Origin of the sequence: Microbacterium sp. NPDC096154, assembly GCF_040302945.1 — a bacterium.
Classification (GTDB): Bacteria; Actinomycetota; Actinomycetes; order Actinomycetales; family Microbacteriaceae; genus Microbacterium.
Genome location: NZ_JBEOSM010000013.1, coordinates 1 through 41532 on the forward strand (window position 1 = coordinate 1; position 41532 = coordinate 41532).

A 41532-nucleotide genomic window follows, 5' to 3' on the forward strand; every position below is an offset into this window, starting at 1 on the left:
AATTAATGAAAACAGCGTTGTTTAACTTTGTAGGAATTAAGAAGGTGAAGTTTTTTGAGTTTGGTAATATGGAAAGTCCAAAAGGGAAGCAAGCTCAAAAGCTGGAAAAGGTGCAGCAGTATTTTGCGGGGGTGAAGGGATAAGAAGTAATAATACGTGTAGAAATGGATGAGAAGTAAAGTTTATAAGTCGAGGGATTTTCCACCTTATTTAGAAAAATATGTTACTATAATCTATAGTAGATTAATGATGGATATAAAAAAGATCAATAGAAAGTCTACGTTGTTCTCGTTGCTAGTCTTTTGGTATTCACTGTAATTTACTAGGCTTGGGGTGCTGATTACTTATTAAGTCATGAGTTAAACAGATAAGCTATAGATCAATTATTAAAGATCATCAGTACCCTATGTCAGATGTGTGTTTGACCAATGCTATTTTTTTTATTTCTATTCAACATGCTGAAAGTCTTTGTTATCCCTCTCCCTCGTTGGTGCTATACCATTAGGAAAAATCTGTTTATTTCGATAGGAATAAAAATAATTCACGTCAGGTTCATCTTTGTATATAACTTTAATTCGATATTGATCATATCCAAATAATTTATTTTCCCAATGAAAATTTACGCTAAGAGAATAATCATTCTGACTGTATTCACGTTCTTTTAAGTGTTTTATAATCGCCTCTTCAATTTGATCCTTTTGCATCCATGGGTTTATTACCAAGCTATATGTGGGAATAGCAATAACAATTAGTATCAGTACAACAATAGTATACTTTCTTAATCTACTCATGTAATTGCCCCCAACCATTCCTCACGCAACAACCCCATGCGAATCGAATCGTAATATACCCCTTTATAATAACGGCATTTACGCATCCGTCCTTCCATCTGCATCCCTAGCTTCTCCGCACAAGCAATCATTCTTGGATTGCCTGACCATGTGGTTAGACCAACACGAGCGATGTCTAAATGCTCAAATAAGTAGCTAATCCATAGCTTTAAGGCTTCTGTTCCATATCCCCCATTCCAATATTGAGTATCATAAATATCAATCCCCATTTCCAGCCAGCGCGTCGATTTTTCCTCCCAATAAAAAGATACCTCACCAATGAGCTTGCCATCAGCTTCAATGACTAGCACCTGCGCTACGTCCTCAACTCCCTTCCGCGGCTCGGGCGATCGCCGCCGCCGCGATCGCCGTGGTCGACCACCGCACCTTCACGTTGCCCAACCGGTACGTCGGTCCGCTCGCGGCCGCCGGCGCCGTGCAGGTCGTCGCCACGGCCCTGTTCACCACCGACGTCTGGGCCGCAGCCTGGCCAGCGATCGCGGCGGCCGTCGTGTTCATCACGTACGCAGTCATGGGCATGGCCGGCTGGTTCGGATTCGGCGACGCGAAGTTCGCCGCAGCGCTCGCCCTCATCGTCGCCCTCTATGCGGGCCCGCTGGCGATCTACCTGGTCCCGCTCGCGATCCTCACCGGCGCGGCCCGTCGTGTGATCCGTGGCGCCCGAGCACGCAAGAGCAAGCTCGCCCACGGCCCCGACATCGCTGCCGCAGCCATCGGCATCATCCTCATCACGCAGCTGCTCACCTCCTGAGCCCGGCGAAGTGTCGACTCGACCCGGTGCCGCCCACCCCTTGTAGGTAAGAGGGGATCCGCCCCTCGACGTCAGAGGAGGACGGGCATGAGCACCTTCGACACCGCCTGGGAGAAGGCACACGACTACGCCGTCACCGCGGGAGTCGACGAGCCGGACGCGTTCGCCGCGGACTACGCGCAGATGGTCGACGACCTCGCGAACGAGCCCAGGTACCCAGACCTGCCGCTCCCGGCCCCAGCCGACTTCCTCTGGCCCTAACGCAGCCGACACCGGAGCGGCCGGCGAGCTTGTCGACACCAGCCACGACCACCCACCCCTTGTAGGTAGGAGGGGATCCACCCTCCACCAACGGAGGAGACACCGTGACCACTGCAACCATCGAAGCCGAGGACTTCTTCACCGCCTGGCAGCTCGAGCTCGACGCGCACCTGCTCGTGCTCGCCCAGGCCGGACGCGGCAAAGATCACCTCATCCGACGCACCACCGACCGCATCATCGACGACCTGACAGGCTCCGTGCGCATCATCGGCACCGGCCACTACCGACTCACCACAGTCCACCCCAACGCGCTTGTCAGCACCGACCCCCACATCGCCCTGCTCGCCATCAACGCAGAGCTCGACGAGATGGCGCGACGCTACGACGCGATCACGGCCGGAGAACCCATCTCGTTCGCACGACGAAGCTCGGCGTTCTCACGCTTGAGGCGCTTGATCTCCACCGCTGCGTCGGTCGTGACGCCAGGCCGGTCGCCGGCATCGACTTGCTGGCGGCGAATCCAGGTGCGGATCGTCTCGGGCGATCCCACACCGAGCATCTGCGCCACCGCGCTCATCGCCTGATACTCGCTCGGATAGTCGGATCGCACCTCGGCGACCATACGGACAGCGCGCTCACGAAGCTCACGCGGGTACTTACTGGGACGTCCCATGAGACAGATCCTTCCAAGGAATCCTGTCTCCGGACACCCTGTGCGTCAGGATGGGGTGAGACACCAGCACTGCTGACCTTCGCACTGCACGGGGCGAGAACGGACCAATACTGAGATGACGATGACGGTTGCTGACGTCGGCACCGATGATGGGGCTATGGCTCCTCGTGCTGACCGGCCCAAGAGGCGGACGTTCACCGCCGAGTTCAAAGCGGCGATCCTGGCCGAGTACGACGCCGCGGACCGCTCTGGGCGTGGGGAGATCCTGCGCCGGGAGGGCCTGTACACCTCCCACATCATCGAGTGGCGCAAGGCCGCGGCCGCCGGCTCGCTGTCCGGGCTGGGCAGCAAGCCGCGGGACCGGCGCGAGCGGGAGCTGCAGGCGCTACGGGCCCGGGCGGAGAAGGCCGAGGCCGAGCTGGCCAAGACCAGGGCGGCGCTGGACCTGATGGGAAAAGCACACGCGCTCTTGGAGACGCTCTCCGAGAGCGCGGACAAGCCGCCGCGGTCGCCGCGGTGATCAACCCGGCCGTCGACGGGCTGGCCGAGCACGTCGGCACCGCGGCTGCGTGCGCGCTGCTGGGTCGCTCCCGCGCCAGTCACTACCGGGCCAAGAACCCGCCACCGCCACGTCCACGGACACCGCGGCCGGCACCGGCGAACAAGCTGTCCGCCGCCGAGCGGGCCCACGTGCTGGCCGTGTTGACCAGCCAGCGGTTCGCGGACAAGTCGGTCGCCCAGGTCTGGGCCACGCTGCTGGACGAGGGCACCTACCTGTGCTCGATGTCCACGATGCACCGGATCCTGCGCGAGCACGACATGGCCGGGGAACGGCGCCGGCAGGCGAGCCACCCGCCCCGGACCCGGCCCGAGCTCGTCGCGACGGCGCCGGGGCAGGTGTGGAGTTGGGACATCACAAAGCTCAAGGGGCCGGAGCGGGGCGTGTACTACGACCTGTACGTCGTGCTCGACATCTTCTCCAGGTTCGTCGTGGGCTGGACCATCGCGGCCCGCGAGGACGCCGAGATCGCCAAGAACCTGCTCGAGCACGCCATGGGCATCCATGGCGTGCCGGAGGCGATCCACGCCGACCGCGGGACCTCGATGACCTCCAAACCGGTCGCTCAGCTGCTCGTCGACCTCGGGGTGGCCAGGTCGCACTCCCGCCCGCACGTGTCGAACGACAACCCTTACAGCGAGGCGGCGTTCAAGACGCTGAAGTACGCCCCGGTCTTCCCCGAGCGCTTCGGGTCCCTGGCCGACGCCGGCGCGTTCGCCGAGCAGTTCTTCGCCTACTACAACCACGAGCACCGCCACTGCGGGATCGGGCTGCACACCCCCGCCAGCGTCCACTTCGGCACCGCCGGGCAGGTCCGCGCCCAGCGCCAGGCCACCCTGGACGCGGCCTACGCCGCCCGTCCCGAGCGCTTCGGCCACCGCCGACCCCAGGCGCCCAAGCTGCCCGAGGCCGCCTGGATCAACCAGCCCTCACAGGAGGCCCTCATACAGACCGCCTGACGGAATCTGTCTCACCCGCCTTGACACTTTCCGGAAGACCACGGCCTGCTCACTCGCACCGTCTACCCCGAGGTTCCCGCTCGCGTGGAGTACGAACTTACTGACCTCGGACACAGCGCAGCCGCCCCGTTGAAGCATCTGCGCGACTGGGTTGAACACAACGTCGGAACCGACCAGTAGCGACCCCCTCGGCGCTACATCGAGCCAGGAGTCCCGGCCTCCGCGTAATACCGCGTCAACACAGACGAGGCGTCGCGGTCGCCGTCACCGGACACGACAGAGTTCAGCAGGTACCGGTACCCGTCACCGGTCGTCATCACCCTAATTGATAACGTCACACCTAGAAGGTGCGAAGTAACCGACGCGCGAGCACAGGAGCGCTTCTGTCATTTCGAAGGCGAGACTTCGCGCGATTGGGATTCGCCGGGCCATCCTTCTTCTCTTTCGTCGAACGTCACCGCAACACCGTGTCGCTGGGGTTCGTGAAATCTTCTTCCGGAAGCGAAACCCAGGTACTGCGCCATGAGGAACTCGCCGCAGCGATGCACAGGCGTTCGACAGTTCGGTCGCACGAACCGATCGTTTGTTAACGGACGGCACTGTACGTCGATCGAAAGTCGCGCCGACACCCCCTGCGAATTCGCGTCGCGGGATAGTTTGCCAGGATCCGGCGATCAGCGTGGTGCGCATCAAGGAGGTGCGCAGCGGCCTCAGCACGAGGAGCCTGCCCGCGAGGCCGACCACCCCGCCCCTAGGAACGGTAGGAGTGCGACGTCGGGGCGAGCTGGGGGCCACCCCCCGAGACCGAAAGTAGCACCGCAGCGACGATAAGCGCCACGCCAACCAGGGTGGTCGTCAGCTCCCCGACCAACGAACCGATCCATCCGCGTTCCTGGAGGTCTCGGAACATCCTTATGCTCAGCCCGAACGTTCCGTTCGAGCTGCGAACCGATCGTCTCGATGCGTCGTGGCAGACGCCTCAGCTGTCCACCGATGACCTGGAGTTGCACGCGGCCGTCGGCGAACATCTCCCTTGAGTCCATCGCCAGACGTATGAAATGAGGAGTTCGAGCAAGGGCCCGATCGACCAAGTCGTAGTCGGCAACGAGCTGGCACAGCGTTCCCTCGAGTGACACGAAGGAAACGACTGGCGTTCTCCTCCGCTGTTGGGGACGTCGGGTCGGCTGAAATAATGGCCGGGACGATACGGTGGCGAGTCAGAGCGCCGTGATCCACCGCGCGATCTCGTCAGCGAGCTCGTCGCTATTGTCTTCGACCATCAGCATGTGGCCGTTCCCAGCGAGAAGAGGCAGTTCGGACGACCAGAAGGTGACGGCGGCGCCCTGATCGGTGAGCCAGGCCACGATGTCCTGATCCAGCTGCGAGGGGTGGTCGGTATCGGCTCCACCCGTGAAGACGAGAATCGGCTTGTTCGTGAACGCGTCGGTCGGCCCGATCCTCATTTGGCTCCCACCGATGTTCTGACGCTGATAAAGCATCCGGGCCGGGATCGGCCGAAGGGTGCGGCGGAACACCTCGATGCACTCGCGGGGGAACCGCCGGCTGGGTCCGATGGCCTTGTCGTTCACGAAGGCGCTTGTGGGTTCCCAGAAACCCATCTTCGGGATGGTCCAGTCGATGGCCGCTCCACGGATGGAGACCTCCTGGTCGGACTCCCTCACGATCTCGGGCACCGCCTGTATATTTCCAGGCGGGCCCGGAGCGACGGCTACGAGCCCGTCGATGAGATCGCCATGCGTCTCTAGGAGGCGGAAGCCAATCGGACCTGCCATCGAGTGCACGACCAGCACGACGTTCCGGCCGAGACCAGAGAGGAACACGCCCATCCCTCGGCACACGCTCTCATAGTCCAGCCGCGCAGACGCCGCACGATCATCGACGTGTTGGGCCGCCTCATAGGACAACCCCAGCCAGTCCACCACCAGCACACCGTAGCCATGCGATACCAATCGTGCCGCCCAGCCCTGTCGGCCGTCGGGCGTCTCGAGATAGCACTCCTTCGAGACACCACCCCCGTGCACGAGGACGATCCACCGAGCAGGCGCACCCGACGGCGCCAGTTCGGTGTACGAGATCGGCGCGACGTCGTCTGGGCGTGAAATCGAATCCATAGCTTCCCCAGGCCTGTTAGGCAATGACGGCGTCGAGGGCCCGTGCGAGCCTCTCCGGATGCGTGAGCATCACCAAATGGCTTCCGTCGATCTCGATCGTGCGCGGACTATCAAGCCGCCCGGCCGCGGCCTGGTAGATCTCAGCGGGAACGGCCTGGTCCTGAGCGAGGAACACATAACTTGACGGGATGCTGCTCGCCCAGAACCGGTCGAGGCGGATCGGCTCATCGGACCAGCCTGCCGGCGTTGGGACGAGCCTCGGCTCGAGCGCGGCGAGCTGCTGCTGCTCGAACGGGGACATGTCCTGCATAGTCGCGGCCCAGAGCTCAGGCGGCATGACGATGGTGTTGTCGTCGGACTGACTCGCAAGCGCCTTCATCGCTGCGACCAACGGATCGGGGAGCACGTCGTTAATGCTCTCGCCGTCGCGCAGCACCCAGGCGTCGACGAAGACGACCCGGCCGATGCGCTCGGGCATCGCCTCAGCGACGAGTTGGATGAGCGGACCTCCGCCGCTATGACCGACGAGCACGATGTCGAGCTGGGTGAGCTCTCTTACCTGATCGATCAGATCGCGCGCCATCATGCTCATCGTGACGCCGGAGCGGTCCACGTCACCGTCTTCGAGACCGCGCAGCGTCGGCGCGATCACCTCGTGCCCCATTCTGCGCAATTCGTCGGCGACGCCGTCCCACGCCCAGCCGCCTACCCATCCGCCGTGCACCAGTACGATCTGCATTGATCATCCTCTTCGCATATTTATCTGCTGAGCAGAACTTGTTGCTAACTAGCAGACACAATAGCTTGCGCGGCGCCAACAGTCCAGCATGGCTCGAGCTCTCTTCAGAACGCGCCGAACGACCCCTGCACCAGGTCGCAGGGGAAAGAGACGACGAGCCTTCAGGAGGTCAGGTCGGCCAGACGTACGGCTGCCTCATCGAGGAGTGCGACGAGGGTCTTCACCTTGCGGGGAGGCAAGCGGAACACCGGGGCAGATGCGTTGATCGCCAACCGCAGCCCGCTCGCCGAGGGAACGGCCACGGCCACCGAGGCCACGCCCTCCTCGCTCTCCTCCCGGTTCGTTGCATAGCCCTGCTTCGCGACAAGATCCAGTTGTGCGAGGAGCTCGGTCTTGGTACGGATCGACTGCGGAGTCACCTGTGAGAGTTGCTCGTCGGGGTAGAGACGGTCCAATTGTTCTCGCGGGAGCTGCGCCAGGAGAACCTTTCCCGTGGAGGTGCAATGGGCCGGCATCTCCTTGCCCAACCGTGAAGCGACTCGCACCGCCGTCGTCGGTTCCGAGACTGCGAGAAAGCGAGTGGAGTTGCCGTCGAGCGTGCCGAGGTGAACCGTCTCGCCGGCTTGGTGGCTGAGTTCCTCGAGGATCGGTTGCACGATCTGCGGGATGTCCATCTTTCTCAGCACCGAGAAGGCGATCGTGGTCAACGACGGCCCTGGCCCGTATGTCTTCGTTCGCGGGTCTTGCCGCACGAATCCTCGCCATTGAAGCATCGCGAGGATGCGATGCGCCGTTGAGGTCGCGACACCCAGGTGCTTGCTGGCGTCCGTCAGTCGAAGTTCGTTCTTCTCACCGAGCAGGAGCAGGAGTTTCAGGGCATTGTCGACCGACTCGATCGGTATTGCGGAGCCGCATCGACTCCGTCGGCTGCTCTATTTCTCTGCACAACAGAAACTGTATCGTTCCTGCCGGCCCTCAGGGCCGCCATCAAGGGCAAGGCGATCCCGTCCAGGTCTATCCGGACGCCGATTCGAGCAGCCGGCCCAGTCGTACACGAACGTCGGAAAGCGACGATCCCGCTGCGATGGACCGGCGGACTTCGACGAGAGCGCGGGGCCAATTCAGTACCACTGCCCCGTCGAATGACAGACCATTCTGAGAGTACAGAGACGCGATCCGGTCGGGTGTTCGAGGGTCCGTCACCATCTCGGGGTTGACTGCCGTCGTGCGACCGACGATGTGCAGCTTCCAGTTGAACTGGTCACTCCAGACATACTCGACAGGCAGATATGAGCGTCGGTCGTCGGGATGAGCGATGTTGTGCGCGACACAGCGCGCCTGGTCGACCGCATTCGTCCAGTGCTCAAGACGGGTGAGATCGCCGCGAACCGGATGCCGCCACCGCGCAACATCGCCGATCGCATGGATTTCCGGGGCGCCGAGTGCCGTGAGGAATTCGTCGCAGACGAGACCGTCGTCGATCTCGAGCCCTGAGTCCTCGAGCCATTCGACGTTCGGCACTGCCCCGATGCCGATGACGACGACATCACCGTGGAGCTCGGAACCGTCATCCAGGAGCACGCGGAAGTCTCCCTTCGCACCGTCGATCTGCGCGACCGTCCGTCCGAGAACCGCATGTACGCCATGCCGGGAGTGCTTCTGCGAGAAGAGGGCGCCAATCTCGTCACCGAGCCGGCGTGACATCAGGTCGCGTGTCGCCGAGACCAGGGTGACATCGACTCCGAGCCCAAGAGCGGTCGCGGCGACCTCGGCGCCGATGAAGCCCGCTCCGATGACGATGATCCTGCGATCGGGAACTAGCTCGGCGCGCAGCCGGTCTGCGTCGTCGAGTGTCCGCAGCACATGGATTCCCTCGCCTTCACCCCACGGCGACGGCCGCGCGCGGACGCCGGTCGCCACCACGAGGTCATCGAAGCCGACCCGCCGTCCATTCGCCAGCCGGAGCTCCGACAACGCACGGTCCAGACCTACCGCCGGCACACCGAGACGAAGGTCGATGTTAAGCTCGAGCGCCTCCGCCGCCGTGAGGAGCGTGACCTCGGCTGCACCTGCACCGACGAGGTATCCCTTCGACAGCGGCGGCTTGTCGTAGGGCAGCACGGGCTCGGAGCCGATGAGCACAACGTCTCCGCGATACCCCTCTGCCCGAAGCGCCTGCGCGGCCCGTACCCCCGCGATCGACGCACCGACAATCGCTGTCGTCATTCGTCTTCCACCCGGAGCGCGGAAACCGGGCAGCTGTTCGCCGCCTCGGTGACCCGTTTCCGGTCGGCCTCGTCGACCTCTGTTCTGAGCAGGATCACGACGCCGTCGTCATCGAGATCGAAATAGTCTCCCGCGGCCATGATGCAGTTGGCGTAGCCCTGACAGAGCCCGAGATCCGCTTTCACGACAGGCATGTGTCACTCCTCTCCTGCTTCTTCAGGCGTTATCTCAGGGAACATCGGTGCGAACGGTTGGGCGATCATGGCGGAGAACGTCGCCGTAGTCTGCCAGGTCAGCGCCTCGAGCTCGAGCGGATCGAGAGCGACCCACTGCCCGGATCGCGGCGACTCGATCAGGAGCCGGGAGCCGTTGCGTGTCTCCACGCGAGATACCCGGATCTCCGAGAACTCATTGGCGATCGAGATCGGAGCCCCTACCCGCTGGTCTTCGAGCCGCTGACGTTCGTCTGCTGCTGCGATGGCCGCGATGCGGTCGTCCTCTTCGCCTTCCCATTCGAGTTTCATAGGAAGATCGCCAGATTCTGTGTGCGCAAGACCGACTCGTCGACCGTGATGGTTCGGCGTGCGAGCTGCAACCCGCCGCCGACACGTCGCAGAACGTCTTCGCGGCCGGCCGAGATCACCGCGGGCTCGTGCACGTCGCCGCGACTGCGGAAAAGAAGCACCGCAGAATCGACGACGACCTCGCCCGGGACGTCGCTCTCGAAGGTGCGCACGTTCGTGACGAAGTGACGGAGCCGGGAGGGCGGATCCTCTGTCCAGGCGTGTTCCGTGAGGAAGCGGGCGACCCGCCGGCTCAGGGAGTACTTGTTCTCGTCCCAATGCGCCATGCCCGGAGACGTCGAGTACCCGGCGCCGAGCGCGGTAGTGACCTGCACGGGCATGATGTAGTGCACATCGTCGGCGATGAGGTCGAGCCAGTCCTCGTACCGCTGCTCGTCGAGGATGTATGCCTCTTCGACGAGCCACCTGTGCGTCTCCAGATGCAGGCCGTCCGAGAACGACAACGAACTCCCCACCCGCGTGGCTTTGGTCGTATGTGCTCCGAGCGGCGACTCTTTCAGTCGAACCCAGCGCGCCTCGGTCATGACAGCCCCTCCGGCATCCCCACCGACGAGATGATCAGCGCGGTCGGCTCCGTCTCGAGGTAGTCCGCCCAGCGCTCGAGCAGATGCCGCTGGTTGTACTCTCCGTAACCGACGTGGGCCACGCCCGGGCCAGAGAACGCGTCCGGTCCGAGCGGCTCCACGACGAATCTGCCGTCTTTCAGCACGCCCATCCGGCTGTTCAGCAGCAAGCGCCGCGCCATATTCCCTTTCGCGGTGTTCGTAAGGGACACCCAGTTCTCCACATCGTCCTGCTCGAACATCCCCGTGCTGCCGAAGCACATCAGGTACGCCTTGTACGACAGAGCCTTGAACTCCTCCGGTGCCGCTGCGTCGACGGCGAACCAGGAAAGCACCTCGGTCTCGTTCTCGCTGATCGGCTGCCAGGTACGGATCGAGATGAACGGGAGCACGTCGTCGCCGTCTTCCACCTTCGGCCAGTTGTGCACGAAGCTCATGTTCGGGAAGATCGAGGCCGCCGAGATCATGAAGCCGTTCTCGCCGATCACATTGAGCTGGTCCTGGGACCAGACCTCCTTCATCCGGTCGATCATCTCGTCGGGGTAGCCCACGTAGCGCAGCCGCTCCTCGAGCGTTCCCTCCGGAAGCTTGTAGGTCGTGCCTCCGCCGTTGCCCGCCCAGTACGTGTTGCCGTCTTTACGCTTCTCCGCCTTCGGTTCGCGGAAGAGGCCGATCTCGACCACCGAGGTGTGGGTCTGTGGCGTGTGGTACATGTCGCCGGCGAAGTTCTCTGCGCCGATCTTCCAGTTCGCCTTCACCCGCCAGCGCTGCGGGCCGCGGAGCTCGATGCCCGAGGAGCTCTGCTTCGTGTAGTAGTCGAGATAGAAAGCGAAATCGCCGAGGTAGTCGATCAGCGGTGGCGCATCCGGATCCATGCTGATGAAGATCAACCCGTTGTAGCTGTCGAGGCTCGGCGCCGGAAGCAGGCGGGCTCCCTTGCGATTGAAGCCAGCCTCGCCACCGTACGCCTCTTCGTGGAACGGCAGCCCCACGATTCGTCCGTCGTTGCGGTACGACCAGCCGTGATACGGGCAGCGGAAGTGCGAGGCGTTGCCCATTTCCGCCCGGCACACCTGCATTCCTCGGTGCAGGCACATGTTGAACATCGCCTTGACGGAGCCACTCTCGTCGCGCACCACGATGAACGAGTCGTCGAGCACTCGCCGCACCACGTAGTCGCCGGGCTGAGGGATCTCTGATTCGTGACCCACGAAGATCCACGCGCGACTGAACAAGCGCTCCCGCTCGAGCCCTGTGCGTCAGGATGGGGTGAGACACCAGCACTGCTGACCTTCGCACTGCACGGGGCGAGAACGGACCAATACTGAGATGACGATGACGGTTGCTGACGTCGGCACCGATGATGGGGCTATGGCTCCTCGTGCTGACCGGCCCAAGAGGCGGACGTTCACCGCCGAGTTCAAAGCGGCGATCCTGGCCGAGTACGACGCCGCGGACCGCTCTGGGCGTGGGGAGATCCTGCGCCGGGAGGGCCTGTACACCTCCCACATCATCGAGTGGCGCAAGGCCGCGGCCGCCGGCTCGCTGTCCGGGCTGGGCAGCAAGCCGCGGGACCGGCGCGAGCGGGAGCTGCAGGCGCTACGGGCCCGGGCGGAGAAGGCCGAGGCCGAGCTGGCCAAGACCAGGGCGGCGCTGGACCTGATGGGAAAAGCACACGCGCTCTTGGAGACGCTCTCCGAGAGCGCGGACAAGCCGCCGCGGTCGCCGCGGTGATCAACCCGGCCGTCGACGGGCTGGCCGAGCACGTCGGCACCGCGGCTGCGTGCGCGCTGCTGGGTCGCTCCCGCGCCAGTCACTACCGGGCCAAGAACCCGCCACCGCCACGTCCACGGACACCGCGGCCGGCACCGGCGAACAAGCTGTCCGCCGCCGAGCGGGCCCACGTGCTGGCCGTGTTGACCAGCCAGCGGTTCGCGGACAAGTCGGTCGCCCAGGTCTGGGCCACGCTGCTGGACGAGGGCACCTACCTGTGCTCGATGTCCACGATGCACCGGATCCTGCGCGAGCACGACATGGCCGGGGAACGGCGCCGGCAGGCGAGCCACCCGCCCCGGACCCGGCCCGAGCTCGTCGCGACGGCGCCGGGGCAGGTGTGGAGTTGGGACATCACAAAGCTCAAGGGGCCGGAGCGGGGCGTGTACTACGACCTGTACGTCGTGCTCGACATCTTCTCCAGGTTCGTCGTGGGCTGGACCATCGCGGCCCGCGAGGACGCCGAGATCGCCAAGAACCTGCTCGAGCACGCCATGGGCATCCATGGCGTGCCGGAGGCGATCCACGCCGACCGCGGGACCTCGATGACCTCCAAACCGGTCGCTCAGCTGCTCGTCGACCTCGGGGTGGCCAGGTCGCGCTCCCGCCCGCACGTGTCGAACGACAACCCTTACAGCGAGGCGGCGTTCAAGACGCTGAAGTACGCCCCGGTCTTCCCCGAGCGCTTCGGGTCCCTGGCCGACGCCGGCGCGTTCGCCGAGCAGTTCTTCGCCTACTACAACCACGAGCACCGCCACTGCGGGATCGGGCTGCACACCCCCGCCAGCGTCCACTTCGGCACCGCCGGGCAGGTCCGCGCCCAGCGCCAGGCCACCCTGGACGCGGCCTACGCCGCCCGTCCCGAGCGCTTCGGCCACCGCCGACCCCAGGCGCCCAAGCTGCCCGAGGCCGCCTGGATCAACCAGCCCTCACAGGAGGCCCTCATACAGACCGCCTGACGGAATCTGTCTCACCCGCCTTGACACTTTCCGCTTCGATTACAGCCCGATCACGGAGCGACCGACGATTTCGTGGCCGAATGGGGCCCGAGTGGCGTTCTATGTCGGGCTGAACATCGAGCACTATCAGATCGACAAGCCCTCCACGAGCATCTTCGGCGGTACCGCGATGCTGCAGCCGGATCCACTCAATTACGGCTGGCGCGATTACGGTCCGCGGGTAGGCCTGTGGCGGATGATCGAGAGCCTCGACCGACATGGAGTGCCCGCAAGTGTGCTTCTCAACTCCGACGTTTGTCGGCACTACCCCCAGATTCTCGAGGCAGGCCGGCAACGCGGCTGGGCGTGGCTCGCGCATGGCCGCGACAATTCCACCTTCCAAGCTGGAATGGGTGCTGACACGGAGCGCGCCTACCTTCAAGACGTGACGGATACAATCGCCTCCGCCACCGGAGTACGGCCGCGGGGCTGGCTTGGCCCGGCGCTCACAGAGACGTTCGAGACGCCGCGGATCCTTCGGGAGCTGGGGTATGACTACGTCCTGGACTGGACGAACGACGATCAGCCGTATCCGCTGAACGTCGACGGGATGTTCAGCGTTCCCTACACGATAGAACTCAACGATGTGACGATGTTCGTGAGTAAGAGCTATACCGGCCCGCAGTTCCTGGAAGCGGTGATCGACCAGTTCGATCAGCTCTATTCAGACTCCGAGCACTCGGGTCGCGTCATGTCGCTGCCGTTGCACCCGTTCATCGTCGGCCAGCCGTTCCGCCACCGCTACCTTGATCGGGCCCTCGAGCACATCACGTCTCACGATGGTGTCTGGGTGACGACGAGCGATGCCATCGCGGCGCACTATCAGTCGACGGGGAACAGGAGAGCCGATTCGTGACGAATACGGAGCTGATCGATGAGTACGCACGGCTGCGCGACGAGTTCAAGGCCAAGGGATTGGGCGGCCGGATCGGCTACGGCGAGAAGCCGGCGCTGCTGATCGTCGACTTGATCACCGGATTCACGGACAGCCGTTCGCCCCTGTCAGGCGAACTGGAGTCACAGCTGGCCGCCACCAATGCCTTACTCGTCCCCGCCCGTGAACTCGAGATCCCCATCTTCTTCTCGACGGTCGCGTACGACACCGAATTGCAGGAGGCGGGGCTCTGGATCAAGAAGATCCCGTCCAACCACCTGTTGGTGGAGGGCAGCGAATGGGTGGAGGTCGACAGCAGGCTGGGCCAGCTGCCCCACGAGATGACCCTGGTGAAGAAGTACGCATCCTGCTTCTTCGGAACTGATCTCGCCGCACGCTTGATCTCACGGGGTGTCGACACCATCATCATCGTCGGCTGCACCACCAGTGGGTGCGTGCGCGCCTCGGCGGTTGACGCCTGCTCCTACGGCTTCCACACCATCGTCGTCGAAGAGGCAGTCGGCGACCGGGCAGCCCTTCCGCACCTGGCCAGCCTCTTTGACATCGACGCGAAGTACGGCGATGTCGTCAGCCTCGACGACGCACGTGCTTACCTGCGGGGGCTTGCGCAACAGAACGATTGACTGCAGTAACGCCGTGGGGCCAACTTCCTCTGTGCGGAATATTGAACCGGCGTGCAGGCCGAGATCCCGCAGATGCTGGCGCAGGGCGGCGGATCCATCATCAACACCGCCTCGTCCCTCGGGCAGGTCGCCATCGCCCACCAGTCCGCCTACGTCACGTCGAAGCACGGCGTCATCGGCCTCACCCGAGCCGCCGCGGTGGAGTACTCCGACAAAGGCATCCGCGTGAACGCAGTGCTGCCCGGGGTGATCCAGACGCCAATGATAGACGCGCTGGAGGAGACCTACCCCGGCTTCAAGGACGCGCTGCTGACGAAGCACCCGATCGGCCGACTCGGCACGCCGCACGACATCGCCGAGATGGTCGCGTGGCTCGGTTCCGACGCGGCCGCCTTCGCGACCGGCGCGCAGTTCGCCGTCGACGGCGGGTACCTCGCGATTTAGACGAGGTGGCCACGACGGACGGGAGGCACGGTGTCAGCTGACACCGTGCCTCACGTCCGTCACCGGTCGCGCCGCGACCCGCGTGTCAGCCGTTCTTCGCGGCCAGTCGGTCCGTCTCGCTGTCGTTCCGCCACCCGGCGGTCGCGCCGCCGTCGACGCTGTAGTTCTGTCCGGTCACCCAAGAGGACTCGTCGGAGGCCAGGTAGAGCGGCATGTACGCGATGTCCTCGCCCGTGCCGGGGCGTTGAATGAGCGCGTTGCCGACCTGCCAGGCCTTGCCCTCCGCATCCACCGCCTTGTCCGTCGCCGGGGTGCTGACGAAGCCAGGCGAGATCGAGTTCGCGCGGACGCCGTAGCGGGCGCCCTCCGCAGCGAGCGACTTCGTCATCGCGATGACGCCGCCCTTCGCGGTGGTGTGCGCGACCTGGCGAGCGGCTCGATCCCGCGACCTTCGCGATCGACGGAAAGCAACTCGAGATCGATCTCGAGTTCGAGGCCTGGGCCAAGAGCGCGCGCCGCATCGGCGCAGCCACCCGGCGTCCGGCGAGGACGTCGCGGGGCGGACGGGCCGATCTCAACACGGTGCGTGAATGGGCCAGTCAGAACGGACACCAGGTCAGCGATCGCGGCAGGGTTCCCGCGTCCATCCTCGAGGCGTACGACGCGGCGCACTGACGCGGTCACTCCTGGGCTGAGCCGCGCGCTGCGCGCCAGTGCTCCGTGACGGGATAACCGGAGCGCACGTGCGCGCGCACGTGGACCTCCCCCGAAGGGGATCCGCTGCCGCCCGGCTCCGGCGGCGGAGGGTTCTGTGTCCAGCCTGAGCCAGGGACCCAGACCGTCCCCGGTTGCACGGGCGCGTCGGCGAGCGCGGGATCGATCAGCTGACGCGCGAGAGCCACGGCCTCACCCAGATCGGTGATCCCGCCGGCTGAGGGCGTGCCGGCCGCGAGCACCCGGTAGGGACCGTCCCAACCGTCCGGGACCGTGAACGTAGTGAACGAGTCGAGCTTTGACAGTGCACGCTTCGCGTCGATGGCCATCTGCAGCTCGCGCAGGTCGACGCGCTGCGTGCGTGCAATGGTGACGATGTCCACCAGGTCTTTCGCGCGGCTGCTGGGGCGGCCGTTGTAGGTGCTCATCGTCGCAGTGACCTTCTCCGCGACCTGATCGGAGATCGGGAACAGCCGGTAGGGGTGCGACGGGACCGGCCGCCCCAGCTGCAGCCGCGTCGACGGCTCGATCGTCTCGACGCGGCCGACCGGGGGAGGGCCGACGACCACGTCGATGGGGATGTCGGAGATCCTCCGGCCGGTGTTCGCGTCCAGACATGTGAACACCAGGCGCCGGGTCGCGACACCCGGCTGGTTCTCTCCTCGCCCGGTCGCACGGGCACGGGTGAGCTGGAACCGCACATGGTCGCCGAGATCACGCGCGGCTGCCTGCTCGAGCGCCTGCTGCGCGGCATCCAGATCGGCGGCGCCGGTCGAGGCCAGATCCAGGTCTTTCGTCGACCGTGACTTCGGCACCCGGGCGAGCATCGCCGTGCCGCCCTTGAGCAGCCACTCGGACTCTTCCCCCTCCGCAAAGACCCGGCTGAGGAAACGATCGTGCTGTGCCTGCACGATCTGCGCATTCACATCCAGCGCGCTCGCGCCGTCACCGGCTGCCTTCGTCGCGGCCGCCTTGATCGCCTGCGCAAGCCCCGTCCAGTCTTTGTAGCCGTCGGGCTCAGGCATCGGCCGGCACCACCGCGTCGACGCCCGCAAGAGCGAGCAGATCAGCCGCGAGCGCGGCACCCGAGGGGTACTTGTTGGGCTTGGCCAGCGGCTCCAGATACTCGGTCAGGCGGGCGGGGGAGAGCAGCTTTCCCGCGTCCGCGGCGTCGGCGAGCGCATCGGCGACGAGGGAGCGGTCGACCCACTGCTCGATCAGGTCGGCGATCGTGCGCTCGACGCTCATGGTCGGCATCCCGTCGACGGAGACCACCTCGGTGGGCGCGAGCTCGCGGGTGCGGAGCCGCACCCCGTCCAGGCGGGTACCGCGGCGGGTGGGAACGACGAACTCGAGTGGCCCGGGGAACCAGTCGCCGATGCCATGCAGCTGCGCGGCCGTCTGGCCTGCGGCGACGACGGGCGGGACGCCGGTGTCTGTGCGGGGACGGTCGGCGCCGCCGAGGGCGAGCCAGGTCGCGAGGATCGCCTCCTGCTCGTGCTCTGGCGCGCCGGCGAGGCGGTAGACGCCGCGCGCGACGCGGATGAGCGCGCCGCTGTTGGCGAGGCGCGTCAGGGTCGGGCGCGCCACGCCAGCCTCGAGCGCCTGGGCGGTGGTCACCAGGCCCCAACGCTGTGACGCGAGCTCGCCCAGACGAGCGAAAGTTGATCCTGCCATGCGCACAGTGTAGCGAGAAACCGCAACAAACGTTGTAGCTCGTTCAGATTGTCGACTTCGAGCCTCTGGGGCCACCCCTTAGCAGTGAGGGGGTTCCAAACCCTCGGGAACGGGTTATATTCGGGAATATAACCATCTGTGAGGAGGAGAAGATGCGGACCCACACCTGCCCGCCGGACCACAAGCACGGGCTGACCTCCACCTGCTACGTCGTCCACCTCTGCGGGTGCCGCGCCTGCATGGACGGCAACGCGCGCCGCCGCCGCGACCGCTACCGTCTCCTGGCCTACGGGCGATACCAGGACGCGCACCAACCCATCGAGCCGATCCGGCAGCACCTGCAGGCACTGGTCGACACCGGGATGATCCCCGAACGGATCGCCATCAGCGCCGGCGTCGGCGGCGCCACGGTCCGTCGCCTGCTCAACAGCGAGACGGCACGGTTCGTCACCGGCGCCACCGCCCGCAAACTCCTCGCAGTCACCCCCGACAGCAGCACTCTCGCCGCGCAGGGCCGAGTCAACGGCCGCGGCACCCGCCGGCGCCTCCAGGCTCTGGCCGCGATCGGATGGAACCACCACGAGATCGCACGCCGACTCGGCTACCCGCGCTGGAAGGTCAACAAGGCACTCGAAGGCGCCTACGTGGACATCCGTGTCCACGACGACATCGCCGCGCTCTACGACGAGCTCTGGGACCAGCAGCCCCCCACCCACACCCGAGCGCAGCGGGTCGGCCGCTCCTACGCACTCACGGTCGCACGCCGGCACGGCTGGCTGCCGCCGCTGGCCTGGGACGACATCGACACCGACCCGGCACCGCCCACAGCCGGGCAGGAACCCCTGCTCGACGAGATCGCGATCGAGCTCGCTCTCGCCGGCCAGAACGTCCGCCTCACCCGAGACGAGCGCCTCGAAGCCACCCGACGCGGGACCGAACGCGGACTCAGCCTCACCCAGCTCAGCGACCTGCTCGGCGTCGACGTCCGCACCATCGACCGCGACCGTGACGACCTCGGACTCCGGCAGGCCGCCTGATGAGCAAGACGCTCGACATCCTCGAAGCCGCCCTGCACGGCACCACCGCCGGCTACCTGGCCGGATGCCGCAGCAAGGGAGGATGCCCGAACCACGGCAACCGCCAGCTGCTCACCTGCACCGAAGCGGCCCGCGCCCGCCGCCACTACTTCTCGCTCGCCTCGCTCGAGGAGACCGAGCCGATCACCCGGCAGATGCTCCGCGACGCCAAGAACAGCCCCTTCGCACCGAAAGAAGCCGCAGATGTCTGACCAGCCGAACACCTTCACCATCGACTCCACCAAAGAGGGAGAGTGGCTGCGGGTCGTCCGCGCGCTCGGCGGCCATCGCTGGGCCCTGTCGCTGCGCTTCAACCCCCTCCCGCTGACTCAGCGAGGCGCCCGGCACACCCGGCCAACGCGGCAGCCCACACCCCACGCGGCAGCAGGCCACGGGCCGAACGCGAGACTGCACCTGCCCAGCTGCGCGATCTCCCCCCAGCTCGGCAACGGCCGCGGCGCCCACCTCAAGCAGATCCCCCACCTGGGCCGAACCGAGGAGCACTGATGACCGACATCGCCGTGCGCCTCCAGGAAGCCATGACCATCCAGACCGGCACACCCGTCACCGTCCGATGGAGCTTCCGCGAGTTCGCGCTCAACTGCACCCGCCGCGACGGCCGCCCCCTCACCCAACGGATGCACAGGCTCTTCCAGACGCTGCTCAACCGTGAAGCGCTCCGCGAGCTCACTCCAGGAGAAGACCCAACGATGGGATCCCGCGCAACCCTCATCGAGATCATCGACGACCTCGCCGTCAGCGCCGACCACCAAGGCGCCCGCGCGGCCGCGCTCGCCGAGGTCCTCCTCAGTGCCGGCATGTTCCACCTCGGCGACCAGCTCCGCCGCCAGAGCCACGCACTCTCAGAGCTCGACGCCGACGACGAAACCCTCGAGGTCATCGACGAGGCACGCACCCAGATCGCCCGAACCATACTGCTGCTCGACCAAGCCGACACCGCACAGGCAAAGGAGCGCAGATGAACCGACGCACCCGCCGCGCCAGCACAGCCCTCGCCGCGGTCGCAGCTCTCGCGCTCGGCTTCGGCGCCCACCAGCTGGGCATCACCTCCTGGATCGACACATGGACGCGCCCGCAGGCACCCGCCCCGGACCCGACCTACGACTACACCGCGCTCGCCGCAGTCGCGCAGGAGCTGCCGCTGATCGATCCCACCGAGGAGATTCCCGAGTATCGCCGCGCCACGTTCGGCGAGCGCTGGATCGACATCGAGGGAAACGGCTGCGATCAGCGAGACGATCTCCTCGCCGTCCAGCTGCAGGACGTCGTCCGTGACGGTTGCACGGTGCTCTCCGGCGTGCTCGACCCCGATCCGTACACGGGCACACGCATTGAGTTCGAGCACGACCGGATCGCCGCCCCTGGAGCCCCGGGAAGCTCCGGCGTCCAGATCGACCACATCGTCAGCCTTTCGGCGGCGCACGCCGGGGGCGCGTGGGCGTGGACCGAGCAGCAGCGCATTCAGTTCGCCAACTCGTTCGACAACATCGTCGCCGTCGATGGCAACACGAATGCGGCCAAGAACGACCACGGGCCAGCCCTGTGGCTGCCATCGAACGCCGACTACGTGTGCACCTACGTCGCCCGCTACACGGAGATCGTCGACACCTGGCACCTCGCGGTCGACGAAGCCGACCGCGGTGCGCTCGTGGACACGCTCTCAACCTGCGCTGCCCAGCAAGCCAGCGACGAGAGCGGGAGCATGTCGTGAAGCCGCTACGAACCCGCGTGGGATCTCGCCGCGCGCGCCTGACGCTTGGCCGCGCGAGCGCGGTCTACGACCTCGTTCGCATCCGTCGTGTCGACACCGAGGGTGCGCCTGATCACCTCGAGCTCGGCGTCGGTCCAGCGGGTGCGCCCTCGCATCCGCTCACCGAACGTGACGACGTTCAAGCCGAGCAGGTCGATCAGAGCCGCCTGCGTGGGAACCTCGGGCGCCCCCGCCCCGTCCGCGATCGCCGCCCGCAACCGCTCCGCGAAAGCCGCATCGCGCGCCAGTCCCGGCATCAGTCGCGGCCGGCGGCCGCGCTGCGAGGGCGCCCTGCGCGCGCGCTCCTGCGCGAATGCGTCGATCGCGGCCTCGTCGTAGAGCGGGGAGTTGCCTTCTATGGCAACCGGCTCGGGGAGCAGAGGACCCTCCTGGCCGGCTCTGCGCAGCTTGTTGCTGATGGAGCGCATCTTGTAGACCGCGACGACGGACACGCCGAGCTTCTCGGCGACGTCCGCCGTGGTGAGGTGCCGTCCGGTCATCAGCGCTCCTCTCAGCTGGATGAATATAACCACTTTCGCGGTTACGGCGCGCCGCGGCAACCAGACCCAACTTGGTTGGGGATGCTGGGGCGCATGGCTAACAAGGACGCGGACGCCATCCGTGAGGAGCTCCGTCGCATCGGCCAGCAGCTCGCGCAAGCGGACGAGCTGCGCGAACGCCGCGGCAAAGTCGTCGACGAGGCGCGCGCGGCCGAGCTGACCCAGCGAGAGATCGCCCTCCTGCTGGGGATGACCGAGGAAGGGCTGCGGAAGGCGCAGAAGTCCTACCACGGACGCGGGCGCTCTTACGGCGGCCGCCTCGCGTCCTAGCGACCCCGCCAGACCTTCATGGAGCGCCCGTCGACTGCGAAATCTGATTGCAATTTTCAAGCACTCTTGACTAATATAACCTGACGAATGAGGGGGTGAGATGGACGAGCTGAACTACCGACCCAAGCCGTGGACGCCGAAGGACGTGCCCACGATCTGGGTCGACCAGACCACCGGGCAAGGCGTCACCGACGCCGGCACGCCCGTTCGCCCCGTCATCGGCGAGCGCCGCAAGAACCCCAACCTGACGGACCTGCTCGACACGGCTGCCTCGTACGGCGCTAACCGCATCATGCTGACCGGGAAGCGCCCCGAGCCTGCGCCTGGCGTGCGGCACTGGCTGTACGTCCAGACCCCGAACTGGAAGCCCGGAGCCCACTGGGTCAACAACGGCCCGCCCACCGGTCGGTTCGAGCACGCGGTCACCGGCTTCAAGATCGAAGTCCGCACCGCGGAGGAGTGGTTCGGCGACGGGCCGCTGACCCCTGCCCAGGCTCGTCTGGCCTGGAACGTCACCGCGTCGATCATTCGCCACGCCGACGAGAACGCGCGCCTGTTCAACAGCCCTGCCGCCACCGGAACGAACCTGTGGGCGCTGTCGCTGCCGAAGAACATCAACCCCGTGCCGGTCGAAGACGACATCGCCCAGGAGATCCACTTCACCTCGGGCCTGCACCACTACGACCACCTGGTCGCGGGGGAGTCGTTCGCCAAGCACGAGGACTGCGTCCCGCTGATCGACCCGGCCAAGACGAAGAAGATCAGCGAGTTCGCCTACGTCGACGGCCGGTTCATGTTCGCCGGCGTCGGGCGCGAGCTCGGTATCGGCCCCGCGATCCGGCTGAACCAGGCCGCCGCGTACGAGCTGCTCGAGCAAGACCCCTACGCGCGCGCCCGCTTCCACGTGCGGTTCCGCGTCCCTCAGGGCTGGAACCACGTTGGCCTGCTCGGTGTGAAGCACCTGGACGTTCGCGAAGGCTGGTTCTATCCGAACCGGCCCGGAGCGGTGCACGACACCTGGGCCGACGGCAGCGAGATCCACGTCGCCCTCAAGCACGGGTGGGAGATCCGCCCTCACGAGGCCGTGGTGTTCCGCAAGGCCAAGCCTCTAGACACCTTCACCGAGCGCATGACGCGCGCCCGCGAGCGAGTCCAGCTGCAGGACGAGATGCACCCGGACCTGCGCCGCGCTGTGCTCGCCGCGCTGCGGAACATCATGCTGCACTCGATCGGTGCATTCGCCGCCGCGGGCCGCGACGAGACCCGCGTCGCCGCGTCGCCCGATGACGTCCCGCCCGAGTACAGGGCCAAGATGCTGCGACAGGGCAACCTCTGGATCTATCGCATCCCGTCGCGCCCGAACGACCGCACCCGAAGCTTCTACCACCCGGAGCTCGCCGCCCAGGTCTGGGGTCGCGCACGCGCTCGCGTCCTCCACGGCCCCAGCTCCCTCGGCGGCTACACCTCCGGTGCTCTCACGGTCGACCCCTCGACGCTCATCGGCATCCAGGGTGATGCGATCTACACGACCAAGCTGCCGGCGTGGTCCCTGCCGGACCGGTTCATCGGCGGCGGCGACGACGGCAAGACCGGGCGCCTGCGCCTGCAGGGCTACCTCAACGGATCCTTCATCACGCCGGAGACGCTGCGGCAGCGTGACGCGCTGAAAGCACGTGCCGAGCGGGCCGGCATCGCCAAGGCGCTCGAGCAGGCAGAGGAGAAGGGCTGATGGCTGACCAGCAGCGCACCGCCCAAGACCTCATCCGCGATCTGCGGCGCAAGGGCATCAGCACGGCCGAGATCGCCGAGGAGCTGCACCGCTCGCCTCGAATGGTCCGCAAGATCCTCAACGGCGAAACCAGCGGCGCCCTCTACCGCCAGGCGCTCCAGGAGCTCGCTGACACCGGACGCCTCACCCACGTCCCGCCGCGGCGCCGGCGCAAGGACGGCTCGATCGCCCCCGTGCGAGGCAAGGCCGGCGCCAAGCCCGTCATCCCCGAAGACCTCAGCGGCACCTACGTTGAGGGTCGCCAGGGTGGTCGGCTGCGCGTCGACGTGGCATACGCCACCGGGGGCGACCGGTACATCGAGATGCGCATCCCCAAGGGCCGCACCGCGAAGGGCCGCGAGCAGGCGAACGCCGAACTGATCAAGCAGGTCCGCAACGCCGCCAAGGGCCAGTCCCACGACAAGCAGAAGCAGATCACCGCCCACCTGACCTTCTCCAACGGCCGCGTGATGGAGGTCAACTCGTACAACGCCTCGACGATGCTCAAGCGCATCCACGAGAACGGCGGCGACGCCCTCGGCTGGTTCCGCGAAGAGTCGAAGAACCGATACGTGAACCTCGACACCAGCCGCGACACCATCACCGGCGTCACCCTCAACGTCGTCAGCACGGCCAAGACGACCGAGTACCAGAGGCAGGCCGAGCGCGGCCGCACTCGCCGCCCCCGCTCGCTGTCGCCGGCGGAGCTCATCAGCATGGAAGAGAAGCGGCGCATCGAGGAGCGCCGCGCTCGCCGCCGTGGAAACCGAGGAGGTGGTCAGTGACCATGGCCGCCCCGAAGAAGCCCACAGCTGCAGCGAAGCCCCGCGCACGCAAGGCCGCGCCCCCCGCTGAGGAAGTCACCAGCGACGTCGACCAGGCAGCGACGTCCGAAGCACCCGCACGCGCACCTCGCGCAAGCCAGAAGCCGGCAGCGGCGAGCGCGACGCCTCCTGAGTCGGCCGAGGCGGAGACGCCACCGCCGGCGAAGAAGAAGCGGGGGCCCTACAACGTCGTCTACGTCCAGAAGAAGCCCGTCTCGATCCGTCTCCCCGACGACGCGCTTGAACTGATGGACTGGGCCAAGCAGGATGCAGCCAGCCGCGGCGACCGCCTCACCAAGGACGAGATCGTCACCGTTGCGCTTCGCGCCTACTGGGGCCGCAAACGGCGCCGCGGGTAATGACCGTCTCCTGAGCTGCTGGCAGGGAAGTCGAGATGAGTGAAACTAACGGGCCGGCCGAGTTGCCGGTCTACTCGATCGCCGAGGCATTCGTGAAGCGATCCGGAATGTATATCGGGCAGCCCGTCACGTTCGAGCGAGTGCACACGTTCCTGCTCGGTTTCGAAACGGCGATGTTGTACGTTCGCGACGAGCTCGCGCGCGATCGCAATGCGTTTCAGCCCGTGGGCGTGCTCGGTCAGTTCCGGGAGCAGCTGCGATCCGAGGGGCGGCTCAGGTGGGACTCCTGGTCCCTGACGATCGTGGCGGAAGCGATCGGCTGGACTGGCGACGAGCCTCCGGCGATCGACGATCTGACCGAAGAGCAGCACCTCGAGGCAGTCCGGGACCTTCTCCCGTTGCTCGAGAAGGTCTTTGCCCTCCCCGCGGAGCTTGTCACCTCGCTCCGTGACTCCGCCTGAGAAGGGTAGGCACCCCACCGCTGTCGGTGTGTCGTCCCGCCCATCGAGTTCGAGAACGCGTTCTATGCTGTGCGGCGATGATCAACCTGACCGCCACCGTCCCGCTTGGACCGCTGACAGAACTTGTCGGACGATCCCTCTCGGCGACTGGGAGATGGGTCAACTCATCCGGTAGCGCCTACCTGTCATATCCATCACTCAGAGGATCCTGACCCGGACGAACGATCGCAGTCGCTCGAGGGCAAAGGACCCGTGCGGATGTCGCGCGTCACACCTCGACCTCGAACGGCAACTTTCGCAGTGTCGTCGCGGAAATCCCGGTGCTCTTGTACATCCGGGCGTGGGCGTACTGGATCTCCGGCAGCAGATCGATGCGGCCGATCGCCTCCAGCATGATCTCGTCGGCCTGACCGGTGAGATGACGCAGTTCGGGGATCGCGTACCCGCCCACGTACTTCCCGGAGTTGAGATCCCAGGAGCGCACGGCCGGCAGCGCCTCCTCGATCCTCTCGCCGAGCTCCACCAGAGCATCGAACGTGTCCTGCCCGTAAGCGTGCGGGGAGAATGGGATCTGCGACATCGTGCCCTTGGTGACGTTGAAGCAGTCGCCCGTGAACGTCCACCACAGGAACGCCAGCCGCGACGCCGCGATCGCGCTGGCCGCGAGCTGGTCCTTCCGGTTCTGAACGAACAGCTTCCCCTCGTTGAGGGGCACCGTGGCGTGCGTGGTCTTGTCGTAGGTGACCGGCGGCACCGTGTACGTGCTCAGGAAGTACGTGGCGGTCTTCTTGAAACCGACGGAGTAGTCGCTCACACGGACAAGCGGCGTCGAGGAGATCGTGCCCTTCGCAAGCAGCGTGTCGATCAGCTCGAACATCGCGTCGCTGCTGGCGCGCATCCAGTTCGGGGTCCGCGAGCCGGCGGGCCGAAGCGAATACCGCAGTGTCGCCATCAGATGCGGACGGAACGCCTCGATCCAGCTGTGGGTGAGCGTCGTGTGCAGCTCGGAGACGCTGCCATACCCGGCGGCGGTGATGATCGTGCTGCGCACCTTCACCTGGAACAGGGCAGCCGGGCGTTCCTGGAAGGTGCTCACCCAGATCGCATCGAACCGCCGCTCGTAGAACTTCCGCAGTGACTCGTCGCGATCGGCGAACTGGCTGCGGATGGGAACGATCAGGCTGAGCCGGCCATCCGGGCGCGTGATCTGCGCCGAGCGCTCGCAGCAGGAGGCGTAGATGTCGTCGACGTTGTCTGTCTCGAAGCCGGTGATGCGGTAGCTGAGCTCGCGCCGGTTGACGTAGGGTGGGTTGCCGATGACGACGTCGAAGCCGCCCTGATTGGGGTGTGACACGTCGCCCCGCACCGGCAAGAAGCGCGGCCCGTACAATGTCCAGCGCATCGAAAAACACCCCGCGACCTTCCGACTACCTCCGGACGTCTTCGAGTACATCAACCAGGCACGCGACGAAGCCGCGGCCCGTGGTGATCGCCTCACCAAAGACGAAGCGATCACCATGGCAGTCCGCGCGTTCTGGGGCGGCAAGCGCCAGCGCCGCCGCTGATCACCACACCGACATAACCGACGAAAAGAACTCTGGAGGCATCTGATGAGCCGTCGATCTATGCTCGAGCAGGAAACCGATCCGCTACACCCCGCGCGGATGCTACCGCGCACCTGAGACGAACGCGCGGTCCTTCACCGAGGATGGCTACATCTCGACATGATCAACCGAGGCAGCGAGAAGATTTCGTGCGAAGAGGTGGAGGACCTCGTCTACCGCTATGACAGCTTCGATCTAGCGGCCGCCGTCGCGATGCTCGACCCCGTGTTCAGCGAGCGGGTATGCGTCTACGTGAGTCTCAAGGAGGGCGGCCCGCTCGGGCTCGAACGGATCCGCGCCGCCATGGAGTCCGCCGGGGTGGCTAAGCATAAGCACCCCGAGCGGCTGATCGCCGTCGACGACATGCCCCTCACCAAGGTAGGCAAGATTGACAAGAGGGAGCGGAGAGGGCTTTGCCCGCCGCGACAGCGCCTAATGGGGCAGACGCTCAGCGCCCGCGCCGCCACGCGAGCCAGTGGCGGATGCTCTCCTCGAGCGCGTGCAATAGAGGCAACATCACCCAGATGACGCACGCGACGGTCAGTGGCGTCGTACATAGGATCTGGAGGTACGGCGGCAGGCCGGTCAGGAGCGGAGCGATGAAGTAGGCGTTGAACATGGCAGGCGGTACCAGCGCGATCCACACTAAAATCGCCGTCCACCACCGCGGGCGCGCGGGACCGGCCGTCGGGATTGCACCGGTGAGGGCGTCCGGAGTCAGTGGACGGGCCTGCCCGATCGTGAGCGGCACGGCCTGTTGCAGGTGCGCCTGCCGCTCCTTACTGTCCTCCCACCGGATGAGGTCATGGGGGGAAGCGAACGTGATCTCGACGACAACCTGGCGCCGGTGCCGTTCCGAGACTCGGACCTTCGACTCCCGGTAGCCGGGGAACGACTGGGCCCGGCCGGTGAAACCATGCGCCCACTCGGTGAGATCGTCCAGCCGCCCGGGGACGGCTGTGCGCGCCACCCGAGCCGTGACCGTGAGGTTATCTGGTTGCATGGTGTCCTCCCGGGGCAGAGGAAGCCCCGTCTCCCAGCGTATTGCGCCGATGACGCGGCACTGAACAGCTTCCGACCATCGGGGTCCGGATCAATAGCGCGAAATAGTGCTCTTCCGAGCAGTGGAGTGTCACCGCCACTGCCGCCTCACGCAGGATGGAAAGTTGAAAGACCTGGATCGACGGGGAGGTCATTTGCACGAGGCGTTTCGCTTGCTGCGGGAAGAAAGGCTCAAACGAGGCCGATACCATCGCCGAGCGACGGTGTATCACCCGGACGTAGAAGAGGTCGACCAGCTCTACGGTGTCCGGCTTCAGCTGGAGTCCTTAGGCGCGCGCCGGACGGTGGACGGATGCTGCGCTCCGAGATCGGCGCTTCGCGCGAGTACGGGACGCTAATGGATGCGGCGCTGGCAGTCGGTGACATGGACGCCTGGCTGGTGGCGCACCACGCGTTCCTCCGCTGCTGCGTCGCGCGTGCAGACATCCCGTTGGGGCGGGTAGTGGACTCCTACCCGGAACGCTGCTTACACATCTATCAGGGTCAAGCCCCAGGATGTGGTGTAGCTCGGGTTCCTTCGAACTGTTGATGGGTTAGGCGCTGAGCTCGAGGACGATGTCGGTGTCCACCTCGCCTCCGGTGTCGGCGACGAGGGTGAGGCGGGATTTGGCGAGGATGTCGAGGCCGAGGTAGCGGCGTCCTTCGGCCCATTCGTCGGTCTGCTCGGCGAGCACCGCGCCGACGAGGCGGATGATCGCGTCCCGGTTCGGGAAGATGCCTACCGAGTCGGTGCGGCGGCGGATCTCACGGTTGAGCCGCTCGTTCGGATTATTGGACCAGATCTGCTGCCAGAGGCCCTCGGGGAACCCGGTGAAGGCGAGGATGTCGGCCCGGGCGGTGTCGAGGTGCTCGAACGCGTCGGGCAGCTTCTGGTCGACGTAGTCCAGCAGCCGATCGAACTGCGCGTGCACGGCATCCGCGTCGGGCTGGTCGTAGACGGAGTGCAGCATCGCCTTCACCGCCGGCCACATGGTCTTCGGCGTCACGGACATCAGGTTCGCGGCGTAATGGGTTCTGCACCTTTGCCAGACAGCTCCAGGCAGGTTCGCCGCGATCGCCTCGACAAGCCCCTGGTGCGCGTCGGAGGTGACGAGGCGGACGCCACCGAGTCCGCGGGCGACGAGGTCGGCGAAGAACGAGTTCCACGCCGCGCCGGTCTCGCTGGTCGCGACCCGCAGGCCGAGGACTTCACGGCGGCCGTCGGCGTTCACACCGGTCGCGATCAGCACGACGGCGTTGATGACGCGGCCGCCCTCGCGGACCTTCATGGTGAGCGCGTCGGCGGCGACGAACGTGAACGGGCCGGCGTCGCCGAGCGGGCGGTGGCGGAACTGGTCGACGTGCTCGTCGAGCTCCGCCGCCATCCGTGAGACCTGCGACTTCGACAGCGAGTGGATCCCGAGGGTCTTCACCAGCTTGTCCATCCGACGAGTCGAGACCCCGGCCAGGTAGCAATCCGCGACGACGGTGATCAGCGCGGTCTCCGCACGTTTGCGGCGCTCCAGCAGCCACTCCGGGAAGTACGTGCCCTGACGCAGCTTCGGGATCGCGACGTCGATGGTGCCGACCCGGGTGTCCAGGTTCCGGTGTCGGTAGCCGTTGCGCTGCGTCGTGCGGTCGTCGCTGCGTTGGCCCCATTCCGCGCCGACCACGGCGTCCGCGTCGGCCGAGAGGAGTGCGTTGATCATGGTCTGCAACAGCGAACGCATGAGATCCGGCGACGCGTCGGTCAGGGCTTCGCTGAGCAGGCCGGCAGGGTCGACAATATGAGGTGCGGTCATCGTGAAGATGCCTTTCGAGTGGGTTGTAGGAGATTCCTCGAAGGGACTACACGGTGACCGCGCCCACGTCTACGACGAGACCGGCCACCGCGAACTACACCACGTTAAGGGGCACTACTTCTATCAGTTGTGGCACCCGCAGTCGTTCGCCATCGCTCATCGCGAGTACGAGGCCGTCCTCGAGTCGATCGTCAGGCGTCCGACGCCCAGGGGATCGATCTGTCGCCGCTGGCGACCCACGAGTTCGCCTTCGACGATGCCGCCGCCGCCTTCGAGCAGTCCCGCGACGCGTCCAGCAGCCTGAAGGTCCTGCTCCGACCGTAGAGCGCCTGGGCCGTCGGGGCCGTCACAGGGAGCCACGCGGGCGGCGTGGGGTGGCACGGGCTGCAGTGGCACCGCGGAGACGATCCTCCCGCCTGTCGGGTCGGCATCGGAGCGCGCGGTGCAGGAGGAGCGCGCCCACGTTGCAAGTAAGCTTTCTGCCGTGCAGAATCGACAGCTCGGGTCGCCGGGCGATCCACCCCAGTATCCGATCGAGTCGGTCGACAACGCGCTGAAGCTGATCCTGCTGCTGGGTGAGGAGCACGAGCTGCGGCTCACGGACGCCGGTGCCCTCCTCGGGGTGGCGACCTCGACCGCGCACCGACTTCTCGCGATGCTGGCATGGCGCGGCTTCGTGCGGCAGAACCCGGTGACCAAGGCTTACGGCCCTGGCCCGGCGCTGACGACGGTGGCCTTCTCGGTGCTGCGCAGGATGGATGTCCCGAGACTGGCGCAGCCGATCCTCGAGGACCTCAGCGCCGCCCTCGGTGAGACCTGCCACCTGGGCACGCTCGAGGGCAACCATGTCCGATTCCTCGCCGTTGCCGAGCCCGATGTGGCCGTGCGCGTGGTTTCGAGACTGGGCAAGACCCTGCCGGCGCATTGCACCTCGACCGGCAAGGCGCTGCTTGCCGAGCTGAGCGACGAGCAGCTCTTCCGGCTGTACCCGGACGAGCAGCTCGAGATCGTCACACCGAACTCCATACGTTCCCGAGACGAACTCGTCGCCGAACTGGTTCGGACACGACTGGACGGTTATGCCGTGAATCGGCAGGAAAGCGAGGACGGCGTGGCGAGCGTCGCGGTCCCGGTCCACGTCTCGTCGGGACTGCGACTGGCGATCAACGCCTCCGCGCCCGTGCAGCGGTTACCGCCGGGCAAGGTCAAGTCCCTAGCGCGGTCACTGCAGGACGCCGCGATCCGCCTCGCCGAACTGTTGGGGTGAACCGGCCCGGGTCGTCGTAGCGCCCATGGATGCGCTGCGCACGCGAACACGCCGCTGATGAGCGTGGCTGCGGGAGCGACCGACCCGCCGCCGTGGGCCTCAGTGCCCGTTGGCCGGATCGTCCGGGTCGCGGGCGGCTTCTTCGCCTTGATCCAGCCCACTCAGCGTCGCCATATCCTCCGAGCTGAGCGTGAAATCGAAGACGTCGATGTTCTGCGCGAGATGCTTCTCATCGCCGGCGCGCGGGACGGGAACGATCCCTTCCTCGATGTGCCAGCGCAGTAGGACCTGTGCGGGCGACTTGTCATACTTCGACGCGATCGCGGTCACCGCGGGATCGGACAGCAGGGCTCCTCCGCGTCCGAGCGGGCTCCACGCCTCGGTCAGGATGCCGTGAGCGCGCTGGAAGCTGCGCTGTTCGACACGGGCGATGTCGACGCTGAGCTGGATCTGATCGACGTCGGGGACGACACCGGTCGCGTCGACGACGCGCTGAAGGTGGTGAGACTTGAAGTTGGAGACGCCGATCGCCTTCACTCGTCCCTCTTCGAGCAGTCTCACCAGACCCTTCCACGCTTCGACGTATCGGTCGAGGGCCGGAACCGGCCAATGGATCAGGAACAGATCGAGGTAGTCGACGCGAAGGGTCTTCAGCGATCGGTCGTACGCGCGCTGCACTCCCTCGACGCTGTGGTCCTCCTTGTTGAACTTGCTCGTGATGAAGACCTCGTCACGAGGGATGCCCGATGCACGCAGACCGGCACCGACGGCCTCCTCATTCGCGTACTTGTACGCCGTATCGAACAGGCGGTAACCGTAGCCGACCGCCTTCTCGACCATCGTTGCGCACTCGTCTCCCGTGAGTGGCCACGTGCCCACCCCGATTCGCGGGATGCGGTGACCGTGCAGGAGGGGGAGGGTGGTGTCGTCAGCTCTCATCGGGCGGCCGCCTTCGCCGGAGCCGTGCTCGAGGGCTCGAGGAGGGCGCGCAGCCGATGTATCAGCTCGTCCGCCTTCGCTCGCGAGGCGACCGAGCGGCGGGCGTCGACGAGGGCACGCGGCCAGTTCACGATGACGGCACCTTCGGCCTGCCCTTGGCTCTCGCCGTACACGACGGCGAAGCGGTCCTGCGCAGGGTCGCCCACCATCGTCCAGTGATCAGATCCGGTATGCCCGACGATCTGGATCTTCCAGTCGTACTGGTCGCTCCACACATACTCCGTCGGGTCGTAGCTGCGCAGGTCATCCGGGTGAGCGATGTTATGCGCGACAATCAGCGCCTGATCCGTCGCGCTCGTCCAGTGCTCCAACCGGATCGGGTCGGGATGCCGTCGGTTCATGAATCGTGCCACGTCGCCGATCGCATACACGTGGGAGACGCCGACGGCGGCAAGCGTGCCTTCGCAGACGACACCGTTATCCAGCGCGAGGCCCGACGACTCGAGCCACTCCGTGTTGACGACCGCTCCGATACCGAGCAGGACAGCGTCGACATCCAGCGTCGCGCCATCGGTGAGCGTGACCTGGACGCGGTCACCCGTGCGCTCGACGTTCTCGACGGAGACGCCGAAGCGTAGCTCAGCACCCTCCCTGCGGTACTTCTCCGCGAAGATACCGCCCACTTCCATATTCATCGCCCGGCCCATCGGAGCACCGATCGGTTCGATGATGGTGACCTTGACACCGGCCGCAAGCGCTGTGGCGGCCGCCTCGGCGCCGATGAATCCGGCGCCGACCACCGCGAGGTGGCGGCCCGGAACGAGCTCCTTGCGCAGCTCGTCGGCATCGGCGCGGGTACGCAGCACGTGGACGCCGGGAGTGGAAGCCCACGGGGTTCGGCGAGCTCGGGCACCCGTCGCGATGACGAGGATGTCGTAGGTCAGCTCGCTGCCGTCGGCGAGCGTCAGCGTCTTGCCGGCAGGATCCAGCTCGGTCGCGGCGACGCCGAAACGGGTCTCGACCCGCAGGCCTTCGAGCGCTTCCGCCGTCGTCAGCGCGATCTCCGGGTCGGATGCGGCGCCGCTGAGGTACTTCTTCGACAGCGGGGGACGGTCGTAGAGGGGATGGCTCTCCTGGTCCACCAGCGTGATCGCGCCGGTGAACCCCTCCGAACGAAGATTCTGTACGAGCTTGACTCCGGCGACGGAAGCACCGACGACGACGACGTGAGACATGCGAATCGGCTCAACCCTCGACAGACAGCGCCGAGACCGGGCAGCTTCGGGCGGCTTCCTCGACGCGAGTGCGCTCCGCGTCCGGCACCTCGAGCTGCAAGAGCACGACCTTGCCGTCGTCGTCGATGTCGAAGTAGTCCGAGGCGCCGACCACGCAGTTCGCGTAGCCCTGGCAGGCGCCGAGGTCGGCCTTCACAATGGCGGTCATCTCATTACCTCTTACTCCGCCGGCGACTGTGCCGGCTCCGGGAACATGGGCGCGTACGGCGACGCGATCATCGCCGAGAAGGTCTGCGTCGTCTGCCACGTGAGCGCTTCGAGCTCGAGCGGGTCGAGTGCGATCCACTGGCCCGACTTCGGCGACTCGATCAGCAGGCGCGCACCGTTTCGGGTCTCCACGTGCGATACACGGATCTCGCTGAATTCGTTTGCGATCGTCAGCGGCACGCCGATCGTGCGCTCGACGAGCCGCTGATGCGCCTCGTACGCGCGGTGCGCGGCGGCGCGATCGATGTCCTCGCCTTCCCATTCGAGAGTCATAGGAAGATCGCCAGGTTCTGGGTGCGCAGCACCGACTCGTCGATCATGATCACACGTCGCGCCAGCACGTAGCCGTCCTCCGTGCACCGCAGGACGTCCTCGCGCTGCGCGGACAGGATCGACGCGGGATTCGTGTCGCTGCGGCTGCGGAACAGCAGCACGGCGGAGTCGACGATGAGCTCGCCCTCCACGTCGGTCTCGAACGTGCGCACGTTGGTGACGTAGTGCCGCAGGCGGGACGGGGGATCCTCGGTCCACGCGTGCTCGGTGAGAAACCGCGCTACGCGGCGACTCAGGGAGTACTTGTTCTCGTCCCAGTGCGCCATGCCCGGAGAGGTCGTGTAGCCCGCGCCGAGGGCGGTCGTGACCCGCACGGGCATGAGGTAGTGCACATCGTCCGCGATGGTGGCGAGCCAGTCCTCGTACCGCTGGTCGTCGAGCATGTACGCCTCCTCGACCAGCCAGCGCGACAGCTCGAGGTGCCGCGCGTCCCCGAAGGACAGCGACGGTCCGACCTTGCGGGCCTGCGTCGCGCCCCGATTCAGCACGGACTCCGCGGACAGCTCCGCTCCGACGAACGTCATGCCGTCACTCCTTCCGTGTCCACCGCGCCGTCGCCGGCCGCGGTGCCCGCGTCGCAGGAATCACCGGTCGCGCAGTCGCCCGCCGCGGCGGCGGCCGCCGCCGAGGGCGTCAGTCGCACCCCGCCCAGTCCGATCGGCCGCTGCGGCTCCGGCGCATCCGCCTCCACGTAGTCGGCCCAGCGCTCGAGCAGGTGGCGCTGGTTGTACTCGCCGTATCCGACGTGCGCGACGCCGGGCCCCGCCCACTCGTCGTCGCCGAGCGGCTCCACGACGGGGCTGCCGTCCTTCAGCATGCCCATGCGGCTGTTCAGCAGCAGGCGCCTCGCCATCGCGCCCTTGGCGGTGTTCGTCAGCGACACCCAGTTCTCGACGTCGTCCTGCTCGAACATGCCGGTCGAGCCGAAGCACATGAGGTACGCCTTGTAGCTGAGCTCCTTGAACTCCTCGGGCGCATCGGCCGCGACCGCGAACCACGAGTAGACCTCGGTCTCGCACTCGCTGATCGGCACCCAGGTGCGCAGCGAGATGAAGGGGAGCACATCGTCGCCGTCCTCCACCTTGGGCCAGTTGTGCACCAGGCTCATGTTCGGGAAGACGGATGCCGCCGAGATCATGAATCCGTTCTCGCCGATCACATCGAGCTGCTCCTGCGACCAGGTCTGCTTCATCCGCTCGATCATGTCGTCGGGATATCCGACGTAGCGCAGCCGCTCCTCGAGCGTCCCCGGCGGCAGTTTGTAGGTGGTGCCGCCTCCGTTGCCGGCCCAGTACGTGTTGCCGTCCTTGCGCTTCTCGGCCTTCGGCTCGCGGAACAGGCCGATCTCCACGACGGACGTGTGCGTCTGGGGCGTGTGGTACATGTCGCCCGCGAAGTTCTCGGCGCCGATCTTCCAATTGGCGTTCACGCGCCAGCGTTGCGGGCCCCGCAGCTCGATGCCCGCGGCGGACTGCTTCGTGTAGTAGTCGAGGAAGAACGTGAAGTCACCCAGGTATTCCTTCAACGGCGGGGCATCGGGATCCATGCTGATGAAGATCAACCCGTTGTACGTGTCGAGGTTGGGCGCCGGAAGGAGGCGGGCCCCCTTGCGGCTGAAGCCCTCTTCGCCGCCGTACGCCTCCTGATGGAACGGCAGTCCCACGATCCGGCCGTCGTTGCGGTAGGACCAGCCGTGATAAGGGCAGCGGAAGTGCGAGGCGTTGCCCATCTCCGCACGGCACACCTGCATGCCGCGGTGCAGACACATGTTGAAGTGGGCGCGGATCTCGCCCTTCTCGTCTCGCACCACGATGAACGAGTCGTCCAGCACCTTGCGGACGACGTAATCGCCCGGCTGGGGAATCTCCGACACGTGGCCGACGAACAGCCACGCGCGGCTGAAGAGGTTCCTGCGTTCGCGTTCGAAGATCTCGGCATCGTTGTAGATGTGCGCGGGCAGCATGCCGTTGCGCACCTCGTCGTAGATGGTGGGGCTTGTCGTCATCGCCAATCCTTCACGGTCATCCGCAGAAACGCAATCTGCTGTGCAGAAACTATATCGCGAGATCCGGAGAGATACCAGCCCGCGACTTGACTCGCGTAAAAGGTCCGGGAGCGGCAGCGTGTGCCTCACGTAAGAAGGTCCGCGTAGCGATTCGTGTTCCCTGGCGATGTGAGCAGGGAGTTGTCGATGGCTTCGCGCCGTGAGATTACGAAGAGGTTCGCCCGCGAGTATGCGAAGGCCGGGCGGGCGGAGAAGGGTCGGTTGCTGGACGCGCTGGTGGAGACCACGGGCTGGCATCGCGACTACGCCCGTCGCGCGATCCGCAACGCGCTCGCACGCAAGGGCGCGGCCCGTGACCAGCAGCGCAAGCCGCGACCGAGGAAGTACTCGTACGACGCGCTGGTGGTGTTGCAGGAGGTGTGGGCGCTGTCGGGGCAGCCGTCGGGGAAGTACCTGGCCGCGGTCATGGATGACACTCTGGAACGGCTGGTGCGGTTCAACGAGCTCGTCCGAGTCGCCGCCCGCGTGACCGAGGGGGTGCTGGATGAGCTGCGGTCGATGAGCGCGGCGACGATCGACCGGTATCTGAAGCCGCACCGGGATGCCCGTTACCCGGGAGCCCTGTCGACGACGCGCCCGTCGCATATCCTGCGCTCGTCGATCCCGGTGCGCACCGCGATGGACGGGCTGCCGCCGGGGCTGGGGTTCTACGAGCTGGACACCGTCGCGCACTGCGGGCACACCACCAAGGGCGAGTACCTGCGCACGCTCACCGCGACGGACCCGGTGATCGGATGGACGCTGCTCCGCGCGATCCGCAACAACGCGCACGTCAACATCAGAGCCGGGATGGACTGGCTGCGGCGGGCCTCCCCGGTGCCGATCGCGGGGATGGACTTCGACAACGGGTCCGAGTTCCTGAACTGGTCGGTGATCGCCTGGTGCGACGAGCGGGAGATCCCCGTCACGAGGGGCCGCCCCTACCAGCACAACGACAACGCCCACGTCGAGCAGCGCAACGGCGACTGGGTGAGACGGCACGCGTTTCGCTACCGATACGAGACCGAACACGAGCTGCGCCTGCTCAACGAGCTGCACTCCCTGGTGATGAAGCGGAAGAACCACCTGCTGCCCTGCGTGAAGGCCACCGGCTGGACCCACACCACCTCGGGGCGTAAGAAGCGCGTCTACGACACGCCCAGAACCCCGTATCAGCGGCTCCTCGACGCCGGCGTGCTCGACCAGCGCACCGCCGAGCGACTGGCCGAGGAGCACGCGAAGCTGAACCCGGCAGCGATCACCCGTCGCATCACCCGCATCCAGCAGCAACTCATCGACCTCGCCGCCGCCCGCACCCAAGGCACCCGCCCCGCCGCCTGAGCTACGCGGACCTCTTGCGTGAGGCAAGCGTCAACCGCTCCCGGACCTATTGACATGAGGCAAGACGGCCCGGGCATGCGAAAGGGCCCGTGGCATCAGGCGGATTCGAGGGGTCGTCGCAACACCGACTGAATTAGACAAGTTGTAGCAGACGCTCGGCTGGGGTATCCCAGCCGAGCGTCTTGCGTGGGCGGCCGTTGAGTTTCTGGGCGACGTGTTCGAGGTCCTCGGGGCCATAGACGGACAGGTCGGAGTGGTCCGTGGGGCCGAGAGTGACGCGGATGCACTCGTCGTGGTCGTCGTCGGTGAGGGTGACGGCGACTGCGGCGAGCGCGATGCGGTCTGCGGCGGGGTCTGTCGTCCGGCCGGGGGTGACGGAGACGTGGCCGTAGGGCCAGTTGATCGGCTCGTCCGGTTCGTGGGTCTCTCGGGTCATGCTGGGGTCTCCGTCCGGGTGGGCGCGCTCGCCGCGGGGGACTCAGCGTAGCGACGAGGGCGGGGACGCCACGAGTTCGGCACGATGTGCCCGGGCGCGACGAGACCCCGGCACCGTGGGGGTGTCCGGGGTCTCGGTGGAGCGGATCAGGCGATGTCGTAGACGACGACGGAGACGGCTCGGTCCTGCTGCAGGGCGGCGGTGACTTTCTCGGCGTCGCGCTCGCCGCGGATGCTGTCGGCGGGGTCGAGCGTGTGGTCGATCTGGCCGGTGAGGATCGGGCGGCCGTCGGTGAGGTGTCCCCAGGTGGTGCGGTTGCGGGTGACGGTGGGGATGACGGATCGGGAGTAGCTGGCGCGGGGGTCGTGGGCGACGTAGACGCGGATGCTGTCGGCGGTGCGCACGGCCGTGATGACGCGGGTCGGGATGGTGCGGGGCATTTGGTGGCTCCTTCGGGGTGGCTGCGGGGACCGGGGGTGCCGGGGAGGGCGTGTGCCCTCCCCGGCGTTGTGTCAGGCGCGGTGAGTGGAGTAGACGTCGGTCTCCCACTGCTCGTACCCGTTGTCCCGGGCGGCGTCGATGACGCGCTCGAGGTCCACCTCCTCCGCGGCAATCTCCGCGGCGTCGTCCTCGTCGGTGGCCGAGACGGTGACGAGGACGCGGACGGTGACGGTCACGTCCACCTCGACATCCCAGTCGCGGGTCCGGCGCGGGCCGCCCATCTGCTCGGCGAGGCGGTCGTACTCGTCGCAGAAGTTCTCCTCGTCGGCGACCTCCCCGGCCCTCTCCCAGAAGGTCGCCAGGCGCGGGTCGGTGCCGTCGGTGATCTGCTCGTAGCGGAGCGCGTGGATCGTCTGCTCGTGGCGGGCGATCTGCTCGCGAGCCGCTGCCAGCTCGGCGCGCACCCGGTCCATCTCGCCCGCGTAGGCGGCGCGGCGCTCGGAGACCGGGGCGGCCGGGAGGATCATCTCCTGCTCGGTGGTGGTGTCGTTCATGGTGCTTCCTTTCACTGATGGTTGTCGTGAATCTGACAGTTATGAGAATAGAAGGGGCCACCGACATTCAGTCGGGGAGGGTACGCGGCGACCTACCGGCGCGCACCCTCCCGGCCTCCGTCAGAGGGTGCCGTGGAACCAGACCGTCACGCCCGGGCCGAGCAGGTCGGCCAGCGCGCGCGCCGCGGCGAGGTCGCCGGGATAGATCTGGCACTCATCGCAACGCTGGATCCCGAAGATCGTGTCCATCGGCGCGAGCACGCCCGGGAGGATGCCCCACCGGCAGGTGTCGCAGCCATCGGGGTTAGTGGCGGGGACGGCCGAGAGGTCGATGTCGCGCCCGAACTCGTCGCGCAGCCACGGGTTCGTCTCGCTCTCGATCACCGCGCCGGGTGCCCCGTCCCAGCGGTGGATGCCGTACTCCGCTTCCATGTCGGCCAGCGCGCGCGGCGCGAACCGGAACCGCTCGTCGCCCTCGTTGTGCACCAGGTCGTCTCGGCGGTGCTCGTACTCGGCAATGCTCAGCCGCGACCCGTGGCCATTGGCCCACGGCAGCGGATCGATGAGCTTCCACCCGGCGACGCTCGAGGTAGCGCGGTCCTCGAGCAGGGCAAGCGACGCTTGCGCCTCGGCCAGGGTCGTGCCCGCACGCTCGGCGATCACATCCACCGGCTGCGGCGTCGCCGACAGTGCCTCAAGAACCCGGATCACCGGGTCGGTGGCGTTCGTGTTCATTGGTGGTCCTTCCATCATTCGACAGTGTGAATCTGACAGTGATAAGAGTAGCCGCGGCCTCCGACATTGCCGGAGGCCGCGGGCAAGCGCTACGACAGGCTCCGAGCGCGGCACTCGTGGTTGAACAGGGTCTCGTTGTGGACGACCACCGGGTTCGCGGGCTCCCATAGATCGTCCGCATACGCCGCAGCGCCCAGCTCGATCCTCACCGCGCCGGTGTCGGCCGACTGCTGCACGAACAGAGAACCTGCCCAGTGCGCCTCGCCGCGCGAGTCGATCACGTCAAGCCACAGGTTCTCCTCCGGGACCTCGAACTCGGCCACCTGGCCTGCGCCGTTGCTCACTCGGATCTTCATGGTGGACTCCTTCGCTCATTGTGAATCTGACAGTCATGCGGGGGTTGCCCGCGGCCCCCGACGTCGCCGGAGGCCGCGGGGGAGAGGTCAGCTACCGACGACGCGGGTGGCCCACTGCCACGCGGCCAGCATCAGCGGCTCCAGGTCGTCGGCCTCGGTCTGGCCGTTGCCCACCTCGACCCACAGCCCCTCAGCGCCGCGCTGCTGCTCCGACCAGGCCCAGCCGACAATCTCGCGCGACTCATCGTCGGCGGGCTTGTCCGTGCGCTCGGTGATCGCGAATCGGTCGTCGTCACCGGCGCGCAGCACCAGGTGCCCCGCGCCGAACGTCTCCGGGTCCTCCTCCGCCAGCTCCAGCGCGGGGTGATAGCCGATCAGCTCCGCCAGCTCGTAGCCGATCGCCGTCTCCGGAGTCCGGATGTGCCGGTCGTCGGGGTCGTCGTCGCCGTAGCTGTGGTGGTTGATCCACTCGGCCGCGGCACCGTCGCGCCCGTAGAAGCGCAGCAGGTCGGCCAGCGCATCGACCTCAGAGCAGTTGAGCCGGGTGGCGAGATCCCCGGCGAGATCGCCGCTCCAGACCTCGAGGAACCACAGCAGCTCCTTCGGCAGCTCGGTGGTGTTCATGGTGTTCTCCTTGGGTGGTGGGTGGTTGTGAATCTGACAGTTGGGAGTGTAGATGGGGGGTCGGACATTGGTGTGGGGGACGTGGCGGGGTGGATTGTGCTTGAAATTTGCATGCAGGTTTGGGGGTGAATTGTGCGTGAAAATTGCATGCAGGTTTCGGGGTGTGGGCGGGGTGTGTGGTGCGTGTCCCGGGGGGAGTCTGGAAGTTCCGGAGTTACAGAGTTGGGCGGGTGCGGCCGGGTGGCTCGGTGGCGTGGCGGTCGTGGTCGGCGGCCGGGGTGGGTGTGGGGTGAGCTACAGCGTTTCGGTGCGGTTTGGGGAATGTTCGTTGCGGGCTGCTGTGGGGCCGGCGGATGGCCGGTGGGGTGGTGGTGCTGACGGCCCGGCCCAGCCCCCGCACGTGCCTCGTGCGGGTCTGCCTGGCTTCAATAAAAAGTCCTCTGTTCCACACGCCATATAGATGTGAGGGAATACTGCGTTATCCTTTTTCAGATTAAGAATTAAAGCCTCAGGGTCTCTATCGCTCCCAAGTAGCTCATTTAAATCTCCAAACACTCTTCTATAATAGTTATAGTCCGCAATAGGGTCTTTAAAATCCTCAGGAATACCTGCTATATTTCGTGTGATCAAGGCGGAGGATAAGGCAATAATTTTACTGAAGTGCTGGGAATACTTTAAGCCATTACGTAATGCCCCAAAGCCCCCCATAGATAATCCACCGATAAATGTGTCCTCTCTGCTTGAGGAAATAGGAAACGTCTTTCTAGTAAATTCTACTAGCTCGTTGCCAATGAATTCAGCGTGGAGTTCCCCTTTATCCGTATCATCTAAATAAAAGTTATTTTCCCCACTTGGCATAAATACAGCAATATTATGAAGGAGCGATAATTCTTGAATTTTAGCACCTAAACCCCAATCCATATGATTGCCTGCATAGCCGTGTAGTAGATACAACGATTTTATAGGTCCCCGTTCTACTGGCTCTTGACCTGGGATTTCGAACGTATCTACTGGAACAAAGGCAGTAAACGGAACCTGTCTTTTTAACGCTTTAGAAAAAAAGTTCACTTGAAAAAATGCCATCAAAATCTACTCCTTTTCCTACTATTTATTATCAAATGCCTTTTTTAAGGCATTCATACATTCACTTCTAGCTTGCTTACTAATCTCTACCTCGTTAAAAATCGCATCAAAGCCATGAAAACATCCAGGATATAAGTGAAACTCAACCGGTACTCCAGCCTGTGCAAGTCTAGCAACATAATCTATTGTTTCGTCCCTAAAAGGATCAAGCTGACCAATAAACGTATAGGCGGGTGGAAGGTTGCTCAAATCCGTAGCCCTGCTTGGCGCCGCATAAGATGAAGTTTCTTCTGTTCTAGCTGTAGCATTAGAACTATCTGCGCCATAAGTACCCAGATACATATTCCATGCGATAATATTACTTTCACGATTCCACGCTAACGGCATATTGTCTTCGTTGATCTCATAACTCGAAGGTGTTTCATTGCGATCATCCAACATCGGGTACAAAGGTATTTGAAATGTGATCTTAGGTCCACCTCGATCACGAGCCATTAACGCCAATGCCGCCGTCAAACCTCCGCCAGCGCTAGCACCAGCGATCGCAAGCCTTGTGAGGTCAATTTGTAAGTCGTTAGCATGCTCTGCTGTCCAGTTCAGCCCAGCATAACAATCCTCAATCGCTGCGGGATAAGGATGCTCTGGTGCAAGACGGTAATCAATCGATACAACAACACAATGAACCTCTTTCACCATATATTCACAAAATCCATCATCTCCATGGGGACTACCTAACACATAACCACCCCCATGAATCCAGTAAACGGCTGGTAGAATTGAAGTGGTTCTGTTCTTTGGCTCATAAATTTTCACCATCAGCTTTGATTCTAAACCTTGAAAATGGCGGATGGTGATATTTACCTCAGGTGATCCCTCCAGCTTGGGCGGCTCAAAGCTTCTCATTTTATCCAGCTCGGTG

The 41532-nt window shown here is 65.2% G+C and carries 53 protein-coding genes and 2 pseudogenes; 23 read left to right on the forward strand and 32 right to left on the reverse strand.

Annotated features, from left to right (window positions below; genetic code table 11):
- Positions 1-787 precede the first annotated feature (787 nt).
- Positions 788-1141, reverse strand: coding sequence for a GNAT family N-acetyltransferase (locus ABTW64_RS14290; protein ID WP_350623513.1), 354 nt, complete (start codon positions 1139-1141; stop codon positions 788-790).
- A gap of 38 nt (positions 1142-1179) precedes the next feature.
- Here ABTW64_RS14290 and ABTW64_RS14295 point away from each other — a divergent pair, with 38 nt between their 5' ends.
- On the forward strand, positions 1180-1602 hold the full coding sequence (locus tag ABTW64_RS14295) for a prepilin peptidase (RefSeq protein WP_350623554.1): 423 nt from the start codon (positions 1180-1182) through the stop codon (positions 1600-1602).
- Positions 1603-1689: 87 nt separating this feature from the next.
- A complete protein-coding gene (locus tag ABTW64_RS14300; RefSeq protein ID WP_162303981.1) occupies positions 1690-1863 on the forward strand; it encodes a hypothetical protein in 174 nt (57 codons plus the stop codon).
- Positions 1864-2251: 388 nt separating this feature from the next.
- Here the strand turns inward: ABTW64_RS14300 and ABTW64_RS14305 are convergent.
- Positions 2252-2536 (reverse strand): annotated as a pseudogene (locus ABTW64_RS14305) (transposase); the annotation flags it as partial.
- Positions 2537-2657: 121 nt separating this feature from the next.
- On the opposite strand from ABTW64_RS14305, the gene ABTW64_RS14310 reads away from it, so the two are divergent.
- Positions 2658-4054 (forward strand): IS3 family transposase gene (locus ABTW64_RS14310; protein ID WP_370428832.1). Its coding sequence is split into 2 segments (ribosomal slippage): positions 2658-2994 and positions 2994-4054, totalling 1398 coding nucleotides; the frame shifts between segments, so codons are not numbered across the junction.
- Positions 4055-4138: 84 nt separating this feature from the next.
- Positions 4139-4234, forward strand: coding sequence for a hypothetical protein (locus tag ABTW64_RS14315; RefSeq protein ID WP_370651862.1), 96 nt, complete (start codon positions 4139-4141; stop codon positions 4232-4234).
- Between the two features lie 1037 nt (positions 4235-5271).
- Here the strand turns inward: ABTW64_RS14315 and ABTW64_RS14320 are convergent.
- From ABTW64_RS14320 to ABTW64_RS14360, 9 genes and pseudogenes are all read right to left on the reverse strand, one after another.
- Positions 5272-6186 carry an alpha/beta fold hydrolase gene (locus ABTW64_RS14320; protein WP_350623515.1) on the reverse strand — a complete coding sequence of 305 codons (915 nt, stop codon included), beginning with the start codon at positions 6184-6186 and terminating at the stop codon, positions 5272-5274.
- Between the two features lie 16 nt (positions 6187-6202).
- Positions 6203-6925, reverse strand: coding sequence for an alpha/beta fold hydrolase (locus ABTW64_RS14325; RefSeq protein WP_350623517.1), 723 nt, complete (start codon positions 6923-6925; stop codon positions 6203-6205).
- Between the two features lie 161 nt (positions 6926-7086).
- Complete coding sequence (locus ABTW64_RS14330; protein WP_223159176.1) at positions 7087-7632, reverse strand: IclR family transcriptional regulator; 546 nt, start codon at positions 7630-7632, stop codon at positions 7087-7089.
- 42 nt (positions 7633-7674) lie between these two features.
- Positions 7675-7827: pseudogene (locus ABTW64_RS14335) on the reverse strand (helix-turn-helix domain-containing protein); the annotation flags it as partial.
- A 112-nt stretch (positions 7828-7939) separates the two neighbouring features.
- Entirely contained in the window at positions 7940-9151 is a 1212-nt protein-coding gene (locus ABTW64_RS14340; protein ID WP_005054949.1) for an NAD(P)/FAD-dependent oxidoreductase, read from the reverse strand.
- The gene (locus ABTW64_RS14345) at positions 9148-9345 is read right to left on the reverse strand and encodes a ferredoxin (RefSeq protein WP_005054951.1); all 198 of its coding nucleotides are present in this window, start codon (positions 9343-9345) and stop codon (positions 9148-9150) included. Before ABTW64_RS14345 ends, ABTW64_RS14340 begins: the two co-directional genes overlap by 4 nt.
- 3 nt (positions 9346-9348) lie before the next feature.
- On the reverse strand, positions 9349-9675 hold the full coding sequence (locus tag ABTW64_RS14350) for a hypothetical protein (RefSeq protein WP_005054953.1): 327 nt from the start codon (positions 9673-9675) through the stop codon (positions 9349-9351).
- Positions 9672-10259: a 3-phenylpropionate/cinnamic acid dioxygenase subunit beta gene (locus tag ABTW64_RS14355; RefSeq protein WP_005054954.1), complete on the reverse strand. Its 588-nt coding sequence runs from the start codon at positions 10257-10259 to the stop codon at positions 9672-9674. The genes ABTW64_RS14350 and ABTW64_RS14355 overlap by 4 nt, the downstream gene beginning before the upstream one ends.
- Positions 10256-11509 carry an aromatic ring-hydroxylating dioxygenase subunit alpha gene (locus ABTW64_RS14360; protein WP_005054956.1) on the reverse strand — a complete coding sequence of 418 codons (1254 nt, stop codon included), beginning with the start codon at positions 11507-11509 and terminating at the stop codon, positions 10256-10258. Before ABTW64_RS14360 ends, ABTW64_RS14355 begins: the two co-directional genes overlap by 4 nt.
- A gap of 124 nt (positions 11510-11633) precedes the next feature.
- Between ABTW64_RS14360 and ABTW64_RS14365 the strand changes: the two genes are divergently transcribed.
- The 4 genes from ABTW64_RS14365 to ABTW64_RS14380 all read left to right on the forward strand — a co-directional run bounded on the left by ABTW64_RS14365 (position 11634) and on the right by ABTW64_RS14380 (position 15031).
- Positions 11634-13030 (forward strand): IS3 family transposase gene (locus tag ABTW64_RS14365; protein ID WP_502892342.1). Its coding sequence is split into 2 segments (ribosomal slippage): positions 11634-11970 and positions 11970-13030, totalling 1398 coding nucleotides; the frame shifts between segments, so codons are not numbered across the junction.
- Between the two features lie 91 nt (positions 13031-13121).
- The gene (locus ABTW64_RS14370; protein ID WP_203225534.1) at positions 13122-13925 is read left to right on the forward strand and encodes a polysaccharide deacetylase family protein; all 804 of its coding nucleotides are present in this window, start codon (positions 13122-13124) and stop codon (positions 13923-13925) included.
- Positions 13922-14587: an N-carbamoylsarcosine amidohydrolase gene (locus ABTW64_RS14375; RefSeq protein ID WP_005050795.1), complete on the forward strand. Its 666-nt coding sequence runs from the start codon at positions 13922-13924 to the stop codon at positions 14585-14587. The genes ABTW64_RS14370 and ABTW64_RS14375 overlap by 4 nt, the downstream gene beginning before the upstream one ends.
- A 51-nt stretch (positions 14588-14638) precedes the next feature.
- On the forward strand, positions 14639-15031 hold the full coding sequence (locus tag ABTW64_RS14380) for an SDR family oxidoreductase (RefSeq protein ID WP_005050794.1): 393 nt from the start codon (positions 14639-14641) through the stop codon (positions 15029-15031).
- Positions 15032-15116: 85 nt separating this feature from the next.
- Here the strand turns inward: ABTW64_RS14380 and ABTW64_RS14385 are convergent, their stop codons facing one another.
- Complete coding sequence (locus tag ABTW64_RS14385; protein WP_082157159.1) at positions 15117-15560, reverse strand: SDR family NAD(P)-dependent oxidoreductase; 444 nt, start codon at positions 15558-15560, stop codon at positions 15117-15119.
- Between ABTW64_RS14385 and ABTW64_RS14390 the strand changes: the two genes are divergently transcribed.
- Positions 15551-15706, forward strand: a complete 156-nt coding sequence (locus ABTW64_RS14390) for an Lsr2 family DNA-binding protein (protein ID WP_425488716.1) — start codon at positions 15551-15553, stop codon at positions 15704-15706. The two genes, ABTW64_RS14385 and ABTW64_RS14390, sit on opposite strands and share 10 nt — an antisense overlap.
- Positions 15707-15711: 5 nt before the next feature.
- On the opposite strand, the gene ABTW64_RS14395 is transcribed toward ABTW64_RS14390, so the two are convergent.
- Positions 15712-16770: a nucleotidyl transferase AbiEii/AbiGii toxin family protein gene (locus tag ABTW64_RS14395; protein WP_005050776.1), complete on the reverse strand. Its 1059-nt coding sequence runs from the start codon at positions 16768-16770 to the stop codon at positions 15712-15714.
- Positions 16763-17422, reverse strand: coding sequence for a type IV toxin-antitoxin system AbiEi family antitoxin domain-containing protein (locus tag ABTW64_RS14400; protein WP_005050774.1), 660 nt, complete (start codon positions 17420-17422; stop codon positions 16763-16765). The genes ABTW64_RS14395 and ABTW64_RS14400 overlap by 8 nt, the downstream gene beginning before the upstream one ends.
- A 152-nt stretch (positions 17423-17574) precedes the next feature.
- Here ABTW64_RS14400 and ABTW64_RS14405 point away from each other — a divergent pair, with 152 nt between their 5' ends.
- From ABTW64_RS14405 to ABTW64_RS14425, 5 genes are read left to right on the forward strand one after another with little or no spacing between them, the layout of a single operon-like run.
- On the forward strand, positions 17575-18459 hold the full coding sequence (locus tag ABTW64_RS14405; protein ID WP_005050771.1) for a hypothetical protein: 885 nt from the start codon (positions 17575-17577) through the stop codon (positions 18457-18459).
- Positions 18459-18710, forward strand: a complete 252-nt coding sequence (locus ABTW64_RS14410) for a hypothetical protein (RefSeq protein WP_005050769.1) — start codon at positions 18459-18461, stop codon at positions 18708-18710. Before ABTW64_RS14405 ends, ABTW64_RS14410 begins: the two co-directional genes overlap by 1 nt.
- A complete protein-coding gene (locus ABTW64_RS14415) occupies positions 18703-19005 on the forward strand; it encodes a hypothetical protein (protein WP_005050767.1) in 303 nt (100 codons plus the stop codon). The genes ABTW64_RS14410 and ABTW64_RS14415 overlap by 8 nt, the downstream gene beginning before the upstream one ends.
- Positions 19005-19481, forward strand: coding sequence for a hypothetical protein (locus tag ABTW64_RS14420; RefSeq protein ID WP_005050765.1), 477 nt, complete (start codon positions 19005-19007; stop codon positions 19479-19481). The genes ABTW64_RS14415 and ABTW64_RS14420 overlap by 1 nt, the downstream gene beginning before the upstream one ends.
- Positions 19478-20230, forward strand: coding sequence for an HNH endonuclease family protein (locus ABTW64_RS14425; protein ID WP_005050763.1), 753 nt, complete (start codon positions 19478-19480; stop codon positions 20228-20230). Before ABTW64_RS14420 ends, ABTW64_RS14425 begins: the two co-directional genes overlap by 4 nt.
- Before the next feature lie 5 nt (positions 20231-20235).
- On the opposite strand, the gene ABTW64_RS14430 is transcribed toward ABTW64_RS14425, so the two are convergent.
- Positions 20236-20769: a helix-turn-helix transcriptional regulator gene (locus ABTW64_RS14430; RefSeq protein WP_005050761.1), complete on the reverse strand. Its 534-nt coding sequence runs from the start codon at positions 20767-20769 to the stop codon at positions 20236-20238.
- A 93-nt stretch (positions 20770-20862) separates the two neighbouring features.
- Between ABTW64_RS14430 and ABTW64_RS14435 the strand changes: the two genes are divergently transcribed.
- The 5 genes from ABTW64_RS14435 to ABTW64_RS14455 all read left to right on the forward strand — a co-directional run bounded on the left by ABTW64_RS14435 (position 20863) and on the right by ABTW64_RS14455 (position 24511).
- Positions 20863-21099 carry a hypothetical protein gene (locus ABTW64_RS14435; RefSeq protein WP_043340519.1) on the forward strand — a complete coding sequence of 79 codons (237 nt, stop codon included), beginning with the start codon at positions 20863-20865 and terminating at the stop codon, positions 21097-21099.
- Between the two features lie 100 nt (positions 21100-21199).
- Positions 21200-22828 (forward strand): hypothetical protein, encoded by a 1629-nt coding sequence (locus tag ABTW64_RS14440; protein ID WP_005050756.1) that lies wholly within the window; start codon positions 21200-21202, stop codon positions 22826-22828.
- Entirely contained in the window at positions 22828-23652 is an 825-nt protein-coding gene (locus ABTW64_RS14445) for a hypothetical protein (RefSeq protein WP_047801722.1), read from the forward strand. Before ABTW64_RS14440 ends, ABTW64_RS14445 begins: the two co-directional genes overlap by 1 nt.
- Entirely contained in the window at positions 23649-24050 is a 402-nt protein-coding gene (locus tag ABTW64_RS14450; RefSeq protein WP_005050751.1) for a hypothetical protein, read from the forward strand. The genes ABTW64_RS14445 and ABTW64_RS14450 overlap by 4 nt, the downstream gene beginning before the upstream one ends.
- A 35-nt stretch (positions 24051-24085) precedes the next feature.
- A complete protein-coding gene (locus ABTW64_RS14455) occupies positions 24086-24511 on the forward strand; it encodes a hypothetical protein (RefSeq protein ID WP_005050749.1) in 426 nt (141 codons plus the stop codon).
- Between the two features lie 268 nt (positions 24512-24779).
- On the opposite strand, the gene ABTW64_RS14460 is transcribed toward ABTW64_RS14455, so the two are convergent.
- Positions 24780-25865 (reverse strand): SAM-dependent methyltransferase, encoded by a 1086-nt coding sequence (locus tag ABTW64_RS14460; protein WP_039712022.1) that lies wholly within the window; start codon positions 25863-25865, stop codon positions 24780-24782.
- On the opposite strand from ABTW64_RS14460, the gene ABTW64_RS14465 reads away from it, so the two are divergent.
- Together ABTW64_RS14465 and ABTW64_RS14470 are read left to right on the forward strand one after the other, a co-directional pair.
- On the forward strand, positions 25852-26076 hold the full coding sequence (locus ABTW64_RS14465) for a hypothetical protein (protein WP_039712023.1): 225 nt from the start codon (positions 25852-25854) through the stop codon (positions 26074-26076). The genes ABTW64_RS14460 and ABTW64_RS14465 overlap by 14 nt on opposite strands.
- Before the next feature lie 159 nt (positions 26077-26235).
- Positions 26236-26643: an AMP-binding enzyme gene (locus tag ABTW64_RS14470; protein ID WP_005050745.1), complete on the forward strand. Its 408-nt coding sequence runs from the start codon at positions 26236-26238 to the stop codon at positions 26641-26643.
- On the opposite strand, the gene ABTW64_RS14475 is transcribed toward ABTW64_RS14470, so the two are convergent.
- A complete protein-coding gene (locus tag ABTW64_RS14475) occupies positions 26564-27085 on the reverse strand; it encodes a putative antibiotic biosynthesis monooxygenase (protein WP_162303983.1) in 522 nt (173 codons plus the stop codon). The two genes, ABTW64_RS14470 and ABTW64_RS14475, sit on opposite strands and share 80 nt — an antisense overlap.
- Positions 27086-27710: 625 nt before the next feature.
- Positions 27711-28958 (reverse strand): IS256 family transposase, encoded by a 1248-nt coding sequence (locus ABTW64_RS14480; RefSeq protein WP_350623530.1) that lies wholly within the window; start codon positions 28956-28958, stop codon positions 27711-27713.
- A gap of 484 nt (positions 28959-29442) precedes the next feature.
- On the opposite strand from ABTW64_RS14480, the gene ABTW64_RS14485 reads away from it, so the two are divergent.
- The gene (locus ABTW64_RS14485; protein ID WP_039712028.1) at positions 29443-30225 is read left to right on the forward strand and encodes an IclR family transcriptional regulator; all 783 of its coding nucleotides are present in this window, start codon (positions 29443-29445) and stop codon (positions 30223-30225) included.
- 99 nt (positions 30226-30324) lie between these two features.
- Here ABTW64_RS14485 and ABTW64_RS14490 read toward each other — a convergent pair whose 3' ends face one another.
- From ABTW64_RS14490 to ABTW64_RS14515, 6 genes are read right to left on the reverse strand one after another with little or no spacing between them, the layout of a single operon-like run.
- Complete coding sequence (locus ABTW64_RS14490; protein ID WP_005050739.1) at positions 30325-31164, reverse strand: aldo/keto reductase; 840 nt, start codon at positions 31162-31164, stop codon at positions 30325-30327.
- Positions 31161-32399 carry an NAD(P)/FAD-dependent oxidoreductase gene (locus ABTW64_RS14495; RefSeq protein WP_062633832.1) on the reverse strand — a complete coding sequence of 413 codons (1239 nt, stop codon included), beginning with the start codon at positions 32397-32399 and terminating at the stop codon, positions 31161-31163. The genes ABTW64_RS14490 and ABTW64_RS14495 overlap by 4 nt, the downstream gene beginning before the upstream one ends.
- Before the next feature lie 10 nt (positions 32400-32409).
- A complete protein-coding gene (locus ABTW64_RS14500; protein WP_350623533.1) occupies positions 32410-32607 on the reverse strand; it encodes a ferredoxin in 198 nt (65 codons plus the stop codon).
- Positions 32608-32618: 11 nt separating this feature from the next.
- Complete coding sequence (locus tag ABTW64_RS14505) at positions 32619-32939, reverse strand: hypothetical protein (RefSeq protein ID WP_350623534.1); 321 nt, start codon at positions 32937-32939, stop codon at positions 32619-32621.
- Entirely contained in the window at positions 32936-33523 is a 588-nt protein-coding gene (locus tag ABTW64_RS14510) for a 3-phenylpropionate/cinnamic acid dioxygenase subunit beta (RefSeq protein WP_135012863.1), read from the reverse strand. The genes ABTW64_RS14505 and ABTW64_RS14510 overlap by 4 nt, the downstream gene beginning before the upstream one ends.
- A complete protein-coding gene (locus ABTW64_RS14515; protein ID WP_350623536.1) occupies positions 33520-35004 on the reverse strand; it encodes an aromatic ring-hydroxylating dioxygenase subunit alpha in 1485 nt (494 codons plus the stop codon). The genes ABTW64_RS14510 and ABTW64_RS14515 overlap by 4 nt, the downstream gene beginning before the upstream one ends.
- Positions 35005-35265: 261 nt before the next feature.
- Between ABTW64_RS14515 and ABTW64_RS14520 the strand changes: the two genes are divergently transcribed.
- The gene (locus tag ABTW64_RS14520; RefSeq protein ID WP_350623538.1) at positions 35266-36384 is read left to right on the forward strand and encodes an integrase; all 1119 of its coding nucleotides are present in this window, start codon (positions 35266-35268) and stop codon (positions 36382-36384) included.
- Positions 36385-36517: 133 nt separating this feature from the next.
- Here the strand turns inward: ABTW64_RS14520 and ABTW64_RS15345 are convergent, their stop codons facing one another.
- The 8 genes from ABTW64_RS15345 to ABTW64_RS14560 form a co-directional block, all read right to left on the reverse strand.
- Positions 36518-36820 (reverse strand): hypothetical protein, encoded by a 303-nt coding sequence (locus ABTW64_RS15345; protein ID WP_425325893.1) that lies wholly within the window; start codon positions 36818-36820, stop codon positions 36518-36520.
- 146 nt (positions 36821-36966) lie between these two features.
- Positions 36967-37260, reverse strand: coding sequence for a hypothetical protein (locus ABTW64_RS14530; protein ID WP_350623540.1), 294 nt, complete (start codon positions 37258-37260; stop codon positions 36967-36969).
- A gap of 72 nt (positions 37261-37332) precedes the next feature.
- Positions 37333-37815 carry a hypothetical protein gene (locus tag ABTW64_RS14535; protein ID WP_350623542.1) on the reverse strand — a complete coding sequence of 161 codons (483 nt, stop codon included), beginning with the start codon at positions 37813-37815 and terminating at the stop codon, positions 37333-37335.
- 120 nt (positions 37816-37935) lie between these two features.
- Positions 37936-38550 (reverse strand): DprA-like winged helix domain-containing protein, encoded by a 615-nt coding sequence (locus ABTW64_RS14540; RefSeq protein ID WP_350623544.1) that lies wholly within the window; start codon positions 38548-38550, stop codon positions 37936-37938.
- 89 nt (positions 38551-38639) lie between these two features.
- The gene (locus tag ABTW64_RS14545) at positions 38640-38906 is read right to left on the reverse strand and encodes a hypothetical protein (protein ID WP_350623546.1); all 267 of its coding nucleotides are present in this window, start codon (positions 38904-38906) and stop codon (positions 38640-38642) included.
- An 87-nt stretch (positions 38907-38993) separates the two neighbouring features.
- Positions 38994-39530 carry a hypothetical protein gene (locus tag ABTW64_RS14550; protein WP_350623548.1) on the reverse strand — a complete coding sequence of 179 codons (537 nt, stop codon included), beginning with the start codon at positions 39528-39530 and terminating at the stop codon, positions 38994-38996.
- 294 nt (positions 39531-39824) lie between these two features.
- Positions 39825-40613 (reverse strand): alpha/beta hydrolase, encoded by a 789-nt coding sequence (locus ABTW64_RS14555; protein WP_350623550.1) that lies wholly within the window; start codon positions 40611-40613, stop codon positions 39825-39827.
- Between the two features lie 21 nt (positions 40614-40634).
- Positions 40635-41532: alpha/beta hydrolase (locus ABTW64_RS14560; protein ID WP_350623552.1), on the reverse strand; the 898-nt coding region annotated here is incomplete at its 5' end.

Coding starts and splice junctions, on each gene's coding strand:
- ABTW64_RS14515 (WP_350623536.1), bottom strand. CDS start 35,004: ATGACGACAAGCCCCACCATCTACGACGAGGTGCGCAACGGCATGCTG.
- ABTW64_RS14340 (WP_005054949.1), bottom strand. CDS start 9,151: ATGACGACAGCGATTGTCGGTGCGTCGATCGCGGGGGTACGGGCCGCG.
- ABTW64_RS14405 (WP_005050771.1), top strand. CDS start 17,575: ATGCGGACCCACACCTGCCCGCCGGACCACAAGCACGGGCTGACCTCC.
- ABTW64_RS14420 (WP_005050765.1), top strand. CDS start 19,005: ATGACCGACATCGCCGTGCGCCTCCAGGAAGCCATGACCATCCAGACC.
- ABTW64_RS14555 (WP_350623550.1), bottom strand. CDS start 40,613: ATGGCATTTTTTCAAGTGAACTTTTTTTCTAAAGCGTTAAAAAGACAG.
- ABTW64_RS14530 (WP_350623540.1), bottom strand. CDS start 37,260: ATGCCCCGCACCATCCCGACCCGCGTCATCACGGCCGTGCGCACCGCC.
- ABTW64_RS14400 (WP_005050774.1), bottom strand. CDS start 17,422: ATGGCAGGATCAACTTTCGCTCGTCTGGGCGAGCTCGCGTCACAGCGT.
- ABTW64_RS14550 (WP_350623548.1), bottom strand. CDS start 39,530: ATGAACACCACCGAGCTGCCGAAGGAGCTGCTGTGGTTCCTCGAGGTC.
- ABTW64_RS14495 (WP_062633832.1), bottom strand. CDS start 32,399: ATGTCTCACGTCGTCGTCGTCGGTGCTTCCGTCGCCGGAGTCAAGCTC.
- ABTW64_RS14425 (WP_005050763.1), top strand. CDS start 19,478: ATGAACCGACGCACCCGCCGCGCCAGCACAGCCCTCGCCGCGGTCGCA.
- ABTW64_RS14500 (WP_350623533.1), bottom strand. CDS start 32,607: ATGACCGCCATTGTGAAGGCCGACCTCGGCGCCTGCCAGGGCTACGCG.
- ABTW64_RS14505 (WP_350623534.1), bottom strand. CDS start 32,939: ATGACTCTCGAATGGGAAGGCGAGGACATCGATCGCGCCGCCGCGCAC.
- ABTW64_RS14415 (WP_005050767.1), top strand. CDS start 18,703: ATGTCTGACCAGCCGAACACCTTCACCATCGACTCCACCAAAGAGGGA.
- ABTW64_RS14395 (WP_005050776.1), bottom strand. CDS start 16,770: ATGCCTGAGCCCGACGGCTACAAAGACTGGACGGGGCTTGCGCAGGCG.
- ABTW64_RS14455 (WP_005050749.1), top strand. CDS start 24,086: ATGAGTGAAACTAACGGGCCGGCCGAGTTGCCGGTCTACTCGATCGCC.
- ABTW64_RS14440 (WP_005050756.1), top strand. CDS start 21,200: ATGGACGAGCTGAACTACCGACCCAAGCCGTGGACGCCGAAGGACGTG.
- ABTW64_RS14410 (WP_005050769.1), top strand. CDS start 18,459: ATGAGCAAGACGCTCGACATCCTCGAAGCCGCCCTGCACGGCACCACC.
- ABTW64_RS14480 (WP_350623530.1), bottom strand. CDS start 28,958: ATGACCGCACCTCATATTGTCGACCCTGCCGGCCTGCTCAGCGAAGCC.
- ABTW64_RS14345 (WP_005054951.1), bottom strand. CDS start 9,345: ATGCCTGTCGTGAAAGCGGATCTCGGGCTCTGTCAGGGCTACGCCAAC.
- ABTW64_RS14435 (WP_043340519.1), top strand. CDS start 20,863: ATGGCTAACAAGGACGCGGACGCCATCCGTGAGGAGCTCCGTCGCATC.
- ABTW64_RS14320 (WP_350623515.1), bottom strand. CDS start 6,186: ATGGATTCGATTTCACGCCCAGACGACGTCGCGCCGATCTCGTACACC.
- ABTW64_RS14540 (WP_350623544.1), bottom strand. CDS start 38,550: ATGAACACGAACGCCACCGACCCGGTGATCCGGGTTCTTGAGGCACTG.
- ABTW64_RS14430 (WP_005050761.1), bottom strand. CDS start 20,769: ATGACCGGACGGCACCTCACCACGGCGGACGTCGCCGAGAAGCTCGGC.
- ABTW64_RS14470 (WP_005050745.1), top strand. CDS start 26,236: ATGATCAACCGAGGCAGCGAGAAGATTTCGTGCGAAGAGGTGGAGGAC.
- ABTW64_RS14350 (WP_005054953.1), bottom strand. CDS start 9,675: ATGAAACTCGAATGGGAAGGCGAAGAGGACGACCGCATCGCGGCCATC.
- ABTW64_RS14535 (WP_350623542.1), bottom strand. CDS start 37,815: ATGAACGACACCACCACCGAGCAGGAGATGATCCTCCCGGCCGCCCCG.
- ABTW64_RS14325 (WP_350623517.1), bottom strand. CDS start 6,925: ATGCAGATCGTACTGGTGCACGGCGGATGGGTAGGCGGCTGGGCGTGG.
- ABTW64_RS14300 (WP_162303981.1), top strand. CDS start 1,690: ATGAGCACCTTCGACACCGCCTGGGAGAAGGCACACGACTACGCCGTC.
- ABTW64_RS14490 (WP_005050739.1), bottom strand. CDS start 31,164: ATGAGAGCTGACGACACCACCCTCCCCCTCCTGCACGGTCACCGCATC.
- ABTW64_RS14355 (WP_005054954.1), bottom strand. CDS start 10,259: ATGACCGAGGCGCGCTGGGTTCGACTGAAAGAGTCGCCGCTCGGAGCA.
- ABTW64_RS15345 (WP_425325893.1), bottom strand. CDS start 36,820: ATGACCCGAGAGACCCACGAACCGGACGAGCCGATCAACTGGCCCTAC.
- ABTW64_RS14510 (WP_135012863.1), bottom strand. CDS start 33,523: ATGACGTTCGTCGGAGCGGAGCTGTCCGCGGAGTCCGTGCTGAATCGG.
- ABTW64_RS14445 (WP_047801722.1), top strand. CDS start 22,828: ATGGCTGACCAGCAGCGCACCGCCCAAGACCTCATCCGCGATCTGCGG.
- ABTW64_RS14545 (WP_350623546.1), bottom strand. CDS start 38,906: ATGAAGATCCGAGTGAGCAACGGCGCAGGCCAGGTGGCCGAGTTCGAG.